Source organism: Streptomyces sp. NPDC033178 (genome assembly GCF_055577685.1).
In genome coordinates this window covers 577,295-634,601 of the sequence record NZ_JBVIPT010000002.1, presented here as the reverse complement: position 1 = coordinate 634,601, position 57,307 = coordinate 577,295, and the positions used below count along the sequence as shown (strand labels likewise).

The window sequence follows — 57,307 nt, the reverse complement described above, 5'->3', positions numbered from 1 at the left end:
GGATGAGGGGCGTGGGGAGATGGGGGACGCGGCGCCCGACGGTAGTCGCGAGCGGGCGCGCGCACTTTTCCGCGCGCGCAAGGAAGTTGCCGTGAGGCGCAACGTCGGGCGCGTTGTCGTGCGCCGGGCGCGTCGGTGGCTTCGCACGCGGGTTGGCGTGCGCGCGTGTCGTGTGTGCGTAGCGCGTGCGTGCGTGTCGCGTGCGTGCGTCGTGTGCGTGCGTGTCGTGTGTGTGCCGTCGGCCACTCGGTTGTCGCACTCGGACCACGTAAACGGAATGTGTGCACTACGCTTACGAGCTGTAACTGCCGTGGCCAGAACTCCAGTTGATCAGGCATGTCGGCTTCGGCCGGGCACACTCTGGGCGGAGGAAGCGCATTGCCCGCGGGAACCTACATCGTGGAGTCGCAGACGACCGGTGAGGTGGATCCGCGTGAGCGGACCGACTTCTGGAGCGAGCATGTCGGGTCGTACCAGACCCGGATGGACTTCAGATACGCGAGCCCCGAGACGTTCCGCGGCGAGATGATCCGGCAGGGCACCGACACGTACCAGATCGTCGACTGGAGTTGCGACAAGATCGAGTACGTCCGTACGCCGAGGCTTGTGCGGCAGGAGCCCGATCCCGACTACCGGTTTCTGCTTCCGCTCTCCGGGGAGCTGGTGCTGCGGCAGGACGACCAGGAGGCGCGGCTCACGCCCGGTGCGGGGAGTCTGATGACGCTCGGGGCGCCGTTCCAGTTGCTCCACGACGCGTCGTTGCGGGGCATCATCTTCTCCATACCTGCCCGTGAGATCGACGGGCCGCTGAACCGGAAATCGCCCTTGGCGACCGGTATCGATCTGACGACCGGGCTGGGGCGGGTCGTCGGCTCCATGATCGAGAGTCTGTCGGCGGAGCGGGAGAGCCTGACGACGACCGAGTTCAACGCCGTGTCCGACCGGATCGTCGAGCTGCTGTGCATGATCTCTGTCGGGGACGACCGGCCCGACTCGTCCGGGCATCTGACCGAGGTCGAGGCGGTGGTTCGCCGTCATGTACGGGAGCACGCGGCGGATCCCGGGCTTACCGGGACGTCCATGGCGCGGGCGCTCGGGTGGTCGTTGCGGCAGATCCAGCTGGCGTTGCAGCGAGTGGGGACCACGCCGCGGGAGCTGATCCGTGAGGAGCGGTTGCGGCTTGTGCGGGATCGGCTTCAGTGCGGGGAGTGCGAGCACATGACGATCACGGATCTGGCGTATGCGTCGGGGTTCTCGTCGGCGAGCGCGTTGAGCACGGCGTTCAAGCAGCGGTTCGGGGTGAGTCCGCGGGAGATGCGGCACGGGGTGCGCTGAGGGGTTTGTGTGGGTGCGGGTTCGTTTTCGTTTTCGGGTGCGGCTGCGCTGTGGCTGGGTGCGCAGTTCCCCGCGCCCCTGGGTGGGTGGGGGCTGAGGCTCGTCTCCTGGGTGCGGGGCCGCGTCGGGATGTGTGTCCGCAGCCGGTGACGTAAGGCGCGGTTGCCGCCCGGTGACCGCCAACTGGTGTCCTCGTAAGCTGCGGACACACATCCCGCCACGTCCCCTCGGCCAGAGGGACCATCCGGGCCCAGTCAGGCGCGGACAACCAGGGCAGCCGGCACGTAATGAACAGGCCTCGGGCTGTTAGGGGCGCGAGGAACCGCGCACACAAGCGACGACGGCCGGCACGTGGTGAACCGGCCTCGGCGGCTACCGGTGTTTTTAGGGGCGCGGGGAACTGCGCACGCAAGCCACAGCAGGCCGCACTGATGTCACCGCCAACCCCCGGAGGGCTACGCCGACGCTCGCTTTCGAGGGGGCGACTTCTTGGCCGGGGTCTTCTTGGCGGCTGTTTTCTTGGTGGAGTCGGCTGTGGATTTTTTTGTGGCCGCTGTTTTCTTGGCGGCCGTCTTCTTGGCTGTCGACTTCTTGCCGGAGGCCGGCTTGGGGGAGGCCTTGCGGGCGGGGGTCTTGCGGATGGGCTTCACGTCGGCGTCAGCGTCGGAGTCCGCCTCGCCGCGGGCTACCTTCGCCTGGCGGACGCTGCTCTCCAGCGCGGCCATGAGGTCGATGACCTTGCCGCCGCCCTTCTCGGCGGAGGGCACGGCGGGCACCTTCTCGCCGGAGGCCTTGGCGGCGATGAGTTCCTCGACGGCCTCGCGATAGTCGTCGTGGAGCTCGTTGAGGTCGACCTCGCCGAGGGTGTCCATCAGCGCGTCCGCGAGATCGAGCTCCTTGTCCCGGACGGTGACACTGGAGTCGGGCGCGACGCTCTCGGGCGTACGGATCTCGTCCGGCCAGAGAAGCCCGTGCATCGCGATGACGTCGTCGACGACCCGCAGCATCCCGAGCCGCTCACGCCCACGCAGGGCGAACTTCGCGATCGCGACCTTCTGGCTGCGCTTCAGCGCCTCCCGCAGCAACGTGTACGGCTTGGCCGCCGGCACCCCGTTCGCCGCCAGGTAGTACGCCGTGTCCATCTGGAGCGGATCGATCCGGTCGGCCGGCACGAAGGCCACGATCTCGATCGTCCGGGCGGTCGGAATGGGCAGGGACGCCAGGTCCTCGTCCGTGATCGGGATGATCGAGCCGTCCGCGTCCTCGTACCCCTTGCCGATCTCCGGCGCCGACACCTCGCGCTCCTCCAGCTCGCACACCTTGCGGTAGCGAATGCGGCCGCCGTCCTCCAGATGGATCTGGCGGAAGGAGATCGAGTGGCTCTCGGTGGCGTTCACGAGCTTGATCGGGATGCTGACCAGGCCGAAGGAGATGGCGCCGTTCCATATGGATCGCACGTGCAGCACCTTTCCGATCGGTTGGGTACGGGTTCAGACGTTTCAGGATGAAATCGTGGGATTGTCATCCTATGACGCCGATCACTGAGGTGGAGGGGCGAAGGCTCGCGCTGAGCAATCTGGAGAAGGTCCTCCATCCGGCGACCGGCTTCACCAAGGGCGAGCTGCTGCACTACTACGCGACGACCGCCGAGGTCCTGCTGCCCCACCTCCGCGACCGGCCGCTGTCCTTCCTGCGCTACCCGGACGGGCCCGACGGCCAGGTCTTCTTCGCCAAGAACGTGCCGCCGGGTACGCCCGAGTGGGTCACCACGGCTGAGGTGCCGCGGTCGGAGGGACCGGCCCGCATGGTGCTGGTCCAGGACCTCCCGAGCCTCGTGTGGGCGGCGAACCTCGTGACCGAGTTCCATACGCCCCAGTGGCTGATCGACGCACCGGGCGAGGCCGACCGGCTCGTCTTCGACCTCGACCCGGGGGCGCCCGCGACCGTCGTCGAGTGCTGCGAGGTCGCGCTGTGGCTGCGGGAGCGGCTCGCGGCGGACGGGATCGAGGCGTACGCCAAGACGTCGGGGTCCAAGGGGCTGCATCTGCTGGCGGCGCTGCGGCCGACGCCCTCCGGCCGGACGACGGAGTACGCCAAGGAGCTCGCGATGGAGGCGGAGAAAGCGCTCCCGCGGCTGGTCGTGCACCGGATGACGCGCAGCCTGCGGCCCGGCAAGGTCTTCGTCGACTGGAGCCAGAACGCGGCACGTAAGACGACGGCGACCCCCTACACCCTGCGGGCCCGGGCGGAGCCGACGGTGTCGGCGCCGGTGACATGGACCGAGGTCGAGGAGTGCCGGTCCCCCCGCGGGCTCACCTTCCTGGCCCAGGACATCGGGCCGCGACTGCGGGACCACGGCGACCTGCTGGCCCCGCTGTTCGATCCGGAGCGCGCCGGCCCACTGCCCTGAGCACGGCCGGCCGGGGGGCGGGACCCGCACCGAAGACGAGGGGGGACCTCACAACAGAAGGAGCACCATGGAAGCACCACCGCCCTCCCGTACCGTCCGCCGCTCACTCGTCGTCGGGCTGACGGCTCTCGCCCTCGGCGCCCTGCCCTGGGCACCCACGGCCGCCACGGCCTCCCCGGACCTGGCCTCGGCGCGGGTCCCGGGCGCCGGGGTGATCACCGACTGGAGCGAGACCGCCGCCGCCGTGGTCAGCGTGGACGCCCGGCGCCCGACGGCCGAACCGTTCCTCTGGTACGGCTTCGTCTCGGCCGCCGTCTACAACGCGGTCGTCGGCATCGAGGGCCGCTACACCCCGTACAAGTGGCATGTACGCGGTCCCCGCGGCGCCTCCTCCGAGGCGGCCGCGGCGGCTGCCGCCCGCCGGGTCCTCCTGACGTACTTCCCCGCGTCGAAGGCCCGGATCGACACCGCCTACAGCGCGTCGCTCGCGAGGATCCCCGACGGAAAGGCCGAGGACCGGGGCGTCCGCTTCGGGGAACGCGCCGCCGCGCGGATCGTCGAGCTGCGTGAGAACGACGGGCGCGACAACCCGGTGACGTACGACAAGAAGCCCGCCCCCGGCGTCTGGCGCCCGACCCCGCCCGGCTTCGGCCGCTTCGCGAACCCGTGGCTGGGGAAGCTACGGCCGATGCTCTTCGACTCGCCGGACCGGTTCATGCCCGGCCCGCCGCCCGCGCTGACGTCGAAGAGGTACGCCCGGGACTTCGCCGAGGTGAAGTCGATGGGCGCGAGGAACAGCCCTGGGCGGACGGCCCGGCAGACGGAGACCGCGCGCTTCTTCTCCGACCCCCTGCCGCAGCAGCTCCAGGCCGCCTACCGCGACCACACGGCACGGCACGGACTGGACATCGTCGAGGCGGCCCGGCTGTTCGCCGCCGCCAACACGGCCAGCGCCGACGCGACGATCACCACGTGGAACTCCAAGTTCACCCACGCCCTGTGGCGTCCGATCACCGCGATCCGGCTGGCCGGCACCGACGGCAACCCCGCCACGGAGGCCGACCCGTCCTGGGAGCCGCTGCTCACCACACCCCCGTACCCGGAGTACATCGGCGGCCACTGCGCCAACGACGGGGCCGTCATGGCCGTACTGGACCGTCTGACCGGCGGTGACATCGACCTCCGCGTCTCGTCGGCGGTGACGGGCACCACCCGTACGTACACGAGGTCGGCCGACTACAACCGGGACGTGATCAACGCCCGGATCTGGAGCGGGATCCACTTCCGCACCGCCGACGTCGTCGGCAACCGGATCGGCCGGCACATCGGCAACTGGGCACTCGACCACCACTTCGCGCCGCTGCACTGATCACGTGATTCGGCCCGCCGTGCCGAACGCATGCCTCGATTGGCCTCGTTCGTCGCGCACGTCGATGCGCCGCGCCGGTCGCGGGACCCTCACACCCGCGTCCATGTGTGCCTGTCGCGGGCCATAGCGTGCAGTGCCTCGACGTCCGCCGGTTTGAGGGTTCCGCCGAGGCGGGTCAGTGTCGGGAGGTCCGTGTCGGTGAGCACGCGGGCCTCCCGCAGGGGGGCGGTGATGTCGAGGGAGGACGGGGCGAAGACGGCCAGGACCGGGCGGACCTCCGCGGTCAGGGCGTACGAGGCGCGGTCGGCGTCGGCTCGTACGGCGCGGAGCAGTGGGTGCGGCTCGCGGCGGCCGACCGTGACCATCGGATCGGCCACCAGGACCCGCTGTTTGCGGGCGTGGAGGGCGCGGACGGCGAAGAGACCGCCGGGGCCGATGACGAGATGGTGGATGCGGTCGCCGCCCGGGAGCGGGACCGAGTGCAGGGTGTGCCAGCCCGCCCCGTCCAGGCGGTCCAGGGCCTCCCCCACCGCCTGCTCCGCCATGAGCGCACGCCGGCGTGGATCGGGGCGCATACGGCGAGGGGCGGCCGGTTCGCGGTCGAGGGCGATCTGGAGTGCCTCGCCGGGCCGGTTCGGCGCGAGGTCGTCGTCCGGGTGGAGGGACAGCCGCGCGAGCTCCACGGGCGTGGGCACGGGTGGCGGACCCACCGTCACCTCGCCGCTCAGGAACGGCCCGAGCACGTCGAGCACGTCCTCGCGCCGCTCCTCGCTGAGCAGGTTGACCCTGGCCGCCTCCCTGTCGTACCAGGCGACATTCCTGCCGTCGGTGAGACACACGTAGAGCCGCTCCTGGCCGTGGCGCCAGGTCGGTATGACGCGCAGTCCGCTCATGCACCATCACCCCACGACCATGGGAACAGGCGGGGTGCTCCAGGGGCAAGAAGCCGGTTACCTTTGGAGCAGTCGAGGGGGAGGCGCCGTTGCGGGATCGCGGGAAGCAGTCCAATGCACCGGCCCCGGACAACCCGTGGAGCGAGATCGTGCCCGGCCTGTGGATGGGCGGTCACGAGTACACGGGCCGCTCGGGACAACCGGAGTTCGCCGTCGTACGTGACGAGTTCGACCTGGTCCTGACCCTGCTGCGACTACCCGGCCACGGCCCCGACCCGGGCGTGGAGCACCATGTGTGGCCGATCCCCGACGGACCGCTGGACGGCACCCAGCTGGCCGGTGTGATGCGGCTCGCGCGGACCGCGGACGAGGCACGGGACGCCGGCCGGCGCGTCCTGGTCCGCTGCTACCACGGCTACAACCGCTCGGGCCTGGTCGTCGCCCACGCCCTGATCCGCGCGGGCAGCACCGCCGAGGACGCGATCCGCCTGATCCGCTCACGCCGTTCCCCGTGGGCGCTGCACAACGAGTTGTTCGTGGACTACCTGCACACCGGGCTCGACACGGCCCGGCTCCTCGAAGAGCTCACCGAGTAGCTTGTCCCCACCGGCAACCGGCGAACAAAAAGGACTTCCGTACGAATAGGGTGTACGGGCGGCGGTAATCGGCCATGCTCGGTGACCGCGGCACCATCCCGGTCCACGCCGATCTCGCACCGGGCGAGCGGCCCTGACGCAGGAGCGCAGTGATCCACAACCGCCCCGCGGGCTCCCGCCGCCTCGCGCGCGCGGCGCTCGCGCTGCCCGTCGCCGCCCTGCTGCTCGCGGGCTGCGGCGACCCGGGCGATCTGCGCGGGTCGGGCCCGACGTCCACCGCCGTGGGCCCGACCCGGCTGTGGCCGGAGGTTCCGCCCGCCGCCTCGCCCGCCCTCGACTACGGCGAGGCGGAAACCGAGACCGTCCAGGGCGTCACCGCGCCGGGCGACGACATCCACAAGGTCGACCCGGTCGCCGTCTTCCGCGCGGAGATCGCCCGCCATCCGGATCTCTACACCGACGACGGGGCCTCGTACGCGGAGACGGCCCAGCGGACCAAGGAGTGCGGCAAGAAGGGCGAGCGTGGCCGGAAATGCCCGGTCCTGCACCCGTACTACCGCGACATCACCGGCGACGGCCGGGACGACATGGTGCTCGGCGTGCGGATGCCCGAGAACCAGCTGGGCGTGCGCGCGTACACCTTCATCGGTCACCGGCTGGTCGAGGTCATGGCCACGACGGACAGCACGCTCAGCGTCCAGATCGCGGGCCATGACGTGATCATCCGCTCGCCGTCGACGCTGGCGGGCTACGAGTACCGCACGGTGTGGTCCTGGGACCGCCGCCAGAAGGCGATGCTCGCGGCGAAGGACGAGATCCTGCGGGTGGGGGCGACCGCCACACCCAGCGGCCCCGCTCCCACGCGTTCCCCGGCCGCGGACTCCCGGTGAGGCGCCCGCGGCCGACCGGGCCGCCCACCGGGATGCGGCGCCTGCGCCACTGGACCGCCACCCTCACCTGGAAGGCCGCCGCCTTCATCACCGTGATGTGCTGCGGCCTGGCCGCTCTTCTCGGCACCCTCGTGCACGTCTCGGTGACCAACCAGACCGTCGGTGAGGCCCGCGACCGCGCGCTCGACCGGCTCACCGAGGCGACGGAGGCGTTCGAGGCGGGCGACCGGCTGCCGCACGGCGCGGGCGTCGACCTGGCGGGCCTGCCCGTCGAGCTGCGTACGCTCGCCGAGTCCGGGGACCGCGGCACGATGGTCGGCAGCGACGACCCGCACCCCACGATGTGGGCGGCCGGTCCCGCGAGCGGCGGGCGCGCGCTCGCCGTGCGGGTCGACTACTCGCAGGGCGTCCGTACGATCGACGGTCTCGACCAGGCGATCCTCGGCTCCTCGGCGCTGGCGATCGGCGTGACGCTGCTCGGGGGCGCGTTCGCGGTGACCCGTGTGACGCGGCGGCTGCACGGCACGGCCCAGGTGGCGCGGCGCATCAGCGCGGGCGACCTGGACGCGCGGGTGAACGACCCGCGGGCCGAGGACCCGACGCGCCCCCAGGACGAGGTGGCCGCGGTCGCGGGCGCGCTGGACACGATGGCGTCCTCGCTGCAGGGCAAGCTGCTGAGCGAGCAGCGCTTCACGGCGGACGTCGCCCACGAGCTGCGGACCCCGCTGACCGGGCTGCACGCGGCGGCCGAGCTGCTGCCGCCGGGCCGCCCGACCGAGCTGGTCCGCGACCGGGTCGCCGCGCTGCGCACGCTCACCGAGGACCTGCTGGAGATCTCCCGGCTCGACACGCGCAGCGAGCGGCTGGACGTGGACGCGGTACGGCTCGCGGAGGTGGCCGAGCGGGTGGTCCGGGCGTCCGGCACGGACACCGAGGTCCAGGTCGTACGGGACGTGGTCGTGGAGACCGACCGGCGGCGCCTGGAGCGGGTGTTGGGCAATCTCGTCGCCAACGCGCACAAGCACGGGCGGGCGCCGGTGTCGCTGACGGTCGACGGGCCGCTCGTCACCGTGCGGGACCACGGTGACGGCTTCCCGGCGTACCTCGTCGAGCACGGGCCGCAGCGGTTCCGGACGGAGGGCGGCTCCAAGGGACATGGGCTGGGGCTGACCATCGCGCTGGGGCAGGCCGGGGTGTTGGGGGCGCGGCTGGGGTTCGCGAACGCGGCGGACGGTGGGGCTGTCGCGTCGCTTTCGCTCCGCTGAGCCCCGGGGGCGACCGGGCTCGGGATGCGGACGGCCTGGCCGCTGCGGGTGCGTTGTGGCTGGTCACGCCCCGCGGCGGAGCCGCAGGTCGACACAGCTCCGCGCCCCTGACGGGGCGCGGGGTGAGCGGTTGCTTGTCTCTGATGGCTCAGTGTGACGGGCGCGTCGCGCGGGGCGCTCATAATGTGGCGATTAGTCAGCTCTGCCCCCGTTTCTGGAGGAGCCAGCAATGTCACTGCGTACCGCTCTCACCCGCATAGGCATAGCCGCCGCCGGCGGCGCCCTCGTCGTCGGAGCCGCGAGCCCCGCTCTCGCGAACGACGACTGGGGCCACCACCACAACAACGGCAGTCACCACAAGCTCTACAAGGGCGTCGTCACCGCGCCCGGCGGACTGAACCTCCGCGACAGGCCGACCCGCGGCAGCGCCGTCGTGGGCTTCGTGGGCCACGGCCAGAAGGTCTCCATCTTCTGCAAGACGAGCGGCGAGAACGTCCAGGGCAACCACCTCTGGTACCTCCTGGCGGACGGCACCTGGGCCTGGGCGACGGCCCGCTTCATCGACAACATCGGTCCGGCGCCCCGCTGGTGCTGAGCACCCCGCGCCCCTGAAGGGGCGGCCGAGGTGCACCCGAGAAGCCCGTTTGACCCTCTATAGCGGGACATCCACTGTTTCGCTTGCTACGTTCCGGACATGCTCTCGCCCGGAACGACAACGCAGGCGGACCCGCCCGCTCCCGTTGTCCCCCTCCCCCGGCGCCGTGGCATCGAGTTCACCCTCATCGTCGTGGCCGTCCTGCTCTCCGTGTACGGCTACTGCGACGTGGGTATCGCCCGGACCGGGTCGGTCCCGCCCGGCGCCGTCGGCTACGGCGCCGGGCTCGGCGTACTCGCGCTCCTCGCGCATCTCGCGGTGCGTCTGCGGGCCCCGTACGCCGATCCGCTGCTGCTGCCGATCGGCGTCCTGCTCAACGGACTGGGCCTGGTGCTCATCTACCGGCTCGACCTGGAGACCCCGGACGACCCGGCCGCCCCGACACAGCTCGTCTGGTCGACGCTGGGCATGGGCCTGTTCATCGCGGTCGTGGTGCTGCTGCGCGACCACCGGGTGCTCCAGCGCTACACGTACGTGTCCGTCGTGAGCGCGCTCGTCCTGCTCGTCCTGCCGATCTTCTTCCCCTCCGTGAACGGCGCCCGCATCTGGGTCAGGGTCGCCGGATTCTCCATCCAGCCGGGCGAGTTCGCGAAGGTCCTGCTCGCGGTGTTCTTCGCCGGCTACCTCGCGGCGAACCGCAACGCCCTCGCGTACACCGGCCGTCGCGTCTGGCGGCTCCAACTGCCCACCGGGCGCGTCCTCGGCCCGATCGTCGCGATCTGGCTGCTGAGCGTCGGCGTCCTGGTCCTGGAGCGGGACCTCGGCACGTCGCTGCTCTTCTTCGGCCTGTTCGTGATCCTGCTGTACGTCGCCACGGGCCGCACCGGCTGGATCGCGGTGGGCCTGCTGCTCGCGGCGTGCGGTGCCGTCGCCGTCGGCTGGCTCGAACCGCATGTGCACAGCAGGGTCGAGGACTGGCTGCACCCGTTCGCGTCGATCGAGGCGGGCCTGGGTCCGAACCAACTCGCCCAGTCGCTCTTCTCGTTCGCCGCCGGCGGGATGCTGGGCACGGGACTCGGCCTCGGCCACTCCGTCCTCATCGGCTTCGCCGCCAAGTCGGACTTCATCCTGGCCACGGCAGGCGAGGAACTGGGCCTGGCCGGCCTCTCCGCGATCTTCCTGCTGTACGGGCTGCTGGTCGAGCGCGGCTACCGGGCGGGCCTCTGCCTGCGCGACCCCTTCGGCCGGCTGCTCGCGGTCGGACTCGCCTCGATCGTCGCCCTCCAGGTCTTCGTGATCGCGGGCGGCGTGACGGGGCTGATCCCGCTGACCGGAATGGCGATGCCCTTCCTGGCGCAGGGCGGCTCGTCGGTCGTCACCAACTGGATCATCGTGGCCCTGCTGATGCGCCTGAGCGACTCGGCGCGCGGCGGGCCCGAGGCGGCGAAGGCCGGAGAAAGGGCCGAAGAGCAAAGGGTCACGCCATGACCGGGAACGGCCGCCCCATGACCCGGTACGTCCGGCACGCCGCCGCCTTCTGCGCCCTGCTCCTGCTCGCCCTCCTCGTCAACGCCACCCGCATCCAGCTCGTCCAGGCCCGCTCGTACGACGAGAACCCGGCCAACCGCCGCCACACGATCGCCCGTTACGGCCAGCCGCGCGGCGACATCCTCGTCGGCGGCGAGCCGGTCACCGGCTCCAAGGACTCCGGCGAGCAGTTCCGCTACGAACGGACTTACAAGAACGGCCCGTTGTACGCGCCCGTCACCGGCTTCGCCTCGCAGGTGTACGGGACGAATCTGCTGGAGGGCGCCGAGGACGACGTCCTGGCGGGCACCGACCCGCTGCTGTCGCCGCTCCCCCTGTGGAACGACCTCACTCGGGCCCGCAACCCCGGCGGTCACGTCGTCACGACCCTCGACCCGGCCGCGCAGCAGGCGGCGTACGAGGGGCTCGGCGACCGGCGGGGCGCGGTGGCCGCGCTCGAACCGTCCACGGGACGGATCCTGGCGCTGGTCTCCACGCCCTCCTACAACCCCGAGGAGCTCTCCGGGACGGACTCGGCGGTGGCCCGGGCATGGACGCGGCTGAACCAGGCGGCCAACAAGCCGATGCTCAACCGGGCCGTGCGGCAGACGTATCCGCCCGGCTCCACCTTCAAGGTGGTCACCGCGGCGGCGGCCCTCGACGCGGGCGTGGTGGAGGACGTCGACGAGCCCACGAAGTCCCCCGACCCGTACCGGCTGCCGGGCAGCTCGGTCCGGCTGACGAACGAGGTCGAGGGGTGCGCGGACGCCTCCCTGAGGTACGCCTTCACCTGGTCGTGCAACACCGTCTTCGCCAAGCTGGGCGTGGACGTCGGGGTGGCCGGCATGCGGGCCGGGGCCGCCGGATTCGGCTTCAACGAGCGGCGGTTGAGGGTCCCCTTCCGGGTCTCCCCCAGCACCTTCGACACCCGGGTGGACCGGGCGCAGCTCGCGCTCTCCTCCATCGGCCAGTACAACACCCGGGCGACGCCGCTGCAGATGGCGATGGTCGCCGGGGCCGTCGCGAACAACGGCTCGGTGCGTACGCCCCACCTGGTCGAGCGTACGACCACCGACGACGGCGACACGGTGTCGGCCACCGGGCAGCGCACCCTCCACCAGGCCATGAACCCCGCCACCGCCGTACAGCTGCGCGAGCTGATGACGGACGTGGTGGAGCGGGGCACCGGCAAGAACGCCGCCGTCCCCGGCGCCACGGTCGGCGGCAAGTCCGGCACCGCCCAGCACGGCATCCACAACTCCGGTACGCCGTACGCCTGGTTCATCTCCTGGGCGAAGGCGGACGACGCGGTGGAGCCGGCCGTGGCCGTCGCGGTCGTCGTCGAGGACGCGGAGGCCGACCGGGGGGACATCAGCGGGGGCGGGGACGCGGCGCCGATCGCACGGGCCGTGATGGGGGCGGTGCTCGGGCGTTGATGCCCGCTTCGTGAGACGGGGGGTGTTGTCCGGTTCCGTACCGACCTACCGTTCGGTCATGACTCAGACCGCTGCCTCGTACGAACTCGCCCAGGTCAACATCGCCCGGCTCAAATCCCCTCTGGACTCACCGCGGTTGAAGGACTTCGTCGACGCCCTCGACCCGGTGAACGCGGTCGCCGACACCTCCGACGGTTTCGTCTGGCGTCTGCAGAGCGACTCGGGCAACGCGACGGACGTGGCCGTCTTCGGCGACGAGTGGCTGATCGTCAACATGTCGGTGTGGCGGGACACCAACGCCCTCACCGCGTTCATGTACCAGGGGCAGCACCGCGAGCTGCTCGCCCGTCGGCGCGAGTGGTTCGAGCGGATCCAGGAGGCGATGACCGTCCTGTGGTGGGTACCGGCCGGGCACCGGCCGACGGTCGCCGAGGCGGAGGAGCGGCTGCTGCATCTGCGGGCGCACGGGGCGACCGCGTACGCGTTCACGCTTCGGACGTCGTTCCCGTCCGGGGAGGCGGCGCCTGTCCTCGGGGCGGCGGACCGGGTCCTGCCGGATGTGGAGTGCCTGGTCTAGAGCCGGCGGCGTGCGACCGCCCGTTCTAGGGCTCCGCGCCGGCCTCGATGGCCTGCTCCACCTCCGCGACCCGTGCCTTTTCCTCCGCGGCGAAGCGTTCCGCGTCCAGTTGTTCGGCCAGTTCCTCGTCCTGGGCCATGAGGAGGTCGAGGTTGGAGTTGCCCATGTCGAAGACTCCCATGTCGACGTAGGCCTGCTGGAGGCGCTTGCCCCACAGGCCGATGTCCTTGACGCAGGGGACGATGCGGGAGAACAGCAACTGGCGGAACAGCGCGAGGAATTCGGAGCGCTCGCTGTACTCCTCGGCCTCCGCCTTGGGGATGCCGAAGTTCTCCAGGACCTCCACGCCGCGCAGCCGGTCGCGCATCAGGTAGCAGCCCTCGATGACGAACTCCTCACGTTCGCGGAGCTCGGCGTCGGTGAGCTGCTTGTAGTAGTCGCGCAGCGCCATGCGGCCGAAGGCCACGTGGCGGGCCTCGTCCTGCATGACGTACGCGAGGATCTGCTTGGGCAACGGCTTGTCCGTGGTGTCCCTGATCATGCCGAACGCGGCCAGCGCCAGGCCCTCGATGAGGACCTGCATGCCGAGGTAGGGCATGTCCCAGCGGGAGTCGCGGAGGGTGTCGCCGAGCAGCGACCGGAGGTTGTCGTTGACCGGGTACAGCATCCCGATCTTCTCGTGGAGGAACCGGGCGTAGATCTCCGCGTGGCGGGCCTCGTCCATGGTCTGGGTGGCGGAGTAGAGCTTGGCGTCCAGGTCCGGGACCGATTCGACGATGCGGGCCGCGCAGACCATGGCGCCCTGCTCGCCGTGCAGGAACTGGCTGAACTGCCATGAGGCGAAGTGCTTGCGGAGTTCGCCCTTGTCGCGGTCGTTCATCCTCGCCCAGTAGGGCGTGCCGTAGATCGAGATCGACTCGTCGGGGGTGCCGAGCGGATCGTGCGGGTCCACCTCCAGGTCCCAGTCGATCCGCTTCCGGCCGTCCCACTGCTTGTCCTTGCCCTTCTGGTAGAGGGCGAGCAGACGGTCGCGCCCTTCGTCGTACTCCCAGCTGAACCGTGCCGCGCCGGTCGCGGGCACCTGCCAGAGGGGGGCTCCGGGGTCCTTGGCGTACAGGTCGTAGGTGGGCATGTCCCGCAGGCTCCTACGTAGTAGACGACGGGTCAACAAGTTGCGCGCGAGGGATTGACGGGCTTGCTGACAAGCAGTCTCATAAGGAGTGACCGGCGGTAACCCGAAGGTTTCTTCCCGTACGACGAGGTGGGCACAGCCATGACGACCGTGACGGAGACCGAGGTGCTGCGCGATGCGCTCGGTCTGCTCAAGGACCGGGAGCAGGTGGCCGAGCGGCTGCTCGACTCCTCCGCGAAGCACTCCTTCGACCCGGACAGGGAGCTGGACTGGGACGCCCCCTTCGAGGAGGGGAAGTGGTTCTGGCCGCCGGAGTTGGTGTCGTTGTACGACACGCCGCTGTGGAAGCGGATGAGTGAGGAGCAGCGGATCCTGCTGTCGCGGCACGAGGCCGCTGCGCTGGCCTCGCTGGGGATCTGGTTCGAGATCATCCTGATGCAGCTGCTGGTGCGGCACATCTACGACAAGGCGGCGACGAGTGCGCATGTGCGCTACGCGCTGACCGAGATCGAGGACGAGTGCCGGCACTCGAAGATGTTCGCGCGGCTGATCTCGTCGGGCGGGACGCCGTGGTACCCGGTGAGCCGGGCCCATCAGAACCTCGGGCGCTTCTTCAAGACGGTGTCGACGACGCCCGGGTCGTTCACGGCGACGTTGCTCGGCGAGGAGGTGCTCGACTGGATGCAGCGGCTGACGTTTCCGGACGAGCGGGTGCAGACGTTGATCCGGGGTGTGACGCGGATCCACGTGGTGGAGGAGGCGCGGCATGTCCGGTACGCGCGGGAGGAACTGCGTCGGCAGATGGTGACCGCGCCCCGGTGGTCGCAGGAGTTCACGCGGGTGACGTCCGGGGAGTTCGCGCGGGTGTTCTCGGTGGCCTTCGTCAATTCGGATGTGTACGAGAACGTGGGGCTCGACCGGCGTGAGGCGATGGCGCAGGTCAAGGCGAGTGGGCATCGGCGGGAGGTCATGCAGACGGGTGCGAAGCGGCTGACCGACTTCTTGGACGACATCGGGGTGTTGCGCGGGGCGGGGCGGCGGCTTTGGAGGTCTTCGGGGTTGCTGGCCTGAGGGGTCTGACCTGAGGGTGGGGGCGGTCCGGTCGCGGGCTGCGAGTTGTGGTCGGTGCGTGCCCACGGCGGCCGCCCGTTTCGGGGTTCTGCTCGGCGGGCTCAGGGGTAGAGGCCGGCCCGGAAGGCGAACGAGACGAGTTGGGCTCGATCACGTGCGCCGACCTTCGTCATGGCCCGCACCGCATGCGTCTTCACGGTGAACGGCGACACGGACAGCTGGGCCGCGATCTCGTCGTTGCCGAGACCGCTCGCGACGAGGACGACCACGTCCCGTTCCCTGGGTGTCAGAGCGTCGAAGCGTCGCAGCAGTTCCTTGTCGATCACCGGGGGCGGACTGTCGGTCATGTGACCGATGAGCGCGGCCGTCGCCGCGGCCGACAGCGCACCGCCACCGCCGACGACCTCGGTGATTCCGGCGACGAGTTCTGCGGGGCTCACGGTCTTGCTCAGGAAGCCGTTGGCGCCCGCGCGAAGGGCGGCGAGAACGATGTCGTCCTGGTCGAAGGTGGTCAGCACGATCACCCGCAGGCTTTCGGGCGGGTGCTCCCTACGGATCCGGCGGGTGGCTTCGACGCCGTCGATGCCGGGCATCCGGATGTCCATCAGGACCAGGTCGACGGGGTGGTCCCGGAGGAAGGGGAGGACCTGGAGTCCGTCGGAGAGATCACCCGCGACAACGAGACCCGGGTCGAGCCGGAGCATCGCCCTGATGCCGGCCCTGATCTCGTCCTGGTCGTCGACGATCAGAACCCGCGTCATCGGACGGTGGCTCCCAAGGGGCTGAACTCCGCGTGGACCCGGAATCGACCGTCATCGGTGTCGATCGTCAGCCGCCCGCTGGAGGACTCGACGCGTTCGCGCATCCCCACGAGTCCGAGTCCGCTGCCCGGTCCGGAGCCACGCGGTGAGTGACCGACGCGGTTCTCCACGGTGACGCAGATCCTGCCGTCGCGCTCGCGCACATCCACCGTTGCCGGCCCCTCTCCATGCCGGTAGGCATTCGTGAGTGCTTCCTGGACGACCCGGTAGACCGTCACGCCGACGCTGGGCTCCACGAAACCGGCGGGGATGTCGATGGAGGGATCGACGTCGAGGCCGATGCTCTCGAAGGAGGCGACCAGGCCTTCCAGGCCGCTGAGCGCCGGGGTCGGCCGGAGCGCCTCGTCGTCGGAGATGTCGTCCCCGAGGCGGAGGAGCGCGAGGATCCGCTGCGTCTCGACGACGACGGTACGGGCGCTGGACCTGGCCGAGACGAGGGCCTGCCGGGAGGGCTCGGCGTCCTCGGGCAGCCCGATCTCCGCGGCACCGAGATGCATGCTCAGCATCGCGACCTGGTGGCCGATGACGTCGTGGAGGTCCCGGGCGATGCGGAGCCGTTCCTCGGTCACCCGTCGGGTGGCTTCGATCTCGCGGGTGGCGATGGCGCTTTCGGCCCGTTCCTCCAGGGTGCGCCAGTGCTCTCGATGGATGCGCAGGGCGGCCCCTGTCGCGCCTCCCGCCACGGCCGAGAAGAGTGCGGCGGCTCCCACGACCGCGCCGCCGCGGAATCCTCCCAGCGTCATGAACGCCCCCAGGAAGAACGCGGCCACGATGCCGGTTCCGACCAGCGGCTGCTTCCCCCTGACGGTGACCGAGAACAGCACGAGCACTGCCATCATCCACACCGACAGGGGGTCGTGGCCCACCGCCGTGACGGCGAAGGACGCCGCGCTCGTCACGACCAGTCCTGCCCACGGCCTCCGCCATGAGAGGGCGACACCGCCACCGGCGAGGAGCACGGAGAGGGCCGTCTGCCAGTCCGAGCCTCGCAGGATCACTGCCACGATCTGGCCGGTGAAGACCAGCGCGGCCACCGAATAGGCGATGAGGTGCAGCGCCTCGGGGCGGCGGACCCACAGGGGTGCCACGGGCCCTTCCTGGTTGTTCCGCGCCTTGACCATGGCCTGATTCTCGTCCACGTCTGCCGCGGCCGCGTACTTCGAACGAAGTAGACGGCGGGCCCCGTCCGGGGCGGTGGGGACGGCGGAACTCATTCGATTCGAAGTGGATGGCAGAACTACTTCGTTCGAAGTACGCGGCCCCTCCCGAGGCCGCTGAGACTCCTCGTCGAGGCGACCGCCTCACACCGTCACGATCACAGAACGGGACACCCGATGACTCAGACCACCGTGAGTCCAAGCACGGCCACGACCTCGACGACGCTCTCCGGGCTCCGATCGCTCCATCTGATCCGAGTCGCCTTCTCCCTGGTCTGGGTGGCACTCGTCGCCGCGACCTCCGCCTCGCTCGTGTCGACGGACAAGCCCACCGTGATCGCGGCCGTGCTGCTCGTCGTCTACCCCCTGTGGGACGTCGTCGCCACGCTCCTCGAACGCCGCATGACCGGCCCCGGCGCCACGGACCGCGTCGGTACGACCAACATCGCTCTCGGCGTGGCCGCCACCGCAGGCATGACCATCGCCCTCTTCTCCACCATCGGGAAGGCGCTGCTCGTGTTCGGCATCTGGGCCCTCCTTTCCGGAGCGATCCAGCTCGTCGTGGCGATCCGGCGCCGGCGCATCGTCGGTGCCCAGTGGCCCATGGTCATCAGCGGCGGCCTGTCCGTCCTCGCCGGTGCCTCCTTCGCCGCCATGTCCTCCTCGGCGACGAGCGGCCTGTCCACCATCGCCGGCTACTCGGCCTTCGGCGCCTTCTGGTTCCTCGTCTCCGCCATCACCCTGAGCATCCGCGACCGACGCGAAACTCGCTGACCACCACCGTCGAAGCCACCGCCCACCCCTCAGCCCGTCCGGCCTCTGAGGACGAGGCCGTGCGGCCCAATCCCCCACCCACCCACAGCACCCCGCACCCCCCAGCCCGTCCGGCGTCTGGGGACAAGGCCGTTCAGACCGATCCCCCACCCACCCACAGCAACCCCCACCCCCTCAGCCCGTCCGGCGTTTGAGGACGAGGCCGTTCAGGCCGATGCGGGGGTCTGGGGGCGCAGCCCCCAGGGACGGGACGGGTAGGGGCGGCGGGGGCGGGAAAGGTTACGCTGCGGGGCATGACCTCGGAGGTTCCCACACGCGCGTATCGGCGGCTCAGTGTCGAGGAGCGGCGGAGCCAACTGCTCGACGCGGCGTTGTCGTTGTTCGCGGCCCGGGCCCCCGAGGAAGTCTCCCTGGACGACGTGGCGGAGGCGGCCGGCGTCTCACGACCCCTGGTGTACCGCTACTTCCCCGGCGGCAAGCAGCAGTTGTACGAAGCCGCACTGAGATCCGCCGCGGAAGAGCTGGAGCACTGTTTCGCCGAACCCCCGCAGGGCCCGCTCACCCAGCGGCTCTCCAACGCCCTCGACCGCTACCTCGCCTTCGTGGACGAGCACGACGCCGGATTCAGCGCGCTGCTGCAGGGCGGAAGCGTCGTCGAGACGTCCCGGACCACGGCCATCGTGGACGGGGTGCGGCGCGCCGCCGCCGATCACATCCTGGTCCATCTGGAGGTCGAGGACCCGGGACCCCGGCTGCGGATGACCGTCCGGATGTGGATCACGGCGGTCGAGGCCGCCTCCCTGATCTGGCTGGACGAGGAGAAGGAACCCCCGCTGGACGAGCTCCGGGACTGGCTCGTCGAGCAGTTCGTCGCGTGCCTGGTGGCGACCGCGGGGCGCGACGCCCAGACGGCCGGTGCCGTACGGGCCGCGCTGGCGATGGAGCCCACGGACGGCCCGATGGGCACTTTCGCACGGGCGGTGCTGCCCGTCGTGAGCGACGCGGGCCACCTGCTGTGACACTGGCTGCGTGAAGAGCGAAGACACCCCCTTCGAAGGCGGCCCCCTGGACGGCCGGGTGCTGCCGGTCCTGCTCGGTCCGACCGGACACCCGCCGAAGGTGTACCGGGTCCCGGTCCCGGACAACGCCGGTGGCCCGCCGACCGTGCTCGTCTACCGGCGGGTGCAGGCGGGGACCAGCAGGCGGCTGGCGCTGCATCAGGGATGGAAGTACCAGTACGACCCCACGGACACGGGCGGCGGCAGGCTCAGGTGGCCGTGGTCCAGGCCGGAGGCCGAGCCCGACACCGCGGCGCGCATCAAGCCAGACGCCACGCCGGACGGCAAGTCGGACGACACCGACGAGTGACCTCGTTGGGCCGGATCGCCCACGCTCGCCGCGCGGAGCTCGCGCGCGCGTCTGACGCTCGTGGTGCGGAGGAGCGGAAGGTCCGCGCCCCGCACCGGAGGTGATGACGTGTCAGGAAGGCTTCTGCGGCTGGTCTGTACGGCGGCGATCGCGGCCGGCGCCGTCCTCGCACCCGGCCCGGCGGCTGCGGTGCCCGAGCCCGGTGAGAGTCCGGTGGCCGAGCCCGGCGAGAGCTCGGCACCGGATTCCGTACCGGAAGGCGAGCCGTCCGTGGCCGAGTTGCTGACCGACCTCCAGCGGCTGTACCGGGAGGCGGAGGAGGCGACCGAGACGTACAACGCGACCGAGGAGAAGCTGAAGCGGCAGCGGACCGAGGTCGCGAAGCTCAACGGGCGCCTCGCCGCGGCCCGGCTCTCGCTCCAGGGCAGCCGCGGCGCCGCGGGACGGCTCGCCCGGCAGCAGTACCAGGGCACGAGCGAGATCTCCTCGTACGTACGGCTGCTGCTCGCCCGCGATCCTCAGCACGCGCTCGACCAGGGCCAGGTGATCAGGCAGGTCTCGCTGGAGCGCGCCGGAACGATCGACCGGCTGGTGGTGGACGAGAGAAGGACCGACGGGCTGGCGCGGGAGGCCCGGCGCGCGCTCGACGAGCAACTCACCCTCGCCGAACGGCAGAAGAAGGACCGTGACCTCGTCGGGAAACGGCTGAAGGACGTCGAGGAGCTGCTCGTCTCGCTGTCCGCCGAACAGCTCGCCCGGGTGGCCGAGCTGGAGAAGTCGGGCGTGGCCGAGGCGCAGGACGAGCTCGTCGCCTCGGGCGCGCTGAGCAGTGCGCGACCGCCCTCCGGTGAAGGGGACCGGGCGCTGCGCCATGCCGTGGACCAGATCGGCAAGCCGTACGAGTGGGGCGCCGAGGGACCTGACACGTACGACTGCTCCGGTCTCACCTCGGAGGCCTGGGGCAGCGCGGGCCGCGCCATTCCCCGTACCAGCCAGGAGCAGTGGGCCCGACTGCCTCGCGTGGAGCTGAGCGAGCTGCGCCCTGGGGACCTGGTCGTCTACTTCCCCGAGGCCACCCACGTCGCCATGTACCTCGGCGACGGCATGGTCGTCCAGGCTCCGAGACCGGGGTCGACGGTCAAGGTGTCCCCCATCGCGGCCAATCCCGTACTGGGTGCCGTGCGGCCGGACCCGGGAGGAGAGCCGCTGCGGACCTATGTCCCGCCGGAGCTCCCCGAGGGCGCGACGGACGGTTCGGACGAGGGCTACAGCGCCGCTTCCCGCCCGGGGTCGCGGGGAACTGCGCAATCAGCCGCAGCCGACCCGCAGCCGGAGTGAGAGCTCGGGCGCCGGTCTCAGGAGAGCGGCCAGTTGCGCAGGGCGGCGTCGGCCATTTCCTGGAGTTCGTCGCGGCCCACACCGCTCGCGGCCTGCACTGCGATGCCGTACCCCAGGGCGGTGAGGTGGCGGGCCAGTAGCCCCGGATCGGTCTCCGGGGGCAGGTCGCCGTCGTCGACGGCCCGCTGGAACCGCTCCCGGATGAGGGAGTAGCCGTTGTCGCGCCAGGCGACGAGAAGGTCACGGACTTCCCGCCCGGAGTCACTGACGCTCAGGGCGCCCTGGACGCCCAGGCAGCCGTTGGGGTGGGCCGGGCGGGTGGTGGTTCGAACGGTGCCGGCCAGGATGGCGGTGGCGACGCCGAGGGCGGTCGGCTCCTCCAGGGCCCGGGGCAGGTAGGCGCTCGGGCCCTCGGTGTAGCGCTCCAGGGCCCTGCGGAACAGCGCCTCCTTGTTGCCGAAGGCCGCGTACATGCTGGTGGTGGAGATGCCCATCGCATTCGTCAGGTGGGCCAGGCTGGCCCCCTCGTAGCCGTGCTCCCAGAAGACCAGCATGGCCCGTTCGAGAGCCTCGTCGGCGTCGAACCCTCGCGGTCGGCCGATGGGGCCGTTCTGTTTCGTCTCCACCCCCGCAGTCTACCTCTTCCGCATCGATCGATACGGAAGTGCTATCGTTCGACTTCTGCAGAGATCGATGCAGAAGTCGAAGGAGGCTGTTCACATGTGGACGCGGTTCCGGACCTGCACCGGGAGCTGCGCCGGCAGACGCGAAGAACAGTCCGGATACCGACAACAGCCCGCTCGGGCCACTTGATTCTGGAGGAAAGACATGACCGTCACACTGATCACCGGAGCCAACAAGGGCATCGGCTTCGAGACAGCCAAACAGCTTCTGGAGTTGGGCCACGTCGTCTACATGGGCGCGCGTGACGTCGAACGAGGTGAAAAGGCCGCGGCAGAGCTCGGCGCGCGATTCGTGCAGCTCGATGTGACCGACGACGCATCGGTGAGCGGCGCGCTGGCGACGATCGGTTCGGCCGAGGGCCGCCTCGACGTGCTCGTGCACAACGCGGGCATCCTCGGGAGCGAAGTCAGCGACGGTCCCTCGGCTCTGCGAATGTTCGACACGAACGCGGTGGGAATCGTGCGCGTCACGGAAGCGGCACTTCCCCTGCTGCGCAAGTCCTCGAACCCCACCGTGGTCACCGTTTCGAGCAGCCTCGGGTCGTTCTGGGCGGTCAACAACCCGGACCGGCCGGAGTTCAACGTGCCGTTCGCGCTCTACTCCGCGTCAAAGTCGGCGGCGACCATGCTCACGGTCCAGTACGCCAAGTCCCAGCCGGGCATCAAGTTCAACGCACTTGAGCCCGGCACCACCGCCACCGACATGACCGCGGCCCTCGGAATCGGAAGGCCGGTGGAGGAGAGCGCCAGGACTGTCGTGCGCCTGGCAACCCTCGACGCGGACGGTCCCACCGGAACTCTCCAGGACGAGAACGGGGAGTTGCGCTGGTAGCCGTGCGGGCACGAGCACGTCGAGGGGCGGCGCGACCGACCCGTCAGGCTCCGGCGACCGAGGCCAGATAGGCGCCCGTCTTCTCCGGGTCGTAGAAGAAGTTCTCGAAGTCCGAGGGGTCGTTGAAGCCGTTCGCGAAGCGGTCGGCCACCGGGGGGAGTTGGCCCGCCGCGCCGATCAGGTTGAGGACGTGCTCCGGCGGTGCGCCGAGCATCGCGTTCGTCCACTTGGTCACGTGCTGGGCCGTGTCCCAGTACCGCTCGAACGTGTCCCGCATCCACGTCTCGTCGAACTCCTTCTCACCGTGCGAGAGGATCGAGTCGAGGTACGAAGCGGCGCACTTCGAGGCCGAGTTGGAGCCCTGGCCGGTGATCGGGTCGTTCGCCACGACCACGTCGGCGACGCCGAGGACCAGGCCGCCGCCGGGCAGTCGGCCGACGGGGTTGCGGACCGTGGGCACGTAGCGTCCGGACAACGTGCCGCCGGCGTCGGTGAGTTCGACCTTGGTGGCCCGCGCGTACTCCCACGGCGTGAACCGCTCCATGAGTTCCAGGGTCAGGGAGAGGTGTTCGGCCGGGTCCTTGACGCCCTGGAAGGCGTCCAGCGGGCCGCCGGGTATGCCCTCCCAGAAGAGGATGTCCGCCCGGCCGGAGGTGGTGAGGGCGGGCATGACGAAGAGTTCGCCCACGCCGGGCACGAGGTTGCAGCGCACCGCGTCGTAGTCCGGGTGCTCCGGGCGCGGGCCCAGGCCGTGGACGTACGCGACGGCCAGCGCGCGCTGCGGCTCCGTGTACGGGGAGCGGGAGGCGTCGCGGCCGAACATCGACACCAGCTCGCCCTTGCCCGCCGAGACGAGGACCAGGTCGTACGTACGGGAGAAGTAGTCGAGGTCGCCGACCGCCGCGCCGTGGATGACCAGTTGGCCGCCGCGCTGGGCGAACGTCTCCATCCAGCCGGCCATCTTGACGCGCTGGTCGACGGACTGGGCGTACCCGTCGAGCCTGCCGACCCAGTCGATCACGCGCTGGGTCGGCCCCGGGTCGTGCGAGCCGGGGGCGGCGACCGAGACGCCGAGTCCTTCGATCTTCGGGGCCTGGGACTCCCAGAAGTTCACCTGGAGTTCGCGCTCGTGCTGCAACGCCGTGTGGAACATGCACTGCGTCGACATGACCCGGCCGGTACGGATCTCGTCCGCCGTGCGGTTGGACATCAGGGTGACCTCGTACCCGTTCGACTGGAGACCGAGGGCGAGCTGGAGTCCGGACTGGCCGGCTCCGACCACGAGTATCTTCCGCATGCCTGTCCTTCTCTGCGTACGTCTTGTTCCGGCGTCTGGTTCCGGTTATCCCGGGCTGACTTCGAGTGCGTGGCCGACGAGGGCCAGCAGGGTCTCGATGGCCGAGAACCTGCTGCGCGCGTCCATGATCATGACAGGTATGCGCGGAGGGATCGTGAGGGCCTCGCGTACGTCCTCCGGCTCGTACTTCTCGCTGCCGTCGAAGTGGTTGACGGCGACGACGTACGGCAGCCCGCAGCTCTCGAAGTAGTCGAGCGCCGGGAAGCAGTCCTTCAGGCGGCGGGTGTCGGCGAGGACCACCGCGCCGATCGCCCCGCGCACCAGGTCGTCCCACATGAACCAGAACCGCTGCTGCCCCGGCGTGCCGAACAGGTACAGGACCAGGTCGTCGTCGAGCGTGATGCGGCCGAAGTCCATGGCCACGGTGGTGGTCAGCTTCTCCGGGGTCGAGCTGAGGTCGTCGGTGTCCTCGCTCGCCTCGGTCATCAGCGCCTCCGTCTGGAGGGGCGTGATCTCCGAGACGGCGGTGACGAGGGTGGTCTTGCCGACGCCGAAGCCGCCGGCCACCACTATCTTCGTGGCGATCGGGGCGCGCGTACGGTCCTTCTGCCACGCCTTCAACTCCTCGTCGGGCTCGACGAGTTGGGAGGACGTGGCGAATTGCCCGTATCGGGCGGCATCCGAGACGCGGGAGGCGTCAGAGACGACGGAGTCCACTCAGCACCCTTTCCAGCAGAGCGCGGTCCGGCTGTCCCGGGCCGTGACCTGTTCCGTACACACGGATCTTTCCCTGGTCCGCCAGGTCGCTGAGCAGCACCCGGACCACACCGAGCGGCATCTTCAGCAGGGCGGCGACCTCGGCCACCGTACGCATCCGGCGGCAGAGTTCGACGATGGCCCGCATCTCCGGCATCACCCGGGTGGAGAGGGAACCATTCTCCAGTTCCGGGCGCTCCGGCGGGGCTTCGAGCGCCGCCACGAACGTCTCGACGAGCAGGACGTGCCCGAAGCGCGTACGGCCGCCGGTGAGCGAGTAGGGGCGTACGCGGGCGGGTTTGCGGTCGCCGCCGCGGACCGGGAGCCTGGGCGTGCCGCTCACGTCGTTCACTTGGCCGCCTCCATCGTCGTGGCCTCGATCGACTGCCGCAGTTCGCTGCGGAGTTCGGGGGTCATGACGTGTCCGGCGCGGCCCACGAAGAGCGCCATGTGGTAGGCGACGACGCTCATGTCGCAGTCCGGGGCGCCGTGCACACCGAGCAGCGAGCCGTCGCTGATCGACATGATGAACAGGCCGCCGTCCTCCATCGCGACCATCGTCTGCTTGACGCCGCCGCCGTCCATCAGCTTGGCGGCGCCGATGGCGAGGCTGCCGATGCCGGACACGATGGTCGCCAGGTCCGCCGCGGAGCCTTTGGGGCTCGTGCGCTTCTCCGTGGTGCGACGGGCCTGGGCGTTTCTCCCGGGGTCGGAGGAGAGCAGCAACAGGCCGTCGGAGGAGACCACCGCGACCGACAGGAGCCCCGGCACCTCCTCGACGAGGTTCGTCAGCAGCCAGTGCAGATTGCGGGCTTCACTGCTCAGTCCGAAGGTACTGGGCGCGGTCAACTGCTTGCCTCCTCGACTGTGTCCCCCTTGGTTTCTACGGCATGTGCGGCGGGCTGCTGCAGCCCCGACGTCTGTTCGGCGATCTCCGCTTCGACCTCACGGCGGCCGTGGTTCGCGCCCCGGTGGAATCCGCCGAGCCTGCGGCGCAGGGCCTCGGCGTCCACGGACGCGTTGCGCGGCCTCGCCGCCGGGGCGGGCGCGGAGATCTTCGGGGTCCGCTTGGGCAGCCCCTTGTCGGTGACCGGCTCGTCCGGTTCCTGCGTTGTCTGCGGTTCCTGCGCTGTCTGCGGTTCGTGAGCCGACTGCGGCGCGTCCGGGACGCGTTCGTGGGCGTCCGGGCCGATGGCGTACGGGTCGGCGCTCGTCTGGGCGGGGAGCGTGACGGGCGGGGCGGTGGCTTCGGCTTCGCGGGCCTCGGGCTCGCGGACTTCTGCTTCGACGGGCTGGGAGGGGTCCTCGGCCGGGGGTACCGGTGCCATGAGCACCATGGTCGTCTCGGGGCCGGTGGCTCCGGGCGGGGCGGCGGGCTCGGTCGGGTCCACGGCCCCGGCGAGCGGGGAGGACGGCTTCTCCTCGGCGCCGCTCTGCGTGCTCGCGTCCTCGTGGTCCTCGTGTACGGGACTGTCGGCGAGGGGCGTCTCGCCGGTGTCCCGCAAGGTCTCCTCCGCCGCCGCGATCAGCGGGTCGCGGTCCGAACGGGCGTACAGGACGTTGGAGTTGACCTCGGCGTCCGCGCCCGGGAGGGAGAGCGCGGGGGCGCCGCCCGCCGTGCGGGCGGTGGCCGCCGAGGGGACGGCGACGGCGGGCGCGGCGGCGAGCAGGGACTTGGGCAGGACGACGACCGCCGTGATGCCGCCCTGCTTCTGCTCGCGCAACTGCACCCGTACGCCGTGCCGGTGAGCGAGCCGGGCCACCACGTACAGGCCGAGCCCGAGGCCCTCGCCGCTCTCCTGGTCGTACGCGTCCCCGGGGTCGAAGTCCGAGAGGCGGGCGTTGAGCTGGGTGAGCCGGTCGCCGGTCATGCCGATGCCCTCGTCCTGGACGGAGAGCATGACCTCGCCGCTCTCCAGGAGCCAGCCGGAGACCTCGACGGGCAGGTCGGGCGGCGAGAACGACGAGGCGTTCTCCAGGAGTTCGGCCACCAGGTGGCTGATGTCGTCGGCGGCGAACCCGGCGAGGTGCGCGTGCGGCGGCAGCGCGGCGATCCGCACCCGCTCGTACCGCTCGATCTCGCTGACGGCGGCGCGTACGACGTTGACGAGCGGGACCGGGCCGGGGTGCTGGTGGCCGTGGTCGGCGCCCGCGAGGACCAGCAGGTTCTCGCTGTGGCGGCGCATGACGGTGGCGAAGTGGTCGAGCCGGAAGAGGGTGGCGAGGCGGTCCGGGTCCTGCTCGCGCTCCTCCAGGCCCTCGATGACGCCGAGTTGGCGCTCGACGAGGCCGAGGGTGCGCAGGGCGAGGTTGACGAAGGTGCCGTGGATGCTGCTGCGGACCTGCTCCAAGTGGGCGACGGCGTCCGCGAGTTCGGAGCGGAGCCGGTCGCGCTCGTCGGCCATCTTCTGGCGCTTGCCGATGAGGTGCCTGCGGTCGTCCTCCAGGGTCGCCAGCCGCTCGTGGGCCGCGAGGGCGTGCGCGTGGAGCGCGTTGACGGAGCGTACGACCTGGGCGAACTCATCGTTGCGGCCGGTGAACCTGACCGGTTCCTCGGTGGCCGGTTCGGCGGCGACGCGGGCCGAGCCGCGGCGCAGGACGGCGAGCGGGCGGGTGAGCGAGCGGGCCATGCCCGTGGCGACGCCGACGGCGAGCAGCATCAGGGCGCCGAGGATCGCGATCCGGATCTCCAGCGCGGTGACGTCGTCGTCCCTCAACTGGGCGAGTTCCTTGGCCCGTTGGGTGTTGAGGGAGGCCTCGACGCCGCGCATCTGCTCGACGCGGGCGGAGAGCGCGGCGTCCAGCTTCTTGGTGTCGGTGTCGAGTTGGGAGCCGGAGAGGGTGGGCCGGCCGGCGAGGTTCGCGAGGTACTTCTCGGCGGTGGTGACCTCGGGGCCGGTCACCGTGGAGTCGTACGAGGCGCGGTCGGTCTTCGGCGCGGTCTCGCGGAAGCCGGTGATCGCCGCCTGCTCACGGACGTTGGACTGCATGGCGGCGGCCGTGAGCGCGTTGCGCTGCTTGGTGTCCGCGGCCGTCGACGTGGTGCTCGTCGTGGGCAGGCCCGTGATCGGGTCGGTCCCGGTCTGTGTGGAGGTGGGGACGTTGAGGGCCGCGAGGAGGAGGCCGCGGGTCGCGGCGGCCTGCTGGACCGCGGTGTCGAGGTCGGCGAGGGCGTGCGCGCCGGAGCCCGCGCGGGGCGGGAGCTGCTCGGCCAGTTCCTCGGCGAGGCCGTGGAGTTCGGTGAGGGCGGCGGAGTACGCCTGATGCGCTTCGAGAGCGGTGTTCTTCCCGGTGAGGGCCGCTCGGCGCACGGTGGCGATGTTGTCGAGGGTCTCGCGGAACGCCGCGGGGGCGTCGGCCTCGACGGCTTCCGCGCGGAGTTCGTCGACCTGCCGGTCGACGCGGGCGCTGCGGCTCTCGGAGGGGCCCTTGCCGTCGGGGCGGCCGGCCGCGATGTAGGAGGTGACCTCGTCGCGCTCGTCGGAGAGCGAGTGGGCGAGGGCCAGCGCGTCCTGGGTGCGTCCGGCGAGCGTCACCAGGTTCTGCGAGTCGTTCAGTTCGCTCGACGCGGCGATCACGGACGGGGTACCGGCTCCGGCGATCGCGGCGGCCACGACGGCGACGGCGATGATCAGCCGACTGCGTACGTGCGCGGGGCGACCGCGGCCCGCGGGGTCCGGGATGTTCTGTGCGGTAGGCGAGTTCGGCGTGTGCCCGGAGGCTTCACCCGAGGCCGACTGCCTGCCTTTGCGCCGAGGCCGCATTTTCTGCACCGGTGCTCGCATTCTTGACTCGTGTCCCCATGGGCCCGGGTGACTGTCCGTCAACTCGCGTGTCGTCCCGGTACGGCTCCCGACCCTCCCAGTGCCGGTGGGCAGTGGTCGCGCATCGCCTGACCCGCCACACGAAGGAGTGAACATCCCCGAGGAGCGGACCGGCAAGTTCCCGTGGCGCGTGCGACACCCTTGCGCGGCGGGCCGGTTGGACGTCCACGGCGACCGGTGGCAGGATGCGCCACCACGCTTCAGCGGAGTCGGTGATTCCACCTCAAAACAGGCGCCTGACCTGCCTGTCAGGGACGATTCGAGGACGGTTGCCAGCCTTTGGCGAAGCTTGTGAAGGCCTCGTGCAGACTGGCCGAATGCGCTCGGAACTGATCTCGGTCGCCGGTGACCCGGCCCGCCCCGACGAGGACTACGCGTCGCTCGGACTTCCCGCCTCCGGACAGGGCGGTTCGCTCGTCGTCCTGGACGGTGTGACGCCTCCGTCCACCGACTACGCCTGTCTGCATTCCGTCCCCTGGTTCACGGCCCGGCTTGGCGGATCCCTGCACGAACTGTCCGTTTCACGGCGAGATCTGACGCTGAGCGAGGTGCTCGCGCAGGCCATCCTGCGTACCGCCGACGCCCATCGAGCCACCTGTGACCTTTCTCACCCACGCACCCCACAGGCAACCGTCGTCCTGGCCCGCTGGTCCCCCCAGTCCGTCGAGTACCTGGTCCTCTCGGACTCGGCCCTCCTCGTGGAATCCCCCGCGGGCGAGGTCACCCCGCTCCTCGACGACCGCCTCTCCCGGATCCCCCGCGCCACCCTGACCTCCCACACCGCCACGGACGCCACCCTCCGCAACAAGGAGGGCGGCTTCTTCACAGCGGCGGCGGACCCCTCGGTGGCGTCCCGAGCGGTGACGGGCACCCTCCCCCGCTCCGACGTCCGCGCCCTGGCCGCCCTCACGGACGGCGCGACCCGCTGGACGGACAAGTTCCACGAGGGCGGCTGGACGGACTTGTTCGCCCTGGTCCGCAAGGAGGGCGGTCAGTCCCTGATCGACCGCGTACGGGCACTGGAACTGGCGGATACGGACCGCGTGTTCCTGCGCCGCTCGAAACGGCATGACGACGCGACGGTGGCGTACGTGGAGTTGTAGGCCGACCGACGGTGGTCCACGCGGGGTGCCGGTCAATCGGCGGTGGTCTGCGCGGGGTTGTGAGCCGATCGCGGCTGCGCTTCAGGCTCCCGGCGACCAGGGCGTGCCCCTTTAGGGGCGCGGGGAACTGCGCACAGCCACAGCAGGCCCGCAGCCATCGAACAACCCCGGGTGGGAACCCATCTAGCCCTCAACCCCCCGGTTCAGCCTGTGCAACAACCTCGCCAGCTCAGCCACTTCCTTCCGGTCCCAGCTGGCCAGCTCCCGCACATACCGCGCCCGCCGCGCATCCCGCACGGCACGAAACCGTACCCGCCCCTCCTCCGTGAGATGAACGAGCCAGGCCCGCCCGTCCGCGGGGTCCGGCTCGCGGGCGACGACGCCCATCTCCTCCAGCGCCCGCAGCTGCCGCGACATCGTGGCCTTGCCGACGCCGATATAGGCGGCAAGCTCCGTGGCCCGCTGCCGGCCGAGTTCCTCCAGCCGTACGAGAAGGCCGTACGCGGAGGACTCCAGGTCGGGATGGACCTCCCGGACCATCTCACCGGAGGAGGCGCGGGCGCGCCGCAGCAGGACGGTCAGCTCACGTTCCAGCGCCAGGAACTCCTGGTCCACCCCGCCCTGGTCCACACCACTCGCCGGGGCGCCGGATTTCGTCCGGTGCCCTTCGCCGTTTCCGCCCTCGTGCACGTCAGCACCCATGACCCGGTTTCCCGATCGTGAAAGTTTCCGCCAAAGACCGCCATTGCCGCAGCTGGGCCAGTATTTCGCAGGAATAGACCAACGGCAGCCTCCGGCCCCTCTTTCCGGCCGGTCGTCGCGGCGCGTAGCTTCGCTGACAGGCACTCAATGGCATGCCCACGCCACTACCCGCATCGAGCACTCTTCGAGCACGTTCCCCGCACCTTCGAGCACGTTCCGGCACCTTCGAGCACGATCCCGCACCCTCGACCACGTCGAGCCTTCGGAGGCACGCAATGCCCGTGCACAGATCCCGATTACTGCTCGCAGCCCTCTTCTCCCTCACCTCTCTCCTCCTCACCCTCACCCTCCCGCTCCCGGCCCGGGCGGCCGACGTCCCGCCCCGGGGCTCCGCCCACATGGGCATGGGCGTCATCCCGCACGACGGCCAGGGCGGTCTGCCGACCCCCGGTGACGCCACGCAGACGGAGGGCGTGGACGTCAGCAGCCACCAGGGCAACGTCGCCTGGTCGACCCTGTGGACCAGCGGGGTCAAGTGGGCCTACGTCAAGGCCACCGAGGGGACGTACTACACGAACCCCTACTTCGCCCAGCAGTACAACGGCTCGTACAACGTCGGCATGATCCGCGGCGCGTACCACTTCGCGACCCCCGACACGACCGGCGGAGCCGCCCAGGCCAACTACTTCGTCGACCACGGCGGCGGCTGGTCCAGGGACGGCAGGACCCTGCCGGGCGCTCTCGACATCGAGTGGAACCCGTACGGCGCGGCCTGCTACGGCAAGACGCAGAGCGCGATGGTCACCTGGATCCGCGACTTCCTGAACCAGTACAAGGCCCGCACCGGCCGTGACGCCGTCATCTACACGGCCACCAGCTGGTGGACCGAGTGCACCGGCAACTACGCCGGCTTCGCCTCCGCCAACCCGCTCTGGATCGCCCGCTACGCCTCGGCGGTGGGCACACTCCCGGCGGGCTGGAGCTACTACACGATGTGGCAGTACACCTCGTCCGGCCCGACGGTCGGCGACCACAACCGGTTCAACGGCGCCCTGGACAGGGTGGTAGCGCTGGCCAACGGCTGACCCGTACCCACCGACGACCGCGTCCACCGACCGCGTCCGCCCACGACCCGCGCGTACGTACGCGGAAGGCCCGAGCCCCTCGAAGAGGGACCCGGGCCTTGCGTTACCGGTGGACGTCCGTCACGCCGCCACCGGAACCTCCGTCGCCGCGCCGTTCGTCGCCGGGGCGAGGGCCAGTTCGAGGACCTGGCGGACGTCCGTGACCGCGTGGACGTCGAGCTTCTCCAGGACCTCGGCCGGGACGTCGTCCAGGTCGGCCTCGTTGCGCTTCGGGATGATCACGGTCGTGACCCCGGCCCGGTGCGCGGCGAGCAGCTTCTGCTTCACGCCGCCGATCGGGAGGACCCGACCGGTGAGCGAGACCTCGCCCGTCATCGCCACGTCCGTGCGGACCAGCCGGCCCGACAGGAGCGAGGCGAGGGCCGTCGTCATGGTGACGCCGGCGCTCGGGCCGTCCTTGGGGACCGCGCCGGCCGGGAAGTGGATGTGCGCACCCCGGTCCTTCAGGTCGCCCACCGGCAGTTCGAGTTCGGCTCCGTGGCTCCTCAGGAAGGAGAGCGCGATCTGCGCCGACTCCTTCATGACGTCACCGAGCTGTCCGGTGAGGGTCAGACCCGACGCGCCCGTCTCCGGGTCGGCAAGGGACGCCTCCACGAAGAGGACGTCACCGCCCGCGCCCGTGACGGCGAGGCCCGTCGCCACGCCCGGCACCGCGGTGCGGCGCTCGGCCGGGTCGGTGGCGGACTCGGGCACGTGGTGGGGCCGGCCGATCAGCGCGCGCAGATCGTCGGCGCCGACCGTGAACGGCAGTTCCCGCTCGCCGAGTTCGTGCTGCGCGGCGACCTTGCGGAGCAGCCGTGCGACGGACCGCTCCAGGTTGCGTACGCCCGCCTCCCGCGTGTACTCGCCGGCCAGCTTGCGCAACGCGCTCTCGTCCAGGGTGACTTCGGCCTTCTCCAGACCGGCCCGCTCCAGCTGTCGCGGCAGCAGGTGGTCCCGGGCGATGACGACCTTCTCGTCCTCGGTGTAGCCGTCCAGCCGCACCAGCTCCATACGGTCGAGCAGTGCCTCCGGGATGGCTTCGAGCACGTTGGCCGTGGCGAGGAACACCACGTCGCTCAGGTCGAGTTCGACCTCCAGGTAGTGGTCGCGGAAGGTGTGGTTCTGCGCCGGGTCGAGGACTTCGAGCAGGGCCGCGGCCGGGTCGCCCCGGTAGTCGGAGCCCACCTTGTCGATCTCGTCCAGCAGGACCACCGGGTTCATGGACCCGGCCTCCTTGATGGCCCGAACGACCCGGCCGGGCAGCGCGCCGACGTACGTGCGCCGGTGTCCGCGGATCTCCGCCTCGTCCCGTACGCCGCCGAGGGCGACCCGGACGAACTTGCGGCCCATGGCGTGCGCGACGGACTCGCCGAGGCTGGTCTTGCCGACGCCGGGAGGTCCGACGAGCGCGAGCACGGCACCGCCGCGGCGGCCGCCGACGACACCCAGACCCCGGTCGTTGCGCCGCTTGCGCACCGCCAGGTACTCGGTGATCCGCTCCTTCACGTCATCGAGGCCGGCGTGCTCGGCATCCAGGATCGCCTTGGCGCCCTGGATGTCGTACTCGTCCTCGGTGCGCTCGTTCCAGGGGAGCTCCAGGACGGTGTCGAGCCAGGTGCGGATCCAGGAGCCCTCGGGCGACTGGTCGCTGGAGCGCTCCAGCTTCTCGACCTCCTTGAGCGCGGCCTCGCGGACCTTCTCGGGGAGGTCGGCCGCCTCGACGCGGGTCCGGTAGTCGTCGGACTCCTCGCCCTCCGCCTCGCCGTTCAGCTCGCGCAGCTCCTTGCGGACGGCCTCCAGCTGGCGCCGCAGCAGGAACTCCCGCTGCTGCTTGTCCACGCCTTCCTGTACGTCCTTGGCGATGGACTCGGCGACATCCTGCTCGGCGAGGTGCTCGCGCAGCTGCTCGGTGGCGAGCTTCAGCCGGGCCACCGGGTCGGCGGTCTCCAGGAGCTCGACCTTCTGGGCGGTCGTGAGGAACGGTGAGTATCCGGAGTTGTCGGCGAGTGCGGACACGTCGTCAATGGCCTGGACGCGGTCCACGACCTGCCAGGCGGCACGCTTCTTCAGCCAGTTGGTGGCCAGCGCCTTGTACTCCTTGACCAGCTCGGTCACGGCGCCGGGCAGCGGGTCGGGCACGGTCTCCTCGACCTGGACGCCCTCCACCCACAGAGCGGCTCCGGGGCCGGTCGTACCGGCACCCACGCGGACCCGGCCGCGGCCGCGGATCAGGGCGCCGGGGTCGCCGTCGGCGAGGCGTCCGACCTGCTCGACCGTGCCGAGCACGCCCGTGTTCGCGTACGTCCCGTCGATCCGTGGAACAAGCAGCACCCTCGGCTTGCTTCCTCCACTGGAACGCGCGGCGGCCTGTGCGGCCTCCACCGCGGCCCGTACATCCGTGTCGTTGAGGTCCAGGGGCACCACCATTCCGGGCAGCACGACCTCGTCGTCGAGCGGCAGCACGGGCAGGGTGAGCGGAACGGACGTCAAAGCCATGATCTCCCCTTCGGCAGTCAAGTTGAGCTATGCCGACTCAATGCATGTGAGCCTTCGATTGTTCCCCAGGCGCTGTTCGCTGTGAGCGATCACGTCGGTGAACGCCGGTGAACGTCTCGCCCGGCCGGTGCGTCACAGGTGCAGCGTCGGATTGCTCGTCCGTTCCAGTCGTCTGCCTCGGGGGCATCATGTGGACCGCTCGGCTGCGTAGGTTTCTCGTTGTCACAGGCCTGTTCGTCACCGCGGCCGTCGGAGCCTCCGGATGCGCGGACAAGTACGGCGACGGCGGCTCACGGCACGACCCGGCCCGTACCGCGGAACGCGCGCGTCAGGTCTCCGACGCCTGGGAGGGCTCGGAGGCCGCACGGGTGTGGCGTGAGGGCTACTTCCCGCTGGGGGATCCGGTCCGCCTGCCCGAGGGGGCGTTCCACAACGACGCCGACAAGCAGGCGTACCAGCGTCAGAACTTCGAGCTCCGCGCTTCCCTTCCCGGCGCCCCGCCGAAGAAGGGGGAGGTCCGCTGGGCCAGCGGCGACTCGCTGGCCCTTCCGGTCGTCTCCGCGCGGGCGGCGTACGAGAAGGTCGGCGGGGCTTCCGGTCCCGGGCCCCGGCTCACCGTGACCGGTGCGCGGCTCGGGGAGATGACGATCCACACCAGCCGGGGGACGGCGACGGTCCCCGCCTGGCACTTCACGATCAAGGGCTACGACACCCCGCTCAAGCGCGTCGCGGTCGTCGCCTCGAAGCTTCCCAGGCCCCCGGTCAAACCCCTGCCGGACCTGTCGGCCGCCCTGTGGGAGCTCGCCGGGCTGGACACGGTGTCGCGGGACGGCCGGACCGTCGTCCTGCGCGCCCACCACGGGTCCTGTGACGACGGCCCCGGGGTCGCCGTGCTGGAGAGCGAGGACAACGTGGTGTTCTCCGCCTGGTTCCGCAACCCCTCCGACGGTCCCTGCACATCGGACCTGCGCGCGAAGAAGGTGACGGTGAAACTGGACCGGCCGGTCGGCGACCGCATGCTCCTCGACGCGTTCACGGGCAGGCCCGTGCCGTACGAGGGGTCTCCGTGGACCCGGTCGTCGTCCTGGAGCTGACCCGCCACAGCAGCGGCCAGGTGGCCACCCCTATGGCCAGTGCCATCAGGTGTCCCCAGTTCGTCATCGGATCCGTGAAGGCGATCAGGTCACCGACGACCATCCAGCCGAACACCGCGAGCACGGTCAGGCACAGCCAGGGCCGCAGCAGCCCGGCCAGCGCGCCGACGCTCGCGGCGACGCCGAAGCTGATGCCGTAGTCGTAGCGGTGGAGCGAGCTCTCGGGGAGATGTCCGGCGAGGACGGAGAGGCCGACGGGTATCTCGGTGGCCAGCGTCGCCAGGCCGTGGCCCAGCAGGAAGACGCCCGCCGTACGCCACCCGCCGATCCGCCGCTCCAACGCGGTGAGCACCAGCAGAAAGGCGATCACGTACGCCGACGTGAGGCCGCCCGCGATCCACAGCGCGCTGGCGACCAGCACACGCACCGGCGACTGCGCCAGATGCGCCACATCGGTACTGGACGCCTGGAGCACCCGGCCCACCAGGCCCGGGTCCGCGTACTCGGCGATGAGAGAGGTCACCGCGAGGACGACCGCGTACCCGAAGGTGAAAGGGGTCCCGGTGGGCGTGGGGAACAGCCGCCAGGGCCGGACGCGGCGGAGGCGGGCGGGCAGGGGCCGGGCGCTCCCGGTGGTGGCGGGCGCGTTCTCGGCGACGGCGGGCGCACGGGCGGCGACAGCGACGTGCGCGCTCTCGACGGCGAGAGGCCGCTGCCGCGGGATGCCGTCGAGCCCGGCGGCGGGAGCGGCGTACGGATCAGTGGCGCGAACGGCGTCCGGATCGGCGGTGGAGCCGGTGGAGGCGGAGGGTGCAGCGGGGTTCCTCGTCTCCGCGCCGCTCGTCACAGGCCTTTTCACCGTGGAGGCTCCTTCCGTCACCCCCACCCTCAGCTTCGCACGGCCGGGCTGTCTGTGACGGGCACCACGGAAGGGCCGATTCACAGCCCTCTCCCACGGTCGGGTGCGGCCGTCTCCCATGGGCGGGGGCGGCCCGGCGCAATTCAGCTGCTCGTGCTGGGGGAACTTGCCAGGATGGCCGCATGACCACCTCGCACGACACCTCTTACGACGCCTCCCACGGCGCTCCCGAAGTCATCGACCGTCGCGAGGGGCCGTTCGGCGAGGTCGTGCTCCGCCGCCACGGTGGGCTGCTGCAGATCATCGCCAACGGCTGTTTCCTCATGGACACCTCCGACGGGCGCTCGGAGAGACGGCTGGTCGAGGCCGCGCTCGGCGCGCTGGACGGACGGCCGGGGCCCGACGTCCTGATCGGCGGTCTGGGCGTCGGCTTCTCGCTCGCACACGCGGCCGCGGAGCCGCGCTGGGGCCGGATCGCCGTCGTCGAACGGGAGCGGGCCATCATCGACTGGCACCGGGCCGGGCCGCTCGCCGGGCTTTCGTCGCGGGCGCTGGCGGATCCGCGCACGGAGATCATCGAGGCGGATCTCGTCGCATACGTCAATGAGACGTCCGACACGTACGACGCACTGTGCCTCGACATCGACAACGGACCCGAGTGGACCGTCACGGAGGGCAACGAAAACCTCTACTCGACGGCCGGACTCGCCGCGTGCGCAAGGGCGTTGAGGCCCGGCGGAGTACTGGCCGTCTGGTCCGCCCAGCCCTCGTCTGATTTCGCAAGAACCTTGGGGAATGCCGGGTTCCGACAGGTGCGTACCGAAGAGATCCCGGTTGCCCGGGGCGTTCCGGACGTCGTACATCTCGCGATCGGGCCTGGATAGCCGAGCGGCGGTCACTGCCCGTACCCTGCTGACCTGACGCCGATCATTCAAGCGTCAAGCGCAGTCATGGAATCACCCCACTGGTTCCGGAAAGCACACTCAGGGGCGGGCGATGGAGCAGACACACACCTCCCAGAACGGCACGGCGGCCACGCCGGGCGCTCAGCGCCGGGTACTGGTGATCGAGGACGATCCCACGATCGTGGACGCCATCGCCGCCCGCCTGCGCGCCGAGGGATTCCTCGTGCAAACGGCGGGTGACGGGCCGGCCGCCGTCGACACGGCCGAGGCATGGCAGCCCGACCTGCTGATTCTCGACATCATGCTGCCCGGTTTCGACGGCCTGGAGGTCTGCCGACGGGTACAGGCGGCCCGTCCGGTGCCGGTACTGATGCTCACCGCGCGCGACGACGAGACGGACATGCTGGTCGGGCTCGGCGTGGGCGCCGACGACTACATGACGAAGCCGTTCTCGATGCGTGAGCTGGCCGCGCGCGTGCACGTACTGCTACGACGCGTGGAGCGCGCCGCGCTGGCCGCGTCGACGCCGCGCTCGGGCATCCTGCGGCTCGGCGAGCTGGAGATCGACCACGCGCAGCGCCGGGTCCGGGTGCGCTCCGAGGACGTGCATCTCACGCCCACGGAGTTCGACCTGCTGGTCTGCCTGGCGAACACGCCGCGCGCGGTGCTCTCGCGCGAGCAGCTGCTGGCCGAGGTGTGGGACTGGGCCGACGCGTCCGGCACCCGCACCGTGGACAGCCACATCAAGGCGCTGCGCCGGAAGATCGGCGCCGAGCGCATCCGTACGGTTCATGGCGTGGGCTACGCGCTGGAGACCCCGACGCCCTAGAGTCGGGCACCCTGGTTGAGGGGGCGGAAGTGATGAGCGGTATCGGTGCGTGGCGCAGGAGCGTGCTGGCGGGTGCGGGTTCCCGTTCGCTTTTCGGCAGGCGCCCGGGCCCGGGCAGGCGCTCGGGTGCGAGGTCGCACACCGGCTCGGACGCGGGACCGCTCGCCGACTCGGGTACGGGTGCGTTCGTCGGCCCCGGTTCGGATTCACCACCCCATACCGGTCCTGGTACCGGTATCGATGCCGGTACCGGTTCGGGCTCGGTGTCCGGACTGAGTCCGGCGCCCGACTCGAGTGCGGCGTCCGGATCGGCATCGGTTTCCGGAACGGCCCCCGCTTCCGCGATGGCGTCGGCCGCCGGTACCGCCTCCGCGGCGGGATCGGCCACGGGCTCCTGGGGCGAGGTGCGGCCCTTCTCGATCAAGACGAAGCTCGGCGCTCTGGTCGTCGTCTCGGTCTTCATCACCACCGGTCTGCTGATGATCGCGGTGCGCACCGAGACGGAGCTGCGCTTCATCACGGTCTTCTCGGTGATCGCGACCCTGCTGATCACCCAGTTCGTGGCGCACTCGCTGACGTCCCCGCTGGACGAGATGAACACCGTGGCGCGGGGCATCTCGCACGGCGACTACACCCGCCGGGTCAGGGGCGCCGACCGCCGCGACGAGCTGGGCGACCTGGCCCAGACGATCAACCGCATGGCCGACGACCTGGAGGCCCAGGAGCGCCAGCGCAAGGAACTCGTGGCGAACGTCTCCCACGAGCTGCGCACCCCCATCGCCGGCCTGCGCGCGGTCCTGGAGAACGTGGTGGACGGTGTCTCCGCCGCCGACCCCGAGACGATGCGTACGGCCCTGAAGCAGACGGAGCGGCTGGGGCGGCTCGTGGAGACGCTCCTGGACCTCTCCCGCCTGGACAACGGCGTCGTACCGCTGCGCAAGCGCCGCTTCGAGGTGTGGCCGTACCTGTCCGGCGTACTGAAGGAGGCCAACATGGTCGCCTCCGCGCGCGCGGGCATCGCCTCGGGCTCCGGCAGCCACACGCGTACGGACGTCCATCTGCACCTGGACGTCTCGCCGCCCGAGCTGACCGCGCACGCGGACCCCGAGCGGATACACCAGGTCGTCGCCAACCTCATCGACAACGCGGTCAAGCACAGCCCGCCGCACGGCCGCGTCACGGTGAAGGCCAGGCGCGGCGAGGGACACGAGTCGCTGGACCTGGAGGTCCTGGACGAGGGTCCGGGCATCCCGCGCTCCGAGTGGCACCGGGTCTTCGAGCGGTTCAACCGCGGCGGCGTGGTCGCGCCGCACGGTCCCGGCAGCGACGGCGGTACGGGTCTCGGGCTCGCGATCGCCCGCTGGGCGGTGGATCTGCACGGCGGCCGGATCGGTGTGGCCGAATCCCCGCGTGGTTGCCGGATCCAGGTCACTCTTCCGGGAGTGCCTTCCCTTGACAGGTTGACGTAGGGTTCAAATCTAGAGCCCAAGATCCATGAGTGAATCGTGTGATCGGGCAGCAGGACACGTGTCATCGCGCGGTCCTCGTACGGAGGCTCGGTCTTTCGGGGCCGCAGTCCTGACCCGACGTGTCGGTTCCGCATCGGAACCTCGCTTGTTTCCCGCCATTTCCACCACCGAAACACGCTTTTCGATGTGACTTACGCGACGATGACCAGGCCCGGCCTGACCTACGCGGTCCGGGAGGCGTAGCCTTTATTCCCGCTGTCCATCACCTTGTGAAGCGGAAGAGGGCGGTTGCCGCCGTGTCGCCACAGTCCCCCAGTAACTCGAGCACCTCGACCGAGGACCAAGCCGGGAAGAACCCCGCTGCTGCGTTCGGTCCCAATGAGTGGCTCGTCGACGAGATCTATCAGCAGTACCTCCAGGACCCGAATTCGGTAGACCGAGCCTGGTGGGACTTCTTCGCCGACTACAAGCCGGGCGGCGTCGCCGCCTCGGCCCCGTCGGGTGCCGCGGCCGCGGGGGCCGCGGGAACCACCACGGTCGCTCCGGCCGCCCCTGCGGCGCCCGCGGCTCCGGCCCAGGCCGCTCCGGCCCCGGCCGCACCCGCGGCGCCGAAGCCCGCGGCCGCCGCGCCCGCGAAGCCTGCCGCCGCTGCTCCTGCCGCGGCTCCGGCGAAGCCCGCCGCGGCCAAGCCGGCCGCCGCGAAGGCCGCGCCGGCGTCGGAGGCTCCCGCGGGCCCGGAGTACGTGACGCTGCGCGGACCGAGCGCCGCGGTCGCGAAGAACATGAACGCCTCGCTGGAGCTGCCCACGGCCACGTCCGTGCGCGCGGTCCCGGTGAAGCTGCTCTTCGACAACCGCATCGTCATCAACAACCACCTGAAGCGCGCCCGGGGCGGGAAGATCTCCTTCACCCACCTCATCGGCTACGCGATGGTGCAGGCCATCAAGGCCATGCCGTCGATGAACTACTCCTTCGTGGAGAAGGACGGCAAGCCGACCCTGGTCAAGCCGGAGCACATCAACTTCGGCCTCGCCATCGACCTGGTGAAGCCCAACGGCGACCGCCAGCTGGTCGTCGCGGGCATCAAGAAGGCCGAGACGCTGAACTTCTTCGAGTTCTGGCAGGCCTACGAGGACATCGTCCGCCGCGCCCGTGACGGCAAGCTGACGATGGACGACTTCACCGGTGTCACGGTCTCGCTGACCAACCCCGGCGGCCTCGGCACCGTCCACTCGGTCCCGCGTCTGATGCCCGGTCAGTCGGTCATCATGGGCGTCGGCTCGATGGACTACCCGGCGGAGTTCCAGGGCACGTCCCAGGACACCCTGAACAAGCTCGGCATCTCGAAGGTCATGACGCTCACGTCGACCTACGACCACCGGGTGATCCAGGGCGCCGCGTCGGGCGAGTTCCTCCGCATCGTCGCGAACTACCTCCTCGGCGAGAACGGCTTCTACGACGAGATCTTCGAGGCCCTGCGCATTCCGTACGAGCCGGTCCGCTGGCTCAAGGACATCGACGCCTCGCACGACGACGACGTCACGAAGGCCGCCCGTGTCTTCGAGCTGATCCACTCCTACCGGGTCCGCGGCCACGTCATGGCCGACACCGACCCGCTGGAGTACAAGCAGCGCAAGCACCCCGACCTGGACATCACCGAGCACGGGCTCACCCTGTGGGACCTGGAGCGCGAGTTCGCGGTCGGCGGCTTCGCCGGCAAGTCGATGATGAAGCTGCGCGACATCCTCGGTGTCCTGCGCGACTCGTACTGCCGCACCACCGGCGTCGAGTTCATGCACATCCAGGACCCGAAGCAGCGCAAGTGGATCCAGGACCGCATCGAGCGCTCGAACACCAAGCCGGAGCGCGAGGAGCAGCTGCGCATCCTGCGCCGGCTGAACGCGGCGGAGGCCTTCGAGACCTTCCTGCAGACGAAGTACGTCGGCCAGAAGCGGTTCTCCCTGGAGGGCGGCGAGTCCGTCATCCCGCTGCTCGACGCGGTGCTCGACAGCGCGGCGGAGTCCCGTCTCGACGAGGTCGTCATCGGCATGGCCCACCGCGGCCGCCTGAACGTCCTGGCGAACATCGTCGGCAAGTCGTACGCGCAGATCTTCCGCGAGTTCGAGGGCAACCTCGACCCGAAGTCGATGCACGGCTCCGGCGACGTGAAGTACCACCTGGGCGCCGAGGGCGTGTTCACCGGTCTGGACGGCGAGCAGATCAAGGTCTCGCTGGCCGCCAACCCCTCGCACCTGGAGGCGGTCGACCCGGTCCTGGAGGGTGTCGTCCGCGCCAAGCAGGACGTCATCAACAAGGGCGGCACGGACTTCACGGTCCTGCCGGTGGCCCTGCACGGCGACGCGGCCTTCGCGGGCCAGGGCGTGGTCGCGGAGACCCTGAACATGTCGCAGCTGCGCGGCTACCGCACCGGCGGCACGGTCCACGTGGTCATCAACAACCAGGTCGGTTTCACGGCGGCGCCCGAGTCCTCGCGCTCCTCCATGTACTCGACCGACGTGGCCCGCATGATCGAGGCCCCGATCTTCCACGTGAACGGCGACGACCCGGAGGCCGTGGTCCGCGTCGCGCGCCTCGCCTTCGAGTTCCGCCAGGCGTTCAACAAGGACGTGGTGATCGACCTCATCTGCTACCGCCGCCGCGGTCACAACGAGTCGGACAACCCGGCCTTCACCCAGCCCCTGATGTACGACCTGATCGACAAGAAGCGCTCGGTGCGCAAGCTCTACACCGAGTCCCTCATCGGTCGCGGCGACATCACGCTGGAAGAGGCCGAGCAGGCGCTGCAGGACTACCAGGGCCAGCTGGAGAAGGTCTTCACGGAGGTCCGCGAGGCGGCGAACGCGCCGGCCGAGGCCCATGTCCCGGACGCGCAGCCCGAGTTCCCGGTGACCGTCACCACGGCGGTCTCCCAGGAGGTCGTCAAGCGGATCGCCGAGTCCCAGGTCAACATCCCCGAGCGCGTCACCGTCCACCCGCGTCTGCTGCCCCAGCTGCAGCGCCGCGCGGCCATGGTCGAGGACGGCACGATCGACTGGGGCATGGGCGAGACGCTGGCCATCGGCTCCCTGCTCCTTGAGGGCACCCCGGTGCGCCTCTCGGGCCAGGACTCCCGCCGCGGCACGTTCGGCCAGCGCCACGCGGTCCTCATCGACCGGGAGACCGGCGAGGACTTCACCCCGCTCCAGTACATGTCCGAGGACCAGGCCCGCTACAACATCTACGACTCGCTCCTGAGCGAGTACGCGGCGATGGGCTTCGAGTACGGCTACTCGCTCGCGAGGCCGGAGTCCCTGGTCATGTGGGAGGCGCAGTTCGGCGACTTCGTCAACGGCGCCCAGACGGTCGTGGACGAGTTCATCTCGTCGGCGGAGCAGAAGTGGGGTCAGACGTCCGGCGTCACGCTCCTGCTCCCCCACGGCTACGAGGGCCAGGGCCCGGACCACTCGTCCGCGCGCCCGGAGCGCTTCCTCCAGATCTGCGCGCAGAACAACATGACGGTCGCGATGCCGACCCTCCCGTCGAACTACTTCCACCTCCTGCGGTGGCAGGTGCACAACCCGCACCACAAGCCGCTGGTGGTCTTCACCCCGAAGTCGATGCTCCGCCTCAAGGCGGCCGCGTCGAAGGCGGAGGAGTTCACGACGGGCGGCTTCCGTCCGGTCATCGGCGACGCGTCCGTGGACCCGTCCGCAGTCCGCAAGGTCGTCTTCACCGCTGGCAAGGTCTACTACGACCTCGACGCGGAGCGCACCAAGCGCGGCTCGACGGACACGGCCATCATCCGCATCGAGCGCCTGTACCCGCTCCCGGGTGCCGAGCTCCAGGCGGAGATCGCCAAGTACCCGAACGCCGAGAAGTACCTGTGGGCCCAGGAGGAGCCGGCGAACCAGGGTGCCTGGCCGTTCATCGCCCTCAACCTGATCGACCACCTGGACCTGGCGGTCGGCGCGGACGTTCCTCACGGGGAGCGGCTGCGGCGGATCTCCCGTCCAGCGTCCTCTTCACCAGCGGTGGGCTCGGCGAAGCGGCACCAGGCTGAGCAGGAGCAGTTGGTTCGGGAGGTGTTCGAGGCCTAGGCCTCGTCCCACGGCATGCGAATGGGGCCGGCCCCGAGTCCTGAGGACTCGGGGCCGGCCCCATTCGTACGTCCCGTCTAGCCCAGGTAGGCCTCGAAGTCCCAGTAGGGCCTGGTGCGCTGGCGGGCCGAGATGGTGTGCGGGTGCTGGGCGCCCAGGGTGCGGGTGAGGGAGAGAAGGCCGTCCTCCTCCAGCTTCCCCGCCTCCTCCTGCTCCCGGGCCGCACGCAGGTCCGCGGAGAGCGCCACCTGACAGGACAGCGTGAGCGGGTGCTCCTCCCCCAGCGAGTGACGGGCCCGGCGAAGAGTGTCGCGGCTCAGCTCGACGGCGTCGGAGATACGCCCGTTGAAGTTGCGCGCGCTCGCGGCGTTCAGCGCGCAGCCCAGCACCCAGGGGTGGTCGGGGCCGAGCGTGGCGGTGAGACCGGCCATCGCGGACTCGAACATCGACATGGCCTCGGCGCGTTCGCCGGCGGCCTGCATGACGAGGCCGGTGTTCGTGAGCATGCCGGTCGCGACAGGGTGTGCGGGGCCGAGGAGGGCTCGGTAGCCGGCCTCCGCCTCCGCGATCAGATCGCGCGCCTGACTCAGGTCGCCGTGCTCCCGCAGGAAGTTGCCGTAGTTCGTCAGGAAGGACAGCGTGCGGTAATGCTCCCTGCCGTGCAGCTGGACCAGCTGTTCCAGCAGACTGGCCATGGAGGGCCCCACGTCCTGTGTGTAACCGCCTTCGCGACGGCGGCACAGGGCCAGCTGGACGCGTGCCTCCAGGGTCTGCGGATGCAGTGGGCCGAGCACCTGCACATGGAGCCGGACGACAGGCTCCTGGCGGGACAGCGCGTCGCGGTAGCGCCCGAGGAGACGCAGGTCGTGAACGACCGCGCTGCCAGAGTTGAGCGTGCTGATGTGCCGGGCGCGCAGCACGCTCTCCCGCAGCGAGAGCGTCTCCAGGTCCAGCTCGTACGCCTCCGCGTAGCGGCCGAGGAGGCGCAGGCCGACGCCGAGGTTGTGCCGGGCGATCAGGGTGGCGGCCTCGTTCGGACCGAGCAGGCGGCCGTTGCCGTCGAGGACCTCCCGCTGCAGACCATGTGCCTCCTCGTACCGCCCGAGGTGACGCAGGCTGTTGGCCATGGCGCTCTTGGTGCGCAGTTCCCCGAGCTCGTGGCGCTGCGAGTCGGCCTGCAGCCTCTCCAGAACGCCCTTGTCGAGTTCGTACGCGTCCCGGAACCGGCCGCTGGCCCGCAGGATGTTGCTCTCCTGAGTGGTCAGGTCGAGCATGGGCCGGGACAGCGGCTCCAGGTTCCGGGACCAGCGGTCACGGATCTGCTGCGCGAGTTCCAGACCACCCTTGTACTCCCCGCTGCGGAAGCAGTACCGCAGGCAGTTCAGGACCGCCCCCTGGACGCGTGACCGGGTGCTGTCCAGCGCGCCGGAGGGTTCCAGGTGCGGGAGCAGTTCGGCGTATCGCGGCCAGTTCCTGCTGTCCACGGGGTTGCCGGGGTCGGCCTCGGCCAGGAGGCTGCGGACGGCCTTGCGGTGGGTGGTGCGGCTCTCCTCGCTGGTCAGCTTGGAGACGATGTCGTGAACGAGCCGGTGCATGTGCACGGACTCCTGATGCGGGCCCATCTCCGCGCCCGCGGGGCCGCGGGTCTCACGGGTCAGCACCGAGTAGTTGACGAGCGTGTCCAGGGCCCGGGTCCACGCGGGCAGGTCGCTGGACATCCACCGCAGTTCCTCGGGGAGTTCCGCCTGCGGATAGGCGCGGATGAGGCCGAGCGGGATACGTCCGGGTGCGAAGGACGTACTCAGGCTGAGGACGTCGATGGCCTGCGGCTGCGAGCGGCGGAGCCGGTTGAGCAGTATCGACCAGGACGTCATGGACGACTGGGGGAAGCCCTCGCCCGTGGTGGGTTCGTCGACGGTCGTGAGTTTGCGCTCGCGCACCATGCGCAGGTATTCGGGGACTTCCATTCCTGACTCGCCGAGCCAGGACGCGGCCTGGACGAGCGGCAGGGGTACGTCGCCGAACTCGACGGCGACCTCGTCGGCCTGGTCCGCGGTGATGTGCGGGGCTCGGCGCATCAGATAGGCGGTGGACTCCGCGCGCAGGAAGGCGGGGATCTCCAGGACCTCCGTGTGCTCGCTCCAGCCCCGGTTGCGGGAGGTGACCAGGACGTGTCCCGGGCCCTGCGGGAGCAGTACGTCGATGCCCTCGGTGTCGTCCCAGCCGTCGAAGATCAGCAGCCAGCGGGAGTGCGGGTCCCCGCGACGCAGGGCGTCCCGCACGGCTCGGATGCGCTCGCCCGGCTCGCTGCCGCTGCGCAGGTCGAGTTCCACGGCGAGTTCACCGAAGCGGTCGCGCTGGATGTTGCGGTCGTCGGAGTTGATCCACCACACCATGTCGTAGTCGGGGCTGAAACGGTGGGCGTACTCGGCGGCGAGCTGGGTCTTGCCGATGCCGGACATGCCGAGCAGGGTGCAGGCGGCGGCGCCTCGCTCCGCATCGGAAAGACGCTGGTGGAGGTCGGTGAGCAGGTCGTCCCGGCCGGTGAACCTCGGGTTGCGGCGCGGGATCTCGCCCCAGATCTCGGCGCGGGTCTCGGGGTAGCGGAGTTTGGTGGGGAGTGCCCTCGGGGTGCGGCGACGTTCCAGGCCGAGCCTGCTCAGCAGGCGTTCCTCCGCCCCCTCCTCGCTGAGGCCCCACAGACTGGCCGGTTCGAGGACCGCGGTGGCCGGCAGCAGCGGCCGGTTGGTGAGGTTGACGGCGGCGAAGCGGTCGGCGTGCGCGGCGACGAAACCGCGCAGGGCGTCGTTCCACTCACCCGCGGGGCGCGGACCGAGTTCGAAGAACCAGTCGTTGAGAACGAGCAGTACGCGCCCACTGGACAGCAGGAGGTCGCCGAGCGAGTCCTCCAGGGGGACCTCGCGGGGCGGGTCCCAGCGCTGCTGGGTGGCGCGGTGACCGTGCCGCTCCAGGCACTGGGCGATCCATGCCGCCCACGAACGGTGGTACCCGGGGAAGACCACGAGGAAATGCTCGGGTGCCGCCGCACTGTCGCGGCCCGTCCCCCGTTGTTCCGCCATCACACGCTCCCTGCTCCCACGTCCGTCACGCCTGCCCGCCGGATGCGAACGCTCATCCGCCCGCACACGACGCAACTGATCTTGCACCCAGTGTCACCCAGGATTTCGGGTCGCCACGCCGAGACTCTCGTGGTGCCTGCTCATCTCCTGGACGAACTCCCTTCCGGCAAAGGTCAGTTCATCGGATTCGAGGAGAATGGACAAGGCTTCCCCGACCTGTTCCCGGTACGTCTCGAACTGCTGCGTGGCCTTGCGCCGCCAGGCGTCGGGAGTGGTCGGCCCGGCCCGTGCCCGCCACCAGAGGTCGGTGAGCGCCAGATGCGCGTACGCCCCTTGGAGCACGCCCGACAGAGGGCGCGGATCGGGCCGCCACGCCACGCGGTGCAGGGTGCCGCCGCCCGGTCGGTACAGGGGCTCGAACTCGTGCAGGGCGGCCAGTTTGGTGTGGTGGGACTCGTGCACCAGGGACTCCGCCAGCTCCCTCCCGTCGGCGGGCAGTTGGGACAGCACGGCGCCCGGGGCGGACCGGAGGGTAGCGCTCATCGTGGTGCCTCCGTCGCCCACCAGCGGCATGAGCGGCACCACGGCGCGCAGCACCACGCCCGTCTCCGCCCCGCGCCCGGCGTCGGTCGCCGACAGGAGAGCCTGCGCCTCACCCCACGACCGGGCCCACAGCCGGTGGGCGGAGTGCGGGCGCCAGGCCGCCGGCAGGGCCTTGGGGCCGATCCCCCGCCGCGGCACCCGGTAGGGGTTGAGGTCGTCGAGGACGACCGTGCTGCCGGGCAGGGTGCGCAGGGCGGCCCAGCCGGTCCCGCTGCCGACCGGACGCCGTGTGCCGGGATCCGCCCGGGCCAGGGGGCGGGTCAGCACCACATCGCTCGCGCCCGCGCCGTCTGTGAGGCGTACCAGTCCTGCTCCGCCGCTCATCCGGACGCTGCCCGACGGGCAGTACAGCGTGCCGAGTCCGGGCAGTACCAAGGTGCCCGACGGCTGGGTGAGCGTGCCGTCGATCTGGCAGCCCGCGCGAACGGCGGCGGCGACGGCCACGCCGCCCAGGTCCGCCAGATGTCTCTCGAAGGCAGGGCCTTCGGGCGCGGCGAGCGTCTCGGTGAGCCAGGCGCCGGTCATCGGGTAGTCGACGACGTCACGGACGGCGGCGGGATCCGTCCGCTCCGCCCGCTCCAGCAGTACCCAGTCCCGCTCGAAGCTCCGACGCACCGCGGGCGCCAGCTCCGCCCGGCGCTGTTCGACCAGGACGAGGAGGGATTTGAGAAGCAGCATGCGACGCGCGTGGAGTACGGCACTCAGTGCCGCGGTGGCCGCAGGGTGGGGCCGGGTCCGCGCGAGTTCCGTGAAGACCTCGAAGGGGACGGCTGCCAGGGTCATCCCCGGTCTTCCTCGCCAGGCAAGGCGCCAGTGACCGGAAACGTATGCTTCTCGCCCTCGCCGCCCACATACCAGACCTGTCCGAACTCGCGGGAGCTCTTCAGTACTTGATCGACAGCCGCGATGAGCCCCGGATCATCCATGGCACGCAATGTCCGCAGGTCGACGTCGGTGAGGTCGGGCAGGGCCACCGTCCGTCCGGTGTTCCGGCCAGGGTCGGCCGCCCGATTCCTCTGCTCCCCCACCCTCGGCTCCTCCCTGCCGACGCCCGCCCCGCACGGCCGCAACGGCTGCCCAGTTCTTCCCGACGCGTGGGAATCAGAAACCCTTACCGATCAACTCCGGTCATGCTCCGTGTGGTTGAGCCGCTTCTCGGACCAGGGGTACCAGGGCGGCGAGGCGCGGCTCCACTCGTCGTCCGGCAGTGGCCGCCGCCCGCTCGGCGGAGCCGTTCGCGCGGCGAGTTCCTCCGCCGCTCCGCGGGTCGACTCGACGTCGTCCCAGTCGACTTCGGTGAGCACTCCGACGAGCCGCTGCCACTGGTCGCGGGCCGCCCGGTAGGCCTCGCCGGCCGCGGCGGGGCGTCCCATGAGGGCGAGGACCGCGGCGCGGCCGTGCAGCGCGCGGGCGGCCGTCACCGAGCCGGGGTCGTCGCCGTGGACCCGGTGGGCCTCGCGCGCCGCGGCCTCGTACGCCTGGAGCGCGTCGGCCAGGACGGGCGCGGCGGAGCGGTGCCACAGTTCCAGGCGCACGCGCCCCAACTGGAGCCAGGACTCGGCCTGTACGCCGTCGCCGGCGGCGGACCGGACCGCCTGCCCCAGCAGATGCCGGCTCTCGTACAGGTCCGGCAGGAAGCCCAGATGCCGGAACCGTTGTGCGAGCGCGCTCCCGATGAGCCCCTGGAGTCTGCCGCGCTGGGCGGACCGGGCGGGCAGGGCCTTGAGGGCCTCGCGCAGGACGTTCTCGGCCCGGTCGACGATGCCGGCGCCGTCCGGCCGGGAGGCGCGCCGGAGCAGTGACTCGCCCCAGGTGGTGAGGAGTTCGCAGCGCCGGACGCTGTCCGGCGGGGCGAGCATGGCGGCCGTCTCGTACGCCTCGTCGGCCGCCGGGTGGTCGCCCGCGGCGTCGTGGAAGGCGGCCCGGGCGGCCAGGCAGGACAGGCGCAGGGCCGGATCGTCGGCCGCGGCGCGTTCGGCGCGTACGAGGGCGTCGTGGGCCTCGGATCCGTCGGTCCCTGCGGCGTGCAGGGCGCGGGCGAGATCCAGCAGGGCCGGGCCGCGTACGGCGTCGGGGGCGCCCTCGCTGTCCAACAGGGCGCATCCTTCGCGGAGTTCGGGAACGGCTTCGCCGGGCCGGTCCAGGTCGAGCAGCAGTCGTCCGCGGCGCAGCAGCCGCGCGCGGCGCAGCGGTGCGGGCCAAGGGCCGTCCGGGTCGGACAGGACGTCGAGTGCGGCGGTGAGGTGTGCGGTGTCCGCGGTGAGGCGCCACAACTCGTGCCGGGACGCGGCGAGTTCCAGTGCGGCCTCGCTGCGGTGGGGGCTGCCCGCCGGTGCCGTGCGGTGTGCGCGGGTGAACTCGGCGACGGCGGCGTTCAGGAGTTCCGCGCGGCGGTCGCCGGTGCGCGCGGCCGCGGTGCCGGCCTCCGCCCGCAGGACCCGGCCGAGGAGCACATGGGCGCGTACGGCGTCGGGGAGGCCGGTGCCGCCCTGGCGTACCGCTGCTTCGGCCTGTTCCCTGGCGCGGCGCAGGACGGTCGGGTCGGCCAGGGCCTGCCACTGGCCGAGGAGTCGCTCGGCCTCGGCGAGGGGTACGGGCGTCTCCAGGTCGGGGAGGTAGAAGCGCAGGACCCGGGCGGGGATGCGGGCGAACAGTTCGGCCTCGACATCGCCCTGGTCGTCCTGGGGTCCCTCGCCGTCGGTGACGCCGGTCGCGGTGACGGTCGTGGCGTGGTCGGCGAGGCGGGCGGCGGCGAACGCGGCGAAGTTGCGGGTGCCCTTGCCGAAGTGGCGTTCCACGTAGGCGGAACAGTGCTTGAGGACCAGTCCGGCGGTGTCCTGGTCGAGTGAGCCGAGCAGCAGGTCCTGGACCCGCCCCGGGTAGACGAAGCAGGGCTGCCGTTCGGTGCCGGGCAGTTGCCTGAGCAGGCCGCCCAGCAGGACCTCGGCCAGTTCCATGGGCCCGGTGTCCGGGAGCATGGCCCGCTGGACGAGTTGCATGACGGGCAGGGTGAGCGGAGCCGCGGCGAGGTACACGGCCAGGCGGACCGCGCCGGGCGAGGCGCCGGCGCGGAAGGCGCGCAGGAGTTCGTCGTCGCCGCGTGGGGCGGGGGGCCCTGCGGGCACGTTCTGCGCCGGGGCGGGGGCGGGGGTGGTCCAGGCGGCCCAGGCCCGTTCGCTGGTCGGGCCGGTGCCGGACAGGAGGCGGGAGAAGGCCTCGAAGGCCTCGGGGGTCGGCTGGAGCACCGGCACGGGGCGGGCTCCGGCGGCCGGTTCGTCCCAGGGCTCCTCGTCGGGCAGGAAGGCGGTGCGTCCGCCGGTCTCCGCCTGCCTGACCAGCAGTCCCGGTTCGGCGGGCAGTGCGGTGCGGCCCCAGAGCCGGGGCGGCAGCGGCTGGACGACGGCGAGCGGCGAGGTGCGGGGCCAGCCGTGCAGGAGCCGCTGTGCGCTGCCGTTCTGCCACAGGGGGCCCACGCAGTCGCTGATCACGAGGGTGAGCCAGCGGCCCGTGGGGTCGTGGAACTCGTCGGCCGAGCGCAGCCGGGTGTGGTGGCTCGGCCCGGCGGTGGTGCCGATGAGCGGGATGCCGCCGTCGCCCGCGTACAGATGGTGGACCCGGACGCTGCCGAAGGCCCCGGACTGCTGGCAGGCCTGGCGCAGTTCCTCGACCAGTTGCCCCCAGACGGCCATCGCGGGGCCGGTGTCCATGAGGAGCTGGATGTCGCAGCGCCGGCGGCGGCCCGGGCGGCGGACGGGCACCAGGACTCCGCTGGCGGCCGCGTGGTCGGCGGTCGCCTCCTCGTCGATCGCTCCGTCCCGGGGCGGGGCGGCGGGCCCCCGGTAGCGGCCAAGGGCGCGCAGCGCCTGTTCGAGGCCCAGCAGGCCCGGCAGCGCGGTGGCCGCCGGGGCGCGCACCGGGAAGACCTGCCGGGCGCCGTCCGTCGCTGGACCGGCACCGCCGCCCGCCGTGTGCAGGGGGACGGCGCCGAGCGAGGTGTCCGCGCCGGGTTCCTGGCCGGTCCCGGGGGTGTGGTCCGCCGGTGAGCGGATCGTCGGCCCCGTCCCGTTCTCCGGCGGGGCGGACGGGTCGGCCGGCCTGCGGTCCTGCCCGGCGCGGGGCGGCGCCGGTTCGAGCCACCGGGACAGCCAGACGGCGTCGGCCACCTCTTCGGCGGTGGGGTCGAGGCCGCCCCGGCGCAGCCTGCCGATCAGGTCCTCCAGATGCATCCCGTGCATCCGGCTCACCGCGAGCGGTCGAGTGGGTGCATGAGCAGGTCCGCGATCCGCTCGCGGGTGAGGCGCTCCGCGTGGGGGGTGTGCTGGGTGAGGAAGAGGGCGTTGAGCAGTTGGTCGGCGGCGACGACCTCGCCGGGCTCCCGGTCGAGGAACCGGTCGATGAGATCGCGCCCCTGGTCGACGCTCTCGCCGCCGAGGTGTGCCTCGACCATGGCGGTGAGCTGTTCCTCGCCGGGCGGTTCGAGCTCCAGCTGGATGCAGCGCCGCAGGAGGGGAGCGGGGAAGTCCCTCTCCCCGTTGGACGTCAGGATGATGAGCGGGAAGGCGGTGCAGGCGATGCGTCCGCCGTGCACGGGCACGCGGCGGCCGTCGTGGGTGAGCACCTCGACGACGGGTTCGCGGTCGGCCACGCGCTCCAGCTCGGGGACGGCGAACTCGCCCTCCTCCAGCGTGTTCAGCAGGTCGTTGGGCAGGTCGAGGTCGCTCTTGTCGAGTTCGTCGATCAGCAGCACGCGGGGCACCTCGGCGGGCAGCAGCGCGGTACCGAGGGGGCCGAGTCGTACGTACGATCCGATGCCGGACGGGGCGGCCGCGGGTGCGGCGGTGGCGCCCTGGGCCCGCTCCAGCTGGACGTCCTGGAGGCGGCCGATGGCGTCGTAGCGGTACAGGCCGTCCTGGAGTGTGGTGCGGCTGACGACGGGCCAGCGCAGGACCCGGCCGAGGCCCAGCTCGTGGGCCACCGCGTAGGCGAGGGTGGACTTGCCGGTGCCCGGGTTGCCGGTGACGAGGAGGGGGCGGCGCAGATAGAGGGCCGCGTTGACGGCGTCGACCTCGGCGGGCCGGGGCGCGTAGTTCTCCACGAGGCGCCGCCGTACGCCGAGCCGGCGGGCGCTGCTCGGGTCGTCCGGTCCGGACTCGGGCCGGTCGGGTGCCGCCGCGAAGTCCCGCCAAGGGGGCGGCGGGGGTAACTGCCGCACACCGTCGTGCGGCTGACCCACCCCGCGGTAGATCCGCCAGTCGTTCACCATGGGCTCCTCCCGGCTCTGGTGATCATGCAGCGGGTCCCGGCTGTTCGATGTACGACGTTACCGCCGGTGCGCCGGGCCTGCCGAGCTTCCGGTTCGTCCGGTATCGAATCCGGTCAGCGAACATCCGTGCGAGGCAAGGGGGTTGGGAGTCGATTCACGTGTCGGGGGCTGCCATGAGGGGCGGTTGCATGGGTTCCGTTCCGTGTGGCGGACGATCCGGCGGATCGAACAGTACAGCGATGTCGCCCACGAGACCCTCCGCCGTGTCGGGATCCGACACCCGGATCCTGAGCTCGCGCACCTGCCGGTGCAGACCCTCGGCCCCGCCCGCCAGACCCAGCAGCCGCCCGGCCTGCAGATGGAACTCCCGGCACTCGTCGTGGTCGTGGCCGTCCCTGCGCCACAGCACCAGGGGGTGCCCGGCGGCGAGCGCGGCCGCCATCGCGTCGAAGCCGGGACCGCTCCCGACCGGGCCGCAGTGGACGGGAACACACGCGTCGTCCATGCCCGAGAGCCGGCCGTACGCCGCCATCCTGCCCTCCGGGCGTCCCGTCTCCGGGTGCCCCTGAGCCGTCGCCTCACCCCTCAGCGGCCCGGCGGACAGCGGCCGGTTCGCCACGCCCGCCCATCTGCGGCGCCATTCGGGGCTGGGCGGCCGGGTGCCTCGCCTGCGGTCGCGGATGACGACGACCCTGCGCAGCCCGAGCGGCATGGACTGTTCGTCGAAGAGGTCGGCGTCGTCCCAGCCGTCATCGGGGCCCAGTCGCCAGTCGTCCAGCGGTACGTCGAACAGCCGGCGTGGCAGGAAGGCCTCGACCGCGGCCAGGTGTTCGCCGCGGTCGCCCAGGCGCAGGGCCTCCGCCAGTGGCTCCCTCAGGTACCGGTGCAGTTCGTCGCGGTGCACGCCGTGGTCGTTGCTGTAGAGCGGGGTGACGTCCTGGCCGTCGTAGAGGAGTTTGACGCTCAGGGGATACCGCTCTCCGTAGACGGGCTCCCCGACGTCGACGAGGACGTCGGCCCTGGCCCGGGACGGTGTCCGGGCGACCGTGGCGACGGTCGTCGGTGTCTGGAGGGTCTCCTCGGACAGGCGCTCCAGGAGGGCGTCGATGTCCTCGCGGATGGCCTGCCGTGCGGAGAGGGTCGCCTGCTCGGTGATCCAGGCGGTGAAGGCGCGCAGCCGGTCCCGGTCCACGTCGGCGGGGTGGTCGAGGGCGGCCTGCCTGGCCACCTTCGCCGCGTACAACAGGACGGCGTCGAGGGCGAGTTCGGGTCTGCCGCCGTGGTCGCCCGGGTCCCGCAGGCCGTGCAGGAGTCCGGCGCCCTCGCGCCAGGTGCGCGGGTCGTGCTCGATGGGCGAGCGGTAGTCCTCCTGCACCACACGGGACTTGACCTCGTGGACGAGGTGCATGACCTCGCCCGGGCCGCCGGGCGGCGGGAGTTGGGCGAAGTGGCCGTAGAGACGCACGCGCAGGCCGGGGTCGAGCCCGTGGGCACCGGGGCCGCGTAGCCGGGCCTGGGCCCTGGTCCAGTCGGCGCCCGCCGCCGGGTCGTTGAAGCGGCCTAGGTGGTGGAGGTCGTGCTCCCCCATGACGGTGTGCAGGATCTCGCCGCCCCGCACGTCGTACAGCTCGCGCAGCGCGGTGATGGGGACGGCGGCTCCCTCGTGCCGGCCGCGCCCCTTGTTCATGCCGATGACGGCGCCGTGCCGCAGGTCGACCACGGGCCCGCCCGAGACTCCCTCGACCGGCGTCTGGCCGGTGAGGAGCAGCGCCTTGCCGTCCAGGGCCGACGCCTCTCCGATGCCGTGCCGCATACCGAGGTCGCCGGTCTGCCGTGACCAGCCGTGCAGACTGACCGGAGCGGGGATGGTCGGCGCCCGGTCGCTCAGCCAGACGCACGGCGCGTCGTCCGCGCCCCGCACCCTGACAAGCGCGATGTCCGGGAACCGCCAGCTGCCGCGGGCCCCCTCGGGCTCCTCGGGCCGCGGTTTGGCGAGCACCACCTCGCCGGTGGTCTTGCCCCCCTGCCAGGTCACGCCGACGGCGTTGCCACTTCGCCACACGGCCGCTCCCCCCTTTCCCACGACATGGGCGCAGGTCAGCAGCCAGCCGGGTGCTATGAAGAAACCGCTGCCCCAGTACTCCTCACGGTCCGGTGCATACCCGTCGCCCGGTGCCACGATGCGCGCGAGCGAGGGGCGCACCATTTCCTCAAGGGCGCTCATCCGGTGCCGGAGGCCGAGGGTCCGGGCTGCCCGTCGCCGCCGTCCCCCTGCCCCGCACCCGCCGCGCCCGCCTGCCCCGCGGGCTCGGTCCAGGTCAGGGACACGGAAAGGGAAGCCTGGCCACCGCCTCCCGCGATGGCTCCTACGATCCTGCCTGCCTGCGCCGACAGTTCGATGCCGAAGCTCACGGCCACCTCGACGGGTGCCGGGGTGTCCAGACCGGCGCGCAGGGAGCGCACGACGCCACCTACCGCGTCGGCCAGTCCGCCCGCCATGTCGACGATCCGGTCCCCGACCCCGGTGTCCTGATATCCGTCCCCGTCCAGCGCGGCCTCGTCCGCCGCACTGACCCTCGCCCATACGACGGTCCCGTCGTCGAGCCGTATCCGTTCGATCCCTCCACCCACGGCGCCCCCGTCCGTTCGCTGCCGGTTTCCCTTTGCCAACTGTGAAGCTCCCCCTACCGCAGGGAAGGAGAAGGCTAACTCCCGACCTGGGACATGTGCGAGGGGCACCTATGCGGGGGCACCTGTCGGTGACGGCTCCCGGAGACCGGATCCGGCGGGCAGTACATAGGCTGTGACCGGAAGCGGAACACGGACGCACGCAGGAGAACACCCCATGTACTTCACCGACCGCGGCATCGAGGAACTGGAGAAGCGGCGCGGCCAGGAAGAGGTCACCTTCGAGTGGCTCGCCGAGCAGCTGCGTACGTTCGTCGATCTCAACCCGGACTTCGAGGTCCCAGTCGAGCGACTGGCCACCTGGCTGGCCCGCCTGGACGACGAGGACGAGGACGACGAGTAGGGCCTGGTCAGGGGTGGAGTAAGCCCTGTTCGGGGTTCGGGCCGAGCTTGTTCGGGGTTCGGCCCGGGCGCTTCCGGCGCCCGCCGCGGGGCAGTCGCGCTGGCGCATGAGGTCGTACGCCGACCCGAGCGCCCTGTGCGCCACCGGGAGCGCCCCCGCCGCGATCCGGCCGCCGCCGGCCGGCACACGCTCCAGCCAGGGGCCGAGCGATCCCCCCTCTCGACGACGTCGAGTTCAGCGCGGAAGGCAGGGCGACATCCGCGTGGGCGAGACGCGCCCGGATTATTGGTTTTTGTGCTGACTAATGCACCTCGGATCACCCGCACGAGTGCCTTGACTTCACCGATCCGCGATATATCGTGTCTATTGGAAGACGCGATATGGCGTGTCGTGTCCCGCCCCGGCCGAGGAGGTCAGCACCATGTCCGAGTGGTCCGTCACAGAGCCCGACAAGCTCACCTTCGACGAACCGGTGACGTCCCTCCATGTGCGCATCGCCAATGGAACGGTGAACGTCGTGGGGATCGACGGGGGTTCCACCCGACTCGAAGTGTCCTCGATAGAGGGACCACCTCTGGTGGTGACGCAGGAGAACGGCACGCTCACGGTCGCCTATGAGGACCTGCCCTGGAAGGGCTTCCTCAAGTGGCTCGACCGCAAGGGCTGGCGCCGCAGCGCGGTGGTCTCCCTGGCCGTTCCGTCACGTACGCGCGTCGAGGTCGGCGTGGTCGGCGCCACCGCCGTGATCTCCGGTGTCGACGGGCGCGCGGTGGTGAAGGGCATCTCCGGCGACACGACACTCGTGGGACTCTCCGGCCCGGTGCGCGCGGACACGGTGTCGGGGAACGTGGAGGCGCAGGCCCTCACCGGCGACCTCCGGCTCAACTCCGTCTCCGGCGACCTGACCGTCATCGAGGGCTCCAGCCCCTCCGTGCGGGTCGAGTCGGTCAGCGGTTCCGTGATCGTCGACCTCGACCCGGCGGGGCGGCCGAGCGACATCAGCCTGACCAGCATCTCGGGCGAGATCGCGATCCGCCTGCCGCATCCGGCCGACGCGGAGGTCCAGGTGGACTCGGCGAGCGGCACGGTCTCCAGCGCCTTCGAGGACCTCAGGGTCGGCGGCCAGTGGGGCGCCAAGAAGATCACGGGCAGGCTGGGCGCGGGGAACGGCCGGTTGAAGGCGACCACCGTCTCGGGCTCCATCGCCCTGCTGCGACGGCCCCCTTCGGAGGACGAACCATGGGACGAGGGAGTGGACTTCAAGAAGGGGACGGACTTCGGGGAGGATGAGCCGGAAGACACGGTTCCTGTTGGGGCCGGGTCCGAGCACGGCAAGGGGCACAGCGCGGTGCCCGAGGACACGGTGCCCGGCACTCACGTCAGCACCGGACCGGGCGCCTCACCGACGGACGGCCCCGCCGAGACCCCCACTTCGGGCGCGACGCCCGCCGCGGCCCCCGACTCCGGCCCCGCCGGGCATTCCGACGCCGGCGTCACCGACGACCCGACCCACGAGAAGGGGCTCTGACATGGCTCCCGTCTTTGCCCATGGCCGCCTGCGGCTCTACCTGCTGAAGCTCCTGGACGAGGCACCGCGCCACGGTTACGAGGTGATCCGCCTCCTGGAGGAGCGCTTCCAGGGGCTGTACGCGCCGTCGGCCGGCACCGTGTACCCCCGGCTGTCCAAGCTGGAGGCCGAGGGCCTGGTCACCCACACCACCGAGGGCGGCCGGAAGGTGTACGCGATCACGGACGCGGGCCGGGCCGAGCTGGCCGACCGCAGCGGTGAACTGGTCGATCTGGAGCTGGAGATCCGCGAGTCGGTGGCCGAGCTCGCCGCGGAGATCCGTGCCGATGTGCGCGGCGCGGCAGGCGATCTGCGCCGGGAGATGCGGGCGGCGGCGAGCGAGGCACGGCGGAGTTCCACGGGAGCAGGCGCCAAGGGGGAGCGCGCCGAACACGAGGGCGCCCACGGGGACTTCACGGACTACGGCGACAAGGAGGCGTGGCGCGTCGCGAAGGAGGAGATGCGCCGCGTCAAACAGGAGTGGAAGGAGCAGGCCCGGCGCGCCAAGGACGAGAGCCGGCGGGCCCGCGAGGATGCCCAGCGGGCACGCCACCAGGCCAAGGAGGCGCAGGAGCGGGCGCGGGCACAGGCCCAGGAGGAGCTCCAGCGCATCGCCAAGCGCGTCCAGGACCAGGTGCAGGACCACTTCACCCGGGGCGACTGGCCGACGGGCGTGCGCGAGGGCATCACCGAACTGGCCAAGGAATTCGGCGAGTTCGGAAAGGACTTCGGCAAGGAGTTCGGGAAGGACTTCGGCTTCGGCCGCCCGGGAACAGGAAAGGGGGCGGGGACGGGAGCAGGCGCTGGGCCTGGGGCAGGGGCAGGAGCAGGTGCTGGGACGAGGGAGCCCGACTACACGGTCACCCCTGAGGACTTCCCCGCCGGTTACGAACCCTCCTGGGCCCACGAGGACTCCACGGGCGACCCCGCCCGCGATCTCGACCGCCTCCTGGACCGCTTCCGCGACGACATCCGCGACGCGGCCCGCGACCACGGAGTAACAGAGGAGCAACTGCGCGACGCCCGACGCCACTTGTCGACGGCGGCGGCACACATAGGGGCGGCGCTGCGGACGCCCAGGGGCTGAAAGGAGGCCTGCCGGGGCGGGGGCGCCCATCGACTCCAGGGCGCCCCCG

At 71.1% G+C, this 57,307-nt stretch carries 47 protein-coding genes; 26 read left to right on the top strand and 21 right to left on the bottom strand.

Annotated features, from left to right (window positions below; translation table 11 throughout):
- The first annotated feature begins 378 nt into the window (after positions 1–378).
- Positions 379–1,335 carry an AraC family transcriptional regulator gene (locus ACZ5VQ_RS06735; RefSeq protein WP_469103956.1) on the top strand — a complete coding sequence of 319 codons (957 nt, stop codon included), beginning with the start codon at positions 379–381 and terminating at the stop codon, positions 1,333–1,335.
- A 455-nt stretch (positions 1,336–1,790) separates the two neighbouring features.
- Here ACZ5VQ_RS06735 and ku read toward each other — a convergent pair whose 3' ends face one another.
- On the bottom strand, positions 1,791–2,792 hold the full coding sequence (gene ku / locus ACZ5VQ_RS06730; RefSeq protein ID WP_469103955.1) for a non-homologous end joining protein Ku: 1,002 nt from the start codon (positions 2,790–2,792) through the stop codon (positions 1,791–1,793).
- Between the two features lie 71 nt (positions 2,793–2,863).
- Between ku and ligD the strand changes: the two genes are divergently transcribed.
- Complete coding sequence (gene ligD, locus ACZ5VQ_RS06725; protein WP_469103954.1) at positions 2,864–3,745, top strand: non-homologous end-joining DNA ligase; 882 nt, start codon at positions 2,864–2,866, stop codon at positions 3,743–3,745.
- Between the two features lie 67 nt (positions 3,746–3,812).
- Entirely contained in the window at positions 3,813–5,114 is a 1,302-nt protein-coding gene (locus ACZ5VQ_RS06720; protein ID WP_469103953.1) for a vanadium-dependent haloperoxidase, read from the top strand.
- A gap of 89 nt (positions 5,115–5,203) precedes the next feature.
- Here the strand turns inward: ACZ5VQ_RS06720 and ACZ5VQ_RS06715 are convergent, their stop codons facing one another.
- Complete coding sequence (locus ACZ5VQ_RS06715; RefSeq protein WP_469103952.1) at positions 5,204–6,007, bottom strand: nuclease-related domain-containing protein; 804 nt, start codon at positions 6,005–6,007, stop codon at positions 5,204–5,206.
- 89 nt (positions 6,008–6,096) lie between these two features.
- Between ACZ5VQ_RS06715 and ACZ5VQ_RS06710 the strand changes: the two genes are divergently transcribed.
- From ACZ5VQ_RS06710 to ACZ5VQ_RS06680, 7 genes are all read left to right on the top strand, one after another.
- Entirely contained in the window at positions 6,097–6,603 is a 507-nt protein-coding gene (locus ACZ5VQ_RS06710; RefSeq protein WP_469103951.1) for a protein-tyrosine phosphatase family protein, read from the top strand.
- A 149-nt stretch (positions 6,604–6,752) separates the two neighbouring features.
- Positions 6,753–7,493: a hypothetical protein gene (locus ACZ5VQ_RS06705; protein ID WP_469103950.1), complete on the top strand. Its 741-nt coding sequence runs from the start codon at positions 6,753–6,755 to the stop codon at positions 7,491–7,493.
- A 32-nt stretch (positions 7,494–7,525) separates the two neighbouring features.
- On the top strand, positions 7,526–8,758 hold the full coding sequence (locus ACZ5VQ_RS06700; RefSeq protein ID WP_469104078.1) for an ATP-binding protein: 1,233 nt from the start codon (positions 7,526–7,528) through the stop codon (positions 8,756–8,758).
- 229 nt (positions 8,759–8,987) lie between these two features.
- Entirely contained in the window at positions 8,988–9,353 is a 366-nt protein-coding gene (locus ACZ5VQ_RS06695) for an SH3 domain-containing protein (RefSeq protein WP_469103949.1), read from the top strand.
- Positions 9,354–9,452: 99 nt separating this feature from the next.
- The gene (locus ACZ5VQ_RS06690) at positions 9,453–10,841 is read left to right on the top strand and encodes an FtsW/RodA/SpoVE family cell cycle protein (RefSeq protein WP_469103948.1); all 1,389 of its coding nucleotides are present in this window, start codon (positions 9,453–9,455) and stop codon (positions 10,839–10,841) included.
- Between the two features lie 17 nt (positions 10,842–10,858).
- Positions 10,859–12,316, top strand: a complete 1,458-nt coding sequence (locus ACZ5VQ_RS06685) for a penicillin-binding transpeptidase domain-containing protein (protein WP_469104077.1) — start codon at positions 10,859–10,861, stop codon at positions 12,314–12,316.
- Between the two features lie 58 nt (positions 12,317–12,374).
- Positions 12,375–12,893 carry a DUF3291 domain-containing protein gene (locus tag ACZ5VQ_RS06680; RefSeq protein ID WP_469103947.1) on the top strand — a complete coding sequence of 173 codons (519 nt, stop codon included), beginning with the start codon at positions 12,375–12,377 and terminating at the stop codon, positions 12,891–12,893.
- A gap of 25 nt (positions 12,894–12,918) precedes the next feature.
- Here ACZ5VQ_RS06680 and ACZ5VQ_RS06675 read toward each other — a convergent pair whose 3' ends face one another.
- Positions 12,919–14,025 (bottom strand): ferritin-like domain-containing protein, encoded by a 1,107-nt coding sequence (locus ACZ5VQ_RS06675; RefSeq protein WP_469103946.1) that lies wholly within the window; start codon positions 14,023–14,025, stop codon positions 12,919–12,921.
- 141 nt (positions 14,026–14,166) lie between these two features.
- Here ACZ5VQ_RS06675 and ACZ5VQ_RS06670 point away from each other — a divergent pair, with 141 nt between their 5' ends.
- Positions 14,167–15,096 carry an AurF N-oxygenase family protein gene (locus tag ACZ5VQ_RS06670; RefSeq protein ID WP_469103945.1) on the top strand — a complete coding sequence of 310 codons (930 nt, stop codon included), beginning with the start codon at positions 14,167–14,169 and terminating at the stop codon, positions 15,094–15,096.
- A gap of 101 nt (positions 15,097–15,197) precedes the next feature.
- Here ACZ5VQ_RS06670 and ACZ5VQ_RS06665 read toward each other — a convergent pair whose 3' ends face one another.
- Both ACZ5VQ_RS06665 and ACZ5VQ_RS06660 read right to left on the bottom strand, forming a co-directional pair.
- Complete coding sequence (locus ACZ5VQ_RS06665) at positions 15,198–15,857, bottom strand: response regulator transcription factor (RefSeq protein WP_469103944.1); 660 nt, start codon at positions 15,855–15,857, stop codon at positions 15,198–15,200.
- Positions 15,854–17,131 carry a sensor histidine kinase gene (locus tag ACZ5VQ_RS06660; RefSeq protein ID WP_469103943.1) on the bottom strand — a complete coding sequence of 426 codons (1,278 nt, stop codon included), beginning with the start codon at positions 17,129–17,131 and terminating at the stop codon, positions 15,854–15,856. The genes ACZ5VQ_RS06665 and ACZ5VQ_RS06660 overlap by 4 nt, the downstream gene beginning before the upstream one ends.
- 135 nt (positions 17,132–17,266) lie before the next feature.
- Between ACZ5VQ_RS06660 and ACZ5VQ_RS06655 the strand changes: the two genes are divergently transcribed.
- From ACZ5VQ_RS06655 to ACZ5VQ_RS06640, 4 genes are all read left to right on the top strand, one after another.
- Positions 17,267–17,848: a DUF308 domain-containing protein gene (locus ACZ5VQ_RS06655; RefSeq protein WP_469103942.1), complete on the top strand. Its 582-nt coding sequence runs from the start codon at positions 17,267–17,269 to the stop codon at positions 17,846–17,848.
- Positions 17,849–18,141: 293 nt separating this feature from the next.
- On the top strand, positions 18,142–18,867 hold the full coding sequence (locus tag ACZ5VQ_RS06650; RefSeq protein WP_469103941.1) for a TetR/AcrR family transcriptional regulator: 726 nt from the start codon (positions 18,142–18,144) through the stop codon (positions 18,865–18,867).
- Between the two features lie 10 nt (positions 18,868–18,877).
- Entirely contained in the window at positions 18,878–19,216 is a 339-nt protein-coding gene (locus tag ACZ5VQ_RS06645) for a hypothetical protein (RefSeq protein WP_469103940.1), read from the top strand.
- Between the two features lie 108 nt (positions 19,217–19,324).
- Positions 19,325–20,554, top strand: coding sequence for a C40 family peptidase (locus ACZ5VQ_RS06640; protein ID WP_469103939.1), 1,230 nt, complete (start codon positions 19,325–19,327; stop codon positions 20,552–20,554).
- A 17-nt stretch (positions 20,555–20,571) separates the two neighbouring features.
- Here the strand turns inward: ACZ5VQ_RS06640 and ACZ5VQ_RS06635 are convergent, their stop codons facing one another.
- On the bottom strand, positions 20,572–21,180 hold the full coding sequence (locus ACZ5VQ_RS06635; protein WP_469103938.1) for a TetR/AcrR family transcriptional regulator: 609 nt from the start codon (positions 21,178–21,180) through the stop codon (positions 20,572–20,574).
- 202 nt (positions 21,181–21,382) lie between these two features.
- Here ACZ5VQ_RS06635 and ACZ5VQ_RS06630 point away from each other — a divergent pair, with 202 nt between their 5' ends.
- On the top strand, positions 21,383–22,069 hold the full coding sequence (locus tag ACZ5VQ_RS06630; RefSeq protein ID WP_469103937.1) for an SDR family NAD(P)-dependent oxidoreductase: 687 nt from the start codon (positions 21,383–21,385) through the stop codon (positions 22,067–22,069).
- A 43-nt stretch (positions 22,070–22,112) separates the two neighbouring features.
- Here the strand turns inward: ACZ5VQ_RS06630 and ACZ5VQ_RS06625 are convergent, their stop codons facing one another.
- Genes ACZ5VQ_RS06625 through ACZ5VQ_RS06605 form a run of 5 tightly spaced genes read right to left on the bottom strand, consistent with a single transcriptional unit; the run spans position 22,113 to position 27,895 of the window.
- Positions 22,113–23,366 (bottom strand): styrene monooxygenase/indole monooxygenase family protein, encoded by a 1,254-nt coding sequence (locus ACZ5VQ_RS06625; protein ID WP_469103936.1) that lies wholly within the window; start codon positions 23,364–23,366, stop codon positions 22,113–22,115.
- A 45-nt stretch (positions 23,367–23,411) separates the two neighbouring features.
- Positions 23,412–24,083: a GTP-binding protein gene (locus ACZ5VQ_RS06620; protein WP_469103935.1), complete on the bottom strand. Its 672-nt coding sequence runs from the start codon at positions 24,081–24,083 to the stop codon at positions 23,412–23,414.
- Positions 24,064–24,465 (bottom strand): DUF742 domain-containing protein, encoded by a 402-nt coding sequence (locus ACZ5VQ_RS06615; protein ID WP_186001158.1) that lies wholly within the window; start codon positions 24,463–24,465, stop codon positions 24,064–24,066. Before ACZ5VQ_RS06615 ends, ACZ5VQ_RS06620 begins: the two co-directional genes overlap by 20 nt.
- A gap of 5 nt (positions 24,466–24,470) precedes the next feature.
- The gene (locus ACZ5VQ_RS06610; protein ID WP_362086359.1) at positions 24,471–24,971 is read right to left on the bottom strand and encodes a roadblock/LC7 domain-containing protein; all 501 of its coding nucleotides are present in this window, start codon (positions 24,969–24,971) and stop codon (positions 24,471–24,473) included.
- Positions 24,968–27,895, bottom strand: coding sequence for a sensor histidine kinase (locus ACZ5VQ_RS06605; RefSeq protein ID WP_469104076.1), 2,928 nt, complete (start codon positions 27,893–27,895; stop codon positions 24,968–24,970). Before ACZ5VQ_RS06605 ends, ACZ5VQ_RS06610 begins: the two co-directional genes overlap by 4 nt.
- A 368-nt stretch (positions 27,896–28,263) precedes the next feature.
- Between ACZ5VQ_RS06605 and ACZ5VQ_RS06600 the strand changes: the two genes are divergently transcribed.
- Entirely contained in the window at positions 28,264–29,049 is a 786-nt protein-coding gene (locus ACZ5VQ_RS06600) for a protein phosphatase 2C domain-containing protein (protein ID WP_469103934.1), read from the top strand.
- 183 nt (positions 29,050–29,232) lie between these two features.
- On the opposite strand, the gene ACZ5VQ_RS06595 is transcribed toward ACZ5VQ_RS06600, so the two are convergent.
- On the bottom strand, positions 29,233–29,739 hold the full coding sequence (locus ACZ5VQ_RS06595; protein ID WP_200401513.1) for a MarR family winged helix-turn-helix transcriptional regulator: 507 nt from the start codon (positions 29,737–29,739) through the stop codon (positions 29,233–29,235).
- 287 nt (positions 29,740–30,026) lie between these two features.
- On the opposite strand from ACZ5VQ_RS06595, the gene ACZ5VQ_RS06590 reads away from it, so the two are divergent.
- Positions 30,027–30,836 (top strand): lysozyme, encoded by an 810-nt coding sequence (locus tag ACZ5VQ_RS06590; RefSeq protein ID WP_469103933.1) that lies wholly within the window; start codon positions 30,027–30,029, stop codon positions 30,834–30,836.
- Between the two features lie 120 nt (positions 30,837–30,956).
- On the opposite strand, the gene lon is transcribed toward ACZ5VQ_RS06590, so the two are convergent.
- A complete protein-coding gene (gene lon / locus ACZ5VQ_RS06585; RefSeq protein WP_469103932.1) occupies positions 30,957–33,374 on the bottom strand; it encodes an endopeptidase La in 2,418 nt (805 codons plus the stop codon).
- A gap of 188 nt (positions 33,375–33,562) precedes the next feature.
- Here lon and ACZ5VQ_RS06580 point away from each other — a divergent pair, with 188 nt between their 5' ends.
- Positions 33,563–34,468 carry a hypothetical protein gene (locus ACZ5VQ_RS06580; protein WP_469103931.1) on the top strand — a complete coding sequence of 302 codons (906 nt, stop codon included), beginning with the start codon at positions 33,563–33,565 and terminating at the stop codon, positions 34,466–34,468.
- Here the strand turns inward: ACZ5VQ_RS06580 and ACZ5VQ_RS06575 are convergent.
- Entirely contained in the window at positions 34,407–35,327 is a 921-nt protein-coding gene (locus ACZ5VQ_RS06575; RefSeq protein WP_469103930.1) for a rhomboid-like protein, read from the bottom strand. The genes ACZ5VQ_RS06580 and ACZ5VQ_RS06575 overlap by 62 nt on opposite strands.
- A gap of 182 nt (positions 35,328–35,509) precedes the next feature.
- Between ACZ5VQ_RS06575 and ACZ5VQ_RS06570 the strand changes: the two genes are divergently transcribed.
- The 4 genes from ACZ5VQ_RS06570 to ACZ5VQ_RS06555 all read left to right on the top strand — a co-directional run bounded on the left by ACZ5VQ_RS06570 (position 35,510) and on the right by ACZ5VQ_RS06555 (position 42,627).
- A complete protein-coding gene (locus ACZ5VQ_RS06570) occupies positions 35,510–36,211 on the top strand; it encodes a spermidine synthase family protein (protein WP_469103929.1) in 702 nt (233 codons plus the stop codon).
- Positions 36,212–36,323: 112 nt separating this feature from the next.
- Positions 36,324–37,061: a response regulator transcription factor gene (locus ACZ5VQ_RS06565; RefSeq protein WP_055617694.1), complete on the top strand. Its 738-nt coding sequence runs from the start codon at positions 36,324–36,326 to the stop codon at positions 37,059–37,061.
- 344 nt (positions 37,062–37,405) lie between these two features.
- Entirely contained in the window at positions 37,406–38,530 is a 1,125-nt protein-coding gene (locus ACZ5VQ_RS06560; protein ID WP_362086382.1) for a HAMP domain-containing sensor histidine kinase, read from the top strand.
- A 296-nt stretch (positions 38,531–38,826) separates the two neighbouring features.
- Complete coding sequence (locus ACZ5VQ_RS06555; RefSeq protein WP_469103928.1) at positions 38,827–42,627, top strand: multifunctional oxoglutarate decarboxylase/oxoglutarate dehydrogenase thiamine pyrophosphate-binding subunit/dihydrolipoyllysine-residue succinyltransferase subunit; 3,801 nt, start codon at positions 38,827–38,829, stop codon at positions 42,625–42,627.
- Between the two features lie 77 nt (positions 42,628–42,704).
- On the opposite strand, the gene fxsT is transcribed toward ACZ5VQ_RS06555, so the two are convergent.
- The 7 genes from fxsT to ACZ5VQ_RS06520 all read right to left on the bottom strand — a co-directional run bounded on the left by fxsT (position 42,705) and on the right by ACZ5VQ_RS06520 (position 54,204).
- Complete coding sequence (gene fxsT / locus ACZ5VQ_RS06550) at positions 42,705–45,707, bottom strand: FxSxx-COOH system tetratricopeptide repeat protein (protein ID WP_469103927.1); 3,003 nt, start codon at positions 45,705–45,707, stop codon at positions 42,705–42,707.
- A 93-nt stretch (positions 45,708–45,800) separates the two neighbouring features.
- Positions 45,801–47,093, bottom strand: a complete 1,293-nt coding sequence (locus tag ACZ5VQ_RS06545) for an aKG-HExxH-type peptide beta-hydroxylase (RefSeq protein WP_469103926.1) — start codon at positions 47,091–47,093, stop codon at positions 45,801–45,803.
- Complete coding sequence (locus tag ACZ5VQ_RS06540; protein ID WP_200402114.1) at positions 47,090–47,284, bottom strand: hypothetical protein; 195 nt, start codon at positions 47,282–47,284, stop codon at positions 47,090–47,092. The genes ACZ5VQ_RS06545 and ACZ5VQ_RS06540 overlap by 4 nt, the downstream gene beginning before the upstream one ends.
- A 144-nt stretch (positions 47,285–47,428) precedes the next feature.
- Positions 47,429–50,545: an SAV_2336 N-terminal domain-related protein gene (locus tag ACZ5VQ_RS06535; RefSeq protein ID WP_469103925.1), complete on the bottom strand. Its 3,117-nt coding sequence runs from the start codon at positions 50,543–50,545 to the stop codon at positions 47,429–47,431.
- A 5-nt stretch (positions 50,546–50,550) separates the two neighbouring features.
- Positions 50,551–51,570 carry an AAA family ATPase gene (locus tag ACZ5VQ_RS06530; protein ID WP_362086437.1) on the bottom strand — a complete coding sequence of 340 codons (1,020 nt, stop codon included), beginning with the start codon at positions 51,568–51,570 and terminating at the stop codon, positions 50,551–50,553.
- Between the two features lie 157 nt (positions 51,571–51,727).
- Positions 51,728–53,797, bottom strand: a complete 2,070-nt coding sequence (locus ACZ5VQ_RS06525) for a VMAP-C domain-containing protein (protein ID WP_469103924.1) — start codon at positions 53,795–53,797, stop codon at positions 51,728–51,730.
- Positions 53,794–54,204: a CU044_2847 family protein gene (locus ACZ5VQ_RS06520; RefSeq protein WP_307521506.1), complete on the bottom strand. Its 411-nt coding sequence runs from the start codon at positions 54,202–54,204 to the stop codon at positions 53,794–53,796. The genes ACZ5VQ_RS06525 and ACZ5VQ_RS06520 overlap by 4 nt, the downstream gene beginning before the upstream one ends.
- Positions 54,205–54,418: 214 nt before the next feature.
- On the opposite strand from ACZ5VQ_RS06520, the gene ACZ5VQ_RS06515 reads away from it, so the two are divergent.
- From ACZ5VQ_RS06515 to ACZ5VQ_RS06505, 3 genes are all read left to right on the top strand, one after another.
- On the top strand, positions 54,419–54,604 hold the full coding sequence (locus ACZ5VQ_RS06515; protein WP_362086406.1) for a DUF6104 family protein: 186 nt from the start codon (positions 54,419–54,421) through the stop codon (positions 54,602–54,604).
- Between the two features lie 421 nt (positions 54,605–55,025).
- Positions 55,026–56,132 carry a DUF4097 family beta strand repeat-containing protein gene (locus ACZ5VQ_RS06510; protein ID WP_469103923.1) on the top strand — a complete coding sequence of 369 codons (1,107 nt, stop codon included), beginning with the start codon at positions 55,026–55,028 and terminating at the stop codon, positions 56,130–56,132.
- Position 56,133: 1 nt separating this feature from the next.
- Positions 56,134–57,258, top strand: coding sequence for a PadR family transcriptional regulator (locus tag ACZ5VQ_RS06505; protein WP_469103922.1), 1,125 nt, complete (start codon positions 56,134–56,136; stop codon positions 57,256–57,258).
- Positions 57,259–57,307: the final 49 nt, after the last annotated feature.

Bases quoted from the DNA above. Each gene is read 5' to 3' on its own strand.
- ACZ5VQ_RS06535 (WP_469103925.1), bottom strand. From the start codon at position 50,545: ATGCACGGGATGCATCTGGAGGACCTGATCGGCAGGCTGCGCCGGGGC.
- ACZ5VQ_RS06580 (WP_469103931.1), top strand. From the start codon at position 33,563: ATGTGGACCGCTCGGCTGCGTAGGTTTCTCGTTGTCACAGGCCTGTTC.
- ACZ5VQ_RS06545 (WP_469103926.1), bottom strand. From the start codon at position 47,093: ATGACCCTGGCAGCCGTCCCCTTCGAGGTCTTCACGGAACTCGCGCGG.
- ACZ5VQ_RS06700 (WP_469104078.1), top strand. From the start codon at position 7,526: ATGCGGCGCCTGCGCCACTGGACCGCCACCCTCACCTGGAAGGCCGCC.
- fxsT (WP_469103927.1), bottom strand. From the start codon at position 45,707: ATGGCGGAACAACGGGGGACGGGCCGCGACAGTGCGGCGGCACCCGAG.
- ACZ5VQ_RS06590 (WP_469103933.1), top strand. From the start codon at position 30,027: ATGCCCGTGCACAGATCCCGATTACTGCTCGCAGCCCTCTTCTCCCTC.
- ACZ5VQ_RS06560 (WP_362086382.1), top strand. From the start codon at position 37,406: ATGGCGTCGGCCGCCGGTACCGCCTCCGCGGCGGGATCGGCCACGGGC.
- ACZ5VQ_RS06715 (WP_469103952.1), bottom strand. From the start codon at position 6,007: ATGAGCGGACTGCGCGTCATACCGACCTGGCGCCACGGCCAGGAGCGG.
- ACZ5VQ_RS06670 (WP_469103945.1), top strand. From the start codon at position 14,167: ATGACGACCGTGACGGAGACCGAGGTGCTGCGCGATGCGCTCGGTCTG.
- ACZ5VQ_RS06690 (WP_469103948.1), top strand. From the start codon at position 9,453: ATGCTCTCGCCCGGAACGACAACGCAGGCGGACCCGCCCGCTCCCGTT.
- ACZ5VQ_RS06625 (WP_469103936.1), bottom strand. From the start codon at position 23,366: ATGCGGAAGATACTCGTGGTCGGAGCCGGCCAGTCCGGACTCCAGCTC.
- ACZ5VQ_RS06665 (WP_469103944.1), bottom strand. From the start codon at position 15,857: ATGACGCGGGTTCTGATCGTCGACGACCAGGACGAGATCAGGGCCGGC.
- ACZ5VQ_RS06650 (WP_469103941.1), top strand. From the start codon at position 18,142: ATGACCTCGGAGGTTCCCACACGCGCGTATCGGCGGCTCAGTGTCGAG.
- ACZ5VQ_RS06505 (WP_469103922.1), top strand. From the start codon at position 56,134: ATGGCTCCCGTCTTTGCCCATGGCCGCCTGCGGCTCTACCTGCTGAAG.
- ACZ5VQ_RS06570 (WP_469103929.1), top strand. From the start codon at position 35,510: ATGACCACCTCGCACGACACCTCTTACGACGCCTCCCACGGCGCTCCC.
- ACZ5VQ_RS06685 (WP_469104077.1), top strand. From the start codon at position 10,859: ATGACCCGGTACGTCCGGCACGCCGCCGCCTTCTGCGCCCTGCTCCTG.
- ACZ5VQ_RS06525 (WP_469103924.1), bottom strand. From the start codon at position 53,797: ATGAGCGCCCTTGAGGAAATGGTGCGCCCCTCGCTCGCGCGCATCGTG.
- ACZ5VQ_RS06510 (WP_469103923.1), top strand. From the start codon at position 55,026: ATGTCCGAGTGGTCCGTCACAGAGCCCGACAAGCTCACCTTCGACGAA.
- lon (WP_469103932.1), bottom strand. From the start codon at position 33,374: ATGGCTTTGACGTCCGTTCCGCTCACCCTGCCCGTGCTGCCGCTCGAC.
- ACZ5VQ_RS06515 (WP_362086406.1), top strand. From the start codon at position 54,419: ATGTACTTCACCGACCGCGGCATCGAGGAACTGGAGAAGCGGCGCGGC.
- ACZ5VQ_RS06630 (WP_469103937.1), top strand. From the start codon at position 21,383: ATGACCGTCACACTGATCACCGGAGCCAACAAGGGCATCGGCTTCGAG.
- ACZ5VQ_RS06660 (WP_469103943.1), bottom strand. From the start codon at position 17,131: ATGAGTTCCGCCGTCCCCACCGCCCCGGACGGGGCCCGCCGTCTACTT.
- ACZ5VQ_RS06695 (WP_469103949.1), top strand. From the start codon at position 8,988: ATGTCACTGCGTACCGCTCTCACCCGCATAGGCATAGCCGCCGCCGGC.
- ACZ5VQ_RS06600 (WP_469103934.1), top strand. From the start codon at position 28,264: ATGCGCTCGGAACTGATCTCGGTCGCCGGTGACCCGGCCCGCCCCGAC.
- ACZ5VQ_RS06565 (WP_055617694.1), top strand. From the start codon at position 36,324: ATGGAGCAGACACACACCTCCCAGAACGGCACGGCGGCCACGCCGGGC.
- ACZ5VQ_RS06720 (WP_469103953.1), top strand. From the start codon at position 3,813: ATGGAAGCACCACCGCCCTCCCGTACCGTCCGCCGCTCACTCGTCGTC.
- ACZ5VQ_RS06675 (WP_469103946.1), bottom strand. From the start codon at position 14,025: ATGCCCACCTACGACCTGTACGCCAAGGACCCCGGAGCCCCCCTCTGG.
- ligD (WP_469103954.1), top strand. From the start codon at position 2,864: ATGACGCCGATCACTGAGGTGGAGGGGCGAAGGCTCGCGCTGAGCAAT.
- ACZ5VQ_RS06680 (WP_469103947.1), top strand. From the start codon at position 12,375: ATGACTCAGACCGCTGCCTCGTACGAACTCGCCCAGGTCAACATCGCC.